Origin of the sequence: Streptomyces clavuligerus (assembly GCF_005519465.1) — a bacterium.
GTDB classification, from domain to species: Bacteria; Actinomycetota; Actinomycetes; order Streptomycetales; family Streptomycetaceae; genus Streptomyces; species Streptomyces clavuligerus.
Genome location: NZ_CP027858.1, coordinates 6,075,273 through 6,132,943, shown reverse-complemented (window position 1 = coordinate 6,132,943; position 57,671 = coordinate 6,075,273). Strand labels below are relative to the sequence as shown.

At 74.5% G+C, this 57,671-nt stretch carries 40 protein-coding genes (2 of these 40 cut by a window edge); 27 read left to right on the top strand and 13 right to left on the bottom strand.

Going from position 1 to position 57,671, the window contains the following annotated elements; all coding sequences use genetic code 11:
* From CRV15_RS25925 to CRV15_RS25890, 8 genes are all read left to right on the top strand, one after another.
* A protein-coding gene (locus tag CRV15_RS25925) for a type I polyketide synthase (protein WP_003959528.1) crosses the window boundary here: on the top strand, window positions 1-2,552 show its 3' portion. Its footprint begins 493 nt before the window's first position; only the last 2,552 of its 3,045 coding nucleotides appear in the window; the start codon falls outside the window, past its left edge; its stop codon occupies window positions 2,550-2,552.
* 112 nt (window positions 2,553-2,664) lie between these two features.
* Window positions 2,665-3,705: a 3-oxoacyl-ACP synthase III family protein gene (locus CRV15_RS25920; RefSeq protein WP_003959529.1), complete on the top strand. Its 1,041-nt coding sequence runs from the start codon at window positions 2,665-2,667 to the stop codon at window positions 3,703-3,705.
* A 127-nt stretch (window positions 3,706-3,832) separates the two neighbouring features.
* The gene (locus CRV15_RS25915; RefSeq protein WP_003959530.1) at window positions 3,833-4,060 is read left to right on the top strand and encodes an acyl carrier protein; all 228 of its coding nucleotides are present in this window, start codon (window positions 3,833-3,835) and stop codon (window positions 4,058-4,060) included.
* On the top strand, window positions 4,057-4,917 hold the full coding sequence (locus tag CRV15_RS25910) for a 2-oxo acid dehydrogenase subunit E2 (protein ID WP_003959531.1): 861 nt from the start codon (window positions 4,057-4,059) through the stop codon (window positions 4,915-4,917). The genes CRV15_RS25915 and CRV15_RS25910 overlap by 4 nt, the downstream gene beginning before the upstream one ends.
* Window positions 4,850-5,932, top strand: coding sequence for a 4'-phosphopantetheinyl transferase superfamily protein (locus CRV15_RS25905; RefSeq protein WP_003959532.1), 1,083 nt, complete (start codon window positions 4,850-4,852; stop codon window positions 5,930-5,932). Before CRV15_RS25910 ends, CRV15_RS25905 begins: the two co-directional genes overlap by 68 nt.
* 470 nt (window positions 5,933-6,402) lie before the next feature.
* Window positions 6,403-7,524 (top strand): alpha/beta hydrolase, encoded by a 1,122-nt coding sequence (locus CRV15_RS25900; protein ID WP_003959534.1) that lies wholly within the window; start codon window positions 6,403-6,405, stop codon window positions 7,522-7,524.
* A 125-nt stretch (window positions 7,525-7,649) separates the two neighbouring features.
* Window positions 7,650-7,928 carry a hypothetical protein gene (locus CRV15_RS25895; RefSeq protein WP_129555067.1) on the top strand — a complete coding sequence of 93 codons (279 nt, stop codon included), beginning with the start codon at window positions 7,650-7,652 and terminating at the stop codon, window positions 7,926-7,928.
* A 3-nt stretch (window positions 7,929-7,931) separates the two neighbouring features.
* On the top strand, window positions 7,932-8,942 hold the full coding sequence (locus CRV15_RS25890) for an alpha/beta fold hydrolase (RefSeq protein ID WP_003959535.1): 1,011 nt from the start codon (window positions 7,932-7,934) through the stop codon (window positions 8,940-8,942).
* 1,287 nt (window positions 8,943-10,229) lie between these two features.
* Here CRV15_RS25890 and CRV15_RS25885 read toward each other — a convergent pair.
* The 6 genes from CRV15_RS25885 to CRV15_RS25860 all read right to left on the bottom strand — a co-directional run bounded on the left by CRV15_RS25885 (window position 10,230) and on the right by CRV15_RS25860 (window position 19,117).
* Complete coding sequence (locus CRV15_RS25885; RefSeq protein WP_044972311.1) at window positions 10,230-10,772, bottom strand: CbrC family protein; 543 nt, start codon at window positions 10,770-10,772, stop codon at window positions 10,230-10,232.
* A 91-nt stretch (window positions 10,773-10,863) separates the two neighbouring features.
* Entirely contained in the window at window positions 10,864-13,659 is a 2,796-nt protein-coding gene (locus tag CRV15_RS25880; RefSeq protein ID WP_003959537.1) for an AfsR/SARP family transcriptional regulator, read from the bottom strand.
* Window positions 13,660-13,718: 59 nt separating this feature from the next.
* Window positions 13,719-14,645: an AfsA-related hotdog domain-containing protein gene (locus CRV15_RS25875; protein ID WP_230864094.1), complete on the bottom strand. Its 927-nt coding sequence runs from the start codon at window positions 14,643-14,645 to the stop codon at window positions 13,719-13,721.
* 834 nt (window positions 14,646-15,479) lie between these two features.
* Complete coding sequence (fdxA, locus tag CRV15_RS25870; protein ID WP_003959539.1) at window positions 15,480-15,806, bottom strand: ferredoxin; 327 nt, start codon at window positions 15,804-15,806, stop codon at window positions 15,480-15,482.
* Window positions 15,807-15,873: 67 nt separating this feature from the next.
* Window positions 15,874-16,908, bottom strand: a complete 1,035-nt coding sequence (locus tag CRV15_RS25865) for a 2-oxoacid:ferredoxin oxidoreductase subunit beta (protein ID WP_003959540.1) — start codon at window positions 16,906-16,908, stop codon at window positions 15,874-15,876.
* A gap of 310 nt (window positions 16,909-17,218) precedes the next feature.
* Window positions 17,219-19,117, bottom strand: a complete 1,899-nt coding sequence (locus tag CRV15_RS25860; protein ID WP_231406022.1) for a 2-oxoacid:acceptor oxidoreductase subunit alpha — start codon at window positions 19,115-19,117, stop codon at window positions 17,219-17,221.
* A 377-nt stretch (window positions 19,118-19,494) separates the two neighbouring features.
* On the opposite strand from CRV15_RS25860, the gene CRV15_RS25855 reads away from it, so the two are divergent.
* From CRV15_RS25855 to CRV15_RS25830, 6 genes are all read left to right on the top strand, one after another.
* Window positions 19,495-20,541, top strand: a complete 1,047-nt coding sequence (locus CRV15_RS25855) for an SMP-30/gluconolactonase/LRE family protein (protein ID WP_009995358.1) — start codon at window positions 19,495-19,497, stop codon at window positions 20,539-20,541.
* A 130-nt stretch (window positions 20,542-20,671) separates the two neighbouring features.
* Window positions 20,672-23,086, top strand: a complete 2,415-nt coding sequence (locus CRV15_RS25850) for an MMPL family transporter (protein WP_003959543.1) — start codon at window positions 20,672-20,674, stop codon at window positions 23,084-23,086.
* 364 nt (window positions 23,087-23,450) lie between these two features.
* A complete protein-coding gene (locus CRV15_RS25845) occupies window positions 23,451-24,143 on the top strand; it encodes an HAD family hydrolase (RefSeq protein WP_009995359.1) in 693 nt (230 codons plus the stop codon).
* Window positions 24,140-25,786, top strand: coding sequence for an FAD-dependent monooxygenase (locus CRV15_RS25840; RefSeq protein ID WP_003959545.1), 1,647 nt, complete (start codon window positions 24,140-24,142; stop codon window positions 25,784-25,786). The genes CRV15_RS25845 and CRV15_RS25840 overlap by 4 nt, the downstream gene beginning before the upstream one ends.
* A 337-nt stretch (window positions 25,787-26,123) precedes the next feature.
* A complete protein-coding gene (locus CRV15_RS25835) occupies window positions 26,124-27,206 on the top strand; it encodes a ScbA/BarX family gamma-butyrolactone biosynthesis protein (protein WP_003959546.1) in 1,083 nt (360 codons plus the stop codon).
* 137 nt (window positions 27,207-27,343) lie between these two features.
* Window positions 27,344-27,952 carry a response regulator transcription factor gene (locus CRV15_RS25830; RefSeq protein ID WP_009995361.1) on the top strand — a complete coding sequence of 203 codons (609 nt, stop codon included), beginning with the start codon at window positions 27,344-27,346 and terminating at the stop codon, window positions 27,950-27,952.
* A 167-nt stretch (window positions 27,953-28,119) separates the two neighbouring features.
* Here CRV15_RS25830 and CRV15_RS25825 read toward each other — a convergent pair whose 3' ends face one another.
* From CRV15_RS25825 to CRV15_RS25810, 4 genes are all read right to left on the bottom strand, one after another.
* Window positions 28,120-29,373 carry a sensor histidine kinase gene (locus tag CRV15_RS25825; protein WP_029182826.1) on the bottom strand — a complete coding sequence of 418 codons (1,254 nt, stop codon included), beginning with the start codon at window positions 29,371-29,373 and terminating at the stop codon, window positions 28,120-28,122.
* A 29-nt stretch (window positions 29,374-29,402) separates the two neighbouring features.
* Complete coding sequence (locus tag CRV15_RS25820; RefSeq protein WP_003959549.1) at window positions 29,403-31,082, bottom strand: SagB/ThcOx family dehydrogenase; 1,680 nt, start codon at window positions 31,080-31,082, stop codon at window positions 29,403-29,405.
* A 182-nt stretch (window positions 31,083-31,264) separates the two neighbouring features.
* Complete coding sequence (locus tag CRV15_RS25815; protein ID WP_003959550.1) at window positions 31,265-33,628, bottom strand: TOMM precursor leader peptide-binding protein; 2,364 nt, start codon at window positions 33,626-33,628, stop codon at window positions 31,265-31,267.
* The gene (locus CRV15_RS25810; protein WP_009995364.1) at window positions 33,625-33,987 is read right to left on the bottom strand and encodes a TIGR04351 family putative TOMM peptide; all 363 of its coding nucleotides are present in this window, start codon (window positions 33,985-33,987) and stop codon (window positions 33,625-33,627) included. The genes CRV15_RS25815 and CRV15_RS25810 overlap by 4 nt, the downstream gene beginning before the upstream one ends.
* 316 nt (window positions 33,988-34,303) lie before the next feature.
* On the opposite strand from CRV15_RS25810, the gene CRV15_RS25805 reads away from it, so the two are divergent.
* Window positions 34,304-35,140 carry an AfsR/SARP family transcriptional regulator gene (locus CRV15_RS25805; protein ID WP_003959552.1) on the top strand — a complete coding sequence of 279 codons (837 nt, stop codon included), beginning with the start codon at window positions 34,304-34,306 and terminating at the stop codon, window positions 35,138-35,140.
* A gap of 472 nt (window positions 35,141-35,612) precedes the next feature.
* Window positions 35,613-36,404, top strand: a complete 792-nt coding sequence (locus CRV15_RS25800) for a thioesterase II family protein (protein WP_009995366.1) — start codon at window positions 35,613-35,615, stop codon at window positions 36,402-36,404.
* 1,492 nt (window positions 36,405-37,896) lie between these two features.
* Here CRV15_RS25800 and CRV15_RS25795 read toward each other — a convergent pair.
* Window positions 37,897-39,477, bottom strand: coding sequence for an MFS transporter (locus CRV15_RS25795; protein WP_003959554.1), 1,581 nt, complete (start codon window positions 39,475-39,477; stop codon window positions 37,897-37,899).
* A 236-nt stretch (window positions 39,478-39,713) separates the two neighbouring features.
* Here CRV15_RS25795 and CRV15_RS25790 point away from each other — a divergent pair, with 236 nt between their 5' ends.
* The 7 genes from CRV15_RS25790 (at window position 39,714) to CRV15_RS25760 (ending at window position 48,719) form a co-directional block, all read left to right on the top strand.
* Window positions 39,714-41,084 (top strand): MFS transporter, encoded by a 1,371-nt coding sequence (locus CRV15_RS25790; protein ID WP_003959555.1) that lies wholly within the window; start codon window positions 39,714-39,716, stop codon window positions 41,082-41,084.
* Window positions 41,085-41,305: 221 nt separating this feature from the next.
* Entirely contained in the window at window positions 41,306-42,370 is a 1,065-nt protein-coding gene (locus CRV15_RS25785; RefSeq protein ID WP_003958932.1) for a ketoacyl-ACP synthase III family protein, read from the top strand.
* Window positions 42,367-43,947: a class I adenylate-forming enzyme family protein gene (locus tag CRV15_RS25780; protein WP_003959556.1), complete on the top strand. Its 1,581-nt coding sequence runs from the start codon at window positions 42,367-42,369 to the stop codon at window positions 43,945-43,947. The genes CRV15_RS25785 and CRV15_RS25780 overlap by 4 nt, the downstream gene beginning before the upstream one ends.
* Window positions 43,937-45,565, top strand: a complete 1,629-nt coding sequence (locus tag CRV15_RS25775; RefSeq protein ID WP_003959557.1) for a phosphopantetheine-binding protein — start codon at window positions 43,937-43,939, stop codon at window positions 45,563-45,565. Before CRV15_RS25780 ends, CRV15_RS25775 begins: the two co-directional genes overlap by 11 nt.
* A 46-nt stretch (window positions 45,566-45,611) precedes the next feature.
* Complete coding sequence (locus tag CRV15_RS25770; RefSeq protein WP_003958935.1) at window positions 45,612-46,649, top strand: ketoacyl-ACP synthase III family protein; 1,038 nt, start codon at window positions 45,612-45,614, stop codon at window positions 46,647-46,649.
* A gap of 233 nt (window positions 46,650-46,882) precedes the next feature.
* On the top strand, window positions 46,883-47,293 hold the full coding sequence (locus CRV15_RS25765) for a hypothetical protein (RefSeq protein ID WP_003958936.1): 411 nt from the start codon (window positions 46,883-46,885) through the stop codon (window positions 47,291-47,293).
* A 190-nt stretch (window positions 47,294-47,483) separates the two neighbouring features.
* Window positions 47,484-48,719: a cytochrome P450 gene (locus CRV15_RS25760; RefSeq protein WP_003958937.1), complete on the top strand. Its 1,236-nt coding sequence runs from the start codon at window positions 47,484-47,486 to the stop codon at window positions 48,717-48,719.
* A gap of 96 nt (window positions 48,720-48,815) precedes the next feature.
* Here the strand turns inward: CRV15_RS25760 and CRV15_RS25755 are convergent, their stop codons facing one another.
* Both CRV15_RS25755 and CRV15_RS25750 read right to left on the bottom strand, forming a co-directional pair.
* A complete protein-coding gene (locus CRV15_RS25755; RefSeq protein WP_003959559.1) occupies window positions 48,816-50,075 on the bottom strand; it encodes an FAD-dependent oxidoreductase in 1,260 nt (419 codons plus the stop codon).
* Between the two features lie 105 nt (window positions 50,076-50,180).
* Window positions 50,181-50,675 (bottom strand): SRPBCC domain-containing protein, encoded by a 495-nt coding sequence (locus tag CRV15_RS25750; protein WP_003959560.1) that lies wholly within the window; start codon window positions 50,673-50,675, stop codon window positions 50,181-50,183.
* A 317-nt stretch (window positions 50,676-50,992) separates the two neighbouring features.
* Here CRV15_RS25750 and CRV15_RS25745 point away from each other — a divergent pair, with 317 nt between their 5' ends.
* The 4 genes from CRV15_RS25745 to CRV15_RS25730 all read left to right on the top strand — a co-directional run.
* Window positions 50,993-53,227 (top strand): MMPL family transporter, encoded by a 2,235-nt coding sequence (locus tag CRV15_RS25745; RefSeq protein WP_009995371.1) that lies wholly within the window; start codon window positions 50,993-50,995, stop codon window positions 53,225-53,227.
* 275 nt (window positions 53,228-53,502) lie between these two features.
* Complete coding sequence (locus CRV15_RS25740; protein WP_009995373.1) at window positions 53,503-54,984, top strand: Gfo/Idh/MocA family protein; 1,482 nt, start codon at window positions 53,503-53,505, stop codon at window positions 54,982-54,984.
* A gap of 174 nt (window positions 54,985-55,158) precedes the next feature.
* On the top strand, window positions 55,159-57,036 hold the full coding sequence (locus tag CRV15_RS25735) for an ABC transporter transmembrane domain-containing protein (RefSeq protein WP_003959563.1): 1,878 nt from the start codon (window positions 55,159-55,161) through the stop codon (window positions 57,034-57,036).
* Window positions 57,033-57,671, top strand: partial view of an ABC transporter ATP-binding protein gene (locus tag CRV15_RS25730; RefSeq protein WP_003959564.1) — the 5' end (the start) only. It continues 1,173 nt past the right edge of the window; only the first 639 of its 1,812 coding nucleotides appear in the window; it begins with the start codon at window positions 57,033-57,035; its stop codon lies beyond the right edge, outside the window. Before CRV15_RS25735 ends, CRV15_RS25730 begins: the two co-directional genes overlap by 4 nt.

Genomic DNA, 57,671 nt, shown 5'->3' with positions numbered 1-57,671 from the left:
TCGCCGTGGACACGGCCTGCTCGTCCTCGCTGGTCGCGGTGCATCTGGCGTGCAACTCGCTGCTGTCGGGCGAGTGCGACACGGCCATCGCGGGCGGGGTGAACGTCGCGCTCACCCCGGCACTGGGGATCTTCTACACCCAGGCGGGGCTGTCCGCGCCCGACGGCCGCTGCAAGCCGTTCAGCGCCGACGCCGACGGCATCGGCCGCGGCGAGGGCGTGGGCGCCGTGGTGCTGCGGCGGCTGGAGGACGCGCTCGCGGACGGCCAGCCGGTGTACGCGGTGATCCGCGGCACGGCCGTCAACCAGGACGGGCGGAGCAACGGCATCACCGCGCCCAACCGCTGGTCGCAGCAGGAGGTGCTGTCGGCGGCGTACCGGCGGGCCGGGGTCGAGCCCTCGGACGTGACGTTCATGGAGGCGCACGGCACCGGCACGGTGCTGGGCGACATGATCGAGGCGAAGGCGCTGGGCGGGCTGCACGCGACGCGTTCGGGGCGCCCGCTGGCGCTCGGCTCGGTCAAGGGCAGCATCGGGCACACCGAGGGCGCGGCGGGCATCGCCGGGCTGATCAAGGTGGCGCTGTCGCTGCACCACCGGGTGGTCCCGGCGAGCCGTTACGCGACGAAGGAGAACCCGGCGCTCAAGCTGGGCGCCCAGGGGCTGCGGCTGCTGAAGACCCCGCTGCGGCTCCAGAACCGGACCGTGGTCGGAGGGCTGAGCAGCTTCGGCATGGGCGGCACCAACGCCCACGCGGTGCTGGAGTCCGCCCCCGCGTACGCGGCGCGGCCCGGGGAGGCGGCGGAGGGCCCGGCCGCGGCGGCGGACGGCGGCCCGACGGGGGTGGGCGCCGGGGTGTTCACGCTGAGCGCGCCGAACCCGGCGGCGCTGCGGCGCAATCTGCTGGCGCAGGCGGACGCGGTCCGGCGGCGCCGGGTACCGGCGGGGCCGCTGTGCTGGAGCAGCAATCTCGTCAAGACGGGCCACCGCTTCCGGTTCGCGCTGCCCGCCGGGGACAGCGCGGAGCTGGCCGGTGCGCTGCGCCGGGCCGCGGGGGACGAGGACCTGCTGGCCCGGCTGACCGGCAACCCCGCCGGGAAGCCGCTGGTGGCGCTGTTGTTCACCGGCCAGGGTTCGCAGTATCCGGCGATGACGGCCCGGCTCTACCAGGAGTCGCCGCTGTACCGGCGGTTCCTGGACGAGGCGGACGCGGCGCTCGCGCCGCACACCCGGGACTCGGTCCGGGATCTGCTGCTGGCGGGGGACGCGGCCGTGCACGGCACCGGCCGGACCCAGCCCGCGCTGTTCGCCGTGGGCTACGCCCTGGCCTCCTGTCTGCGGGAGCTGGGGGTGCCCCCGGCGCTGCTGCTCGGGCACAGCGTCGGCGAGTACGCGGCGGCGGTGGTCGCCGAGGTCTTCCCGCTGGAGCAGGCCGCCCGGCTGGTCGCCGCGCGCGGCGCGCTGATGGAGGAGCTGCCCGGCGGCGGCGGGATGCTGGCGGTCCGCGCCGACGCGGCGGACCTGGCGGAGCTGGTGGACGGGGAGCCGCTCGTGGGCGTGGCCGCCGTCAACGGCCCGCGGGCGAGCGTGCTCTCGGGCGATCTGGCGGCGCTGGCGCGGATCGAGGAGGCGCTGCTGGAGCGGGGGGTGCGGGCCCGGCGGCTCGATGTGTCGCACGCGTTCCACTCGCCGCTGATGGAGCCGGTGCTGGAGCGGTTCGCGCGGATCGCGGAGGAGGCCGGGGGCGGGGTGCCCAAGCTGCCGGTGTACTCGACGGTACGGGGCCGGCTGCTGGAGGCCGAACCGATGGACGCCGCGTACTGGACCGAGCACATCAGCGCCCCGGTGCTGTTCGCGGACGCGGCGGCGGGGCTGCTGGAGGCCGGTCCGTCCCATCTGGTGGAGGTGGGGCCGCAGCCGGTGCTCACCCGGATGGCGCGCAAGCTCCGTCCCGCCGCCGGGACACAGGGCCACACGGTGGCCCTGGTGCCCGGGGCGGAGGCGGACGGCCGGGAGCTGGCACGGGCCGTGGCCGAGCTGTACCGCACCGGTCTCGACCCGCGCTGGGACGCGGTGTACGCGGAGGAGGACCGGCAGCGGCAGCGGCTCACGCCGTACGTGTTCTCCGACGCGCACCGGTTCTGGACCCGCGGGCCGATCCGGAAGTCCGCCGGGAGCGACGCGGTGGTGCTGCCGTCGGTGCCGCCGACGACGCAGCTCAGGACCGCGGAGCCGGGTGCGGGGACCGGGCCGGGCGAGGCGGTGGCGGTGCTGTCCCCGGCCCGTGAGCCCATCGGCGACCCGGTGGAGCGCGCGGTGGTCGAGGCGGTGGCGGAGGTCGGCGGCTACGCCGTGGACGAGGTCTCGCCGCTGTCGCTGCTCTACGAGGACCTGGGCTTCGACTCGGTGATGGTGATGGAGCTGAAGGACCGCATCCAGGACCGGCTGCCGGGGATGGAGGCGATCAGCGTGCAGGATCTGCTGCCGCAGCTCTCGTCGGTCGGCGATCTCATCGGCTATCTCCGCGGCCGGACGGGTTCCGCCGTCGCCTGAGCGCCGCCCGGCCCCGCCGCCGGGCCGGGTGTCCGCCTCCTCCCCCCCGGGGGGCGGCCCCGGCCCCCGCCCCGCCCCACCCGGCTCTCTGCCCGTACGAAAGGACCGCACGATGCAGTCACCCCAGTCCCCCGCCGGCACGGTGGCGTATCTCGCCGCCGTCGGCACGGCCCTGCCCGGCGACCCCGTCGACAACGCCAGGCTGGCCAAGACGCTCGGCGTCAACGACGAGTGGATCGACGTGTTCATCGGGACGAGGACCCGGCACTTCGCCCGGGACCTGGAGAGCGGCGAGGTGCGCTGGTCGCTCGCCGACATCTGCGCCCAGGCCGGTGAGCGGGCGCTCGCCGCGTCCGGGGTGGCGCCCGAGGAGATCGAGTTCGTGGTCATGGGCACCGCGACCCCGGACCATCTGATGCCCGCCACCGTCAACACGGTCGCCGATCTGCTCGGGCTCGACCAACTGCCGACCTATCAGCTCCAGTCGGGCTGCGCGGGCGCGGTCCAGGCCCTGGATCTCGGCCGCACCCTGATCACGGGCGGCGGCTACCGCGCGGGCCTGGTGATCGGCGGCGATGTGTGCAGCAAGCACCTGGACCTCGACCGGGATCTGTCCGGCGCCGCCCCCAGCGACCTCGTCAACTACGTCCTGTTCGGGGACGGCGCGGGCGCCGCGGTCCTCACCTCCGAGCCGCGCGGCCACGCGGTCGCCGTCCGCCGGGTCCTCAACCGTTTCACCGGTCTGGGCCGGGAGCCCGGCCAGGTCATCGACTGGTTCGGCCTGGCCGACCGGCACGAGGACCGGCAGGCGATCAGGGAGGACTACAAGGCGATCGAGGAGTCCGTCCCGGTGATCGCCGAGGAGATCCTCTGGGAGCTGCTGGAGGAGCTGGAGTGGTCGGCGGAGGATGTGGATTTCCTGCTTCCGCCGCAGCTTTCCGGTCATATGACCCGGCGGATCACCCAGCAGTTGAACCTTCCGGGCTCCGTGGAGGTGTCCTGCGTGGCCGACACCGGAAACAATGGAAATGCCCTTCCTTTCCTTCAACTGGACGCTCTTCTCAGCAAAATGACGCAGGGACAGAGAGCGCTTGCCGTCGCCGTCGAGTCCAGCAAATGGATCAAATCCGGTTTCGCACTGGAGAAAAGCTGACGGCCCACGGCCCCGTCGTACACCGTGGCACTGGACACGTCCCACCGCCCGTCGTGGGGGCAGGCCCCAAGGCCCCTCATCCGCACCGCAGTTCACCATTGGCTCCGCGCCCGGGAAGGCATCACCGATGCAGACCATCGACGACTTCGTCCGCCTCGTCAGGGACGAGCTGGGCATGCCCCTTCAGGACCACGAGGTCGAGGCCGATCTCGACCAGCTCCCCGAGTGGGACTCGCTGTATCTGCTGAAGCTGGTCACCGTTCTGGAGCAGACCACCGGACGGCAGCTCCCGATCGGACGGCTGCTGGAGGCCCGCAGCCTCCAGGAGATCTATCAGCTGGCGGTACGGGCATGACGGGGTCCGCCGGGCCCGGCCGGGGCCCGGCGCGCACGCGCTCCGAGCGACGCCGCCGCCATACGCTCTACTTCCTGGAGCACGCGGCGCGACAGCGGCCCGTGCATCTCGACACGGACATCGACATGACCCGCGTCGAGGCGCACCGGGCCGCCGCCCGTGCGGCGGGGCGGCGCTCGTCGGTGGTGGCGTATGTGCTGTACGCGGCGGGCCGGGTGCTGCACCGGCACCCGGAGGCCAACGCCGCCCTGGACCCGGGCCGCCTGCTCGGGCTGCGCGGGCCGCGCACCGTCCGCTTCGACGGGGTGACCGCGAAGCTGGCCCTCGACCGCACGGTCGACGGGGAGCGCACGGTGCTCTCGGCGCTGCTCCCGGGTCTGGAGAGCGCCGGTCTCGACGAGATCCAGCGGCGGATCGAGCGCTACCGGGGCCCGGACACCGCCGGGCTGCCGGAGTTCCGGGGGGTGCGGCTGCTCGGCCGCCTCCCGGTGCCGCTGGGCCGGCTCGCCTTCGCCGCCGCGCTGCGCGATCCGCGCCGCAGGCCCGCCGTCCTCGGCACGGTCTCGGTGAGTTCGCTCGGCCACCGGCCGGTCGACGGCTTCCACTCCAGCGGCGGCACCGCCGTCACCCTGTGCGCGGGCCGGGTGGCCGAGCGGCCCGTGGCCCGGGACGGACGGCTCACGATCGCCCCCGTGATGCGGCTCGGACTCACCTTCGACCACCGGATCATCGACGGCGCGGCGGCGGCGGATGTGCTCGGCGACCTCAAGACCACCTTGGAGGAGTTCGATGACGGCGCGGAGGGGGACGGCTTCCAGACCCTCGTTCGGGGAGCCGGTCAAGATCTCCGGACGTGACGGCGCCTGGGACCGGGTGCGCGCCGACCTGGAGCAGCACTCGGTCGCGGTCCTGCACGCCCGGCTCGCCGACTGGCAGCCCGACCAGACCGGCGGGCCCCGGCTGCGGGCGCTGCTGGGGCGGGACTGGGAACGCTATCTGGAGATGACGCACCCGGATGTGCGGACGCGGTTCGCCGCGTCACGGGTGCTGCTGAAGTTCGCCGCCGCGGTGGCGCTCCGGGTGCCGCCCCAGGTCATCGAGTTGGGGTACGGGCCCACGGGCCGCCCCTATCTGCGCGGTTGCGACGCCGTCGACATCAGCCTCAGCCACACCGAGGATCTGCTGCTGATCGGGCTGACCACGCGCGGGCTGATCGGGGTGGACGCGGAACGGGCGGACCGCCCGCTGTACACCCGCGGTCTGCACCGTCATGTGTGTACACCCCATGAACTGGGGGCGCTGTCCCGGCTGGCGCCCGAGGAGCGCGGTCCCGCGCTGGTCCGGCTGTGGACGCTCAAGGAGGCGTACAGCAAGGCGATCGGGCAGGGGCTGCGCTTCCGTTTCACGGACTTCGGCTTCGGGCCCGACGGCCGTCTCGACCGGGTGCTGACGCCCGACGGGGCGCCCGGCACCGGGGTGGAGTGGGAGTTCCGCACCTTCTCGGTGGACGGCGGCTACGCCGTCAGCGTCGCGGTGAGCGACACCGGTCTCGGCGGGGTCGAGGACACGGCCGCCGGGACCATGCTCGATCCCCATGTGGTGGCGCTGCTGACCGAGACCCTGGCGGAGGAACCTCCGGACACGGCGGACTCCCCGGCGGGAGCGGGCGGACCGGATCTCCCGGGGTCGTGGGGCCCGCCCGGGGCCTGGGACCCGCCATCGGCACCGGGGCCGGTACGGCCGTCGGCACCGCCGGTGCCGGTGGGGTCGCGGGCCGCCGCGGAGGCCGCCCCGGTCCCGATGGCTCCCGCGGCGCCGGTGGGCACCGCGGGTGAACGGGGCGGCTGGGCGCGGGACGCGTTCGCGGTCTGAGGCACGGGCACCCGGCGCGGCCCGGTGCGGCACAGGAGGAACCGTCAGGCAGGGTCCGCGAGGGCCGTCCGGCGGCGGCCGGGGCACCGGCCGGCAGAAGGGCGCCGTGACCCAAGGGGGGTGCTGTCCCTTGGGTCACGGCGCCCTTCGGGCTGCCCGCGTACGGACTCCGCTCCGGCGGGCGCCAAGCGTGCCTTAAGGGACGTCCGCCACCGTGGTGTCCAGGGCGGGCGCTCCGCCGGGGCACATTCCCCCACCCCGGCAGACGGCGCCCGCCCACACTCCCGCGGACCGATGGCTCCCCGCGTCCGTCCGCACGGCGCGGCCCGAGCGCGGCCCCCGCGCATCCGCGTTCCGCATCCGCATCGACATCCGTATCCGCGTTCGTATCCGCGTTTCGCCCGCCCGGGACGGCCCCGGGCCGAGTCACCTGGCACGGGCCCTCGGTGGTGAGGGAGACGGAGGAAGTCATGGACCATCTCGACGAGCTGAAGGAGTTCGCCCGGCTGCACGCCCGCGGCCAGGGCATCACCGAACGCCAGGTGGCGGCGGTCCTGCCCCGGATCACCAACGACGAGCCGGGTCACCCCGCCTCCTGGGCCCGCGTCTGGACGGCCGAGGCCGACCGGCTGGCCACGGCGGGCCGTCCGCTCGACGCCTGCCGCCGCTACGCGCTGGCCCGTTTCCCCCACCACGGCGACGAGGTCCGGGCCAGGGCCCAGGCCAACTGCGTACGGACCTTCGACGACTGGCGCCGCCGCCGGGGCATCGGACGGCTGCTCCTCGACCACCCGGACGGCGTCGTCGTCTGCTGGACGGCCGGACTCGACGTCCGCCGCCGCAGACCGCTGGTCGTCGTCTCGGGCGGCATCGTCAGCGTGAAGGAGCAGTGGGCCCCGCTGCTGCCGAAGCTGGCCCGGCTCGGCTACGCGGCCGTCGCGACCGAGATGCCCGGCGTCGGCGAGAACACCCTGCGCTACGGGCCCGACTCCTGGCGGCTGCTGCCGTTTCTGCTGAACCGGCTGGAGCGGCGGGCCGACGTCCGCCGCACCAGCGTCCTCGGGCTCAGCTTCAGCGGCCACATGGCGCTGCGGGCGGCGGCGGACGACCCCCGTATCCGCGGGGTCCACACCGTCGGGGCGCCGGTCGCGGGGTTCTTCACCGACCCGCTGTGGTGGCCCCGGGTCCCCGGCATCACCGTGGAGACGCTGCGCAGGCTCACCGGGTCGGCGGACGAGGAGGCGCTGCGGCTGCTGCTCCGGCGCTTTCCGCTCGGCCCCGACACCCTGGGCGCGGTGCGCGTCCCCGTCGGATATGTCGTCAGCTCCCGGGACGAGATCATCCCGGCGGGCGACCCGCGGCTGCTGGCGGCGGCGCTCCCCCGGGCCCGGTTCAAGGAGTTCGACGACGTCCACGGCTCCCCCGCGCATCTCACGGCGGTACGGGCCTGGCTGGTCCGCTCGCTGCTGCGGACGCGGTTCGCCGCCGCGGCGGAGCCGGGCCCGGTGCGGCCCGTCGCGGTACGGGCGGTGGAGTCCGCGGTGGCGGTGCCCGCGAACGGTTCGCCCGACGGGCCGCTGCCGCCGGTCTGACCGATCGGCCCGGCCACCGCTCCGCCCCACCGCTCTCCGGGCCGCTCGCGGCCCGTCCACGGCCCGTGAGGGCCGGCGGCGCCCGTCCGGGCGCACCCCTGCACAGCGACCGAGAGGCGGTTGCCATGTCCCCTACGACCACTCGTCCCCGCGCCCGGCTCCGTGCCGGGGCGCACGGCACCGTCCTTCCCTGGCGCTCCCTCGCGTCGCTGGGCATCGACCCCGGGGTCCTCTCCGTCCCGGCCGCCGGTCCGCCGGAGGCCGCCGATTCCGTTTCCGTTTCCGTTTCCGTTTCTGATTCCGGCTCCGGGGGCGTCCCGGCGGGCTCCGGTGCGGACCCCGGCCCCGCAGCGCACGTTCCGGACCCGCACCGCACCGACGACCCGGACCGCCAGGAGGTCTGATCCGTGACCGGCACCAGCAGCGGCGGCCGAGCCCGGCCGCCCCGGCCCCGGCCCCGCGCGGTGGGCGGGAACGAGGTCCGGCTGCGCAGCCGTGAGCTGCACGGCTACCGCCAGGCGTACCGGATGGCGGGCAGGGGCGACGCGGTCGTCCTCATCCACGGCATCGGGGACTCGTCGTCCACCTGGGCCGAGGTCATGCCCTCGCTGGCCGGGAGGTACCGGGTCATCGCCCCGGACCTCCAGGGCCACGGGGCGTCCGCGAAGCCCCGGGGCGACTACTCGCCGGGCGCGTACGCGAACGGGATACGGGATCTGCTGAGCGCCCTCGGGGTGGAGCGGGCGACCCTCGTGGGGCACTCGCTCGGCGGGGCGGTCGCCGCGCAGTTCGCGTATCAGTTCCCCGAACGCACCGAGCGTCTGGTGCTGGTGGCCAGCGGGGGCATCGGGCGTCAGCTCACCCCGCTGCTGCGGGCGGCGACACTGCCGGGGGCCGGTCTGGTGCTGGCGGCGCTGCGGCTGCCGACCGTGCGCTGGCAGTTGGAGCAGTATCTGCGGCTGCTGCGGGCCTTCGACACGGACCTCGGGGTCGACGCGACGGATCTGATGCGCGCGATCGACGCCCTGCCGGACGCGGGCTCCCGCAGCGCCTTCGTCCGCACCCTGCGCGCCGGTGTGGACTGGCGGGGGCAGGTCGCGACGCTGCTGGACCGCAGCTATCTGACCCAGGGCATGCCGACGATGATCGTCTGGGGCGGCCGGGACGTGGTGATCCCGGCGGTGCACGCGTCGCTGGGGCATGTGTCCATGCCGGGGAGCAGGCTGGAGATGTTCACGGAGGCCGGGCACTTCCCGTTCCGGACCGACCCCGAACGATTCCTCTCCGTGCTGCACGACTTCATCAGCACCACCGAGCCCGCCCCGTTCAGCGCGGAGGAGTGGCGCAGACTGCTCCGCAACCGCCGCCCCCGGCCCCGCCGACCGGCCCCGCCGCCCCGGCCCCGGGCCGCGGGCTGACCCTGCCGAACCTCGCCCGGCCCGGCCCGCGCCCCCGCGTGGGGGGAGACCGCCGGGCCGGGACCGGCCACCCAGCGGGAACGCCCGCGAACAACCAGTGGCACGGCCAGGCACCCAGAACGGCCCACGGCGACCCGCCTCCACACCGAACACGCCCGGCCCACGCGCACATCCGTCCCACGGGACGAACCAGCCGCCCACCGATCCGGACCGCGCCCGGCTCGTCGGAAGAGACCCGCCGGGACAGGACCAGCCACCCAGCGGGAACGCCCGGAAGAACCGGCCCCCGGAGGACCGGTGACACGGCCAGGCACCCGGAACACCCCACGGCGACCCGCCTCCACACCGAACACACCGGGCCCACGCCCGCGTTCGCCCCACGGGACGAACCAGCGGTATCGGCCCCCAACACCGCAGGCCGCCCTACGACCCCGCCCGGCCCGACCCCCGCCGGGTCCGGGCCTCCGGGCTGTCCAGGACGCTCCCCCGTGCCGGGGACGATCCGCGCGGACGGGACGGGCCGCCCCGCGAACGGCTCCTACCGGCCACCGGACCAGGCTCGTGGAGGTCCGCCCCGACGCCGGTCCAGACCAAGCTCCCGCCCGTCAGGGGAGATCCGCCGGGACGGGACCCCGCACAGCGGGAACAACCGGAGCAGCCGCCGCGTACGACGAGTGGCGCGCCCAGGCACCCGGAACGGCCCACGGCGGCCCGCCTCCGCACCGCCTGCACCGGGCTCGCGCCCAGGTCCGCCCCGGGACGAACCAGCCGTATCGTCCCCCAGCACCGCGGGCTGACCCAGCGTCCGCCGGGCCGGGCCACGCCCGCACGGCAGGGAAGACCCGCCGGGACGGGACCGGTCACCCAGCGGGAACGACCACAAGAGCCACCCGCGGACAACCGGCTGCGCGACCCGCCTCCGCACCGAACACACCGGGCCCACGCCCGCGTTCGCCCCACGGGACGAACCGACGGTATCGGCCCTCGACGCCGCAGGCTGACCCGGCCACCCGCCCATCCGGACCACCGGACCGCTCCCCACGCGTCGGGGAAGATCCCCGCGAACCGGCCCCGCGCCGCGGGCTGGCCTCCACGGCCCCGCGCGTCGGGGAAGACCCGGCCGGGACAGGACCGGCCGCCCAGCGGGAACGACCGCAAGAGCCACCCGCGGACAACCGGTGGCACGGCCGGGCACCCGGAACAGCGCACGGCGACCCGCCTCCGCACCGGAGTGGAGCGGGCCCACGCCCGCGTTCGCCCGTCCCCCGCGCCGCGGGTGGCGGCCCGTCAGGCGAAGTCCGCGTAGGCCAGGTGGGTCGCGCAGTGGCGGCAGCGGAAGAGGTAGGCCGTCGGGTCGCCGTCGCGGTGGAGGCTTGCGAGGTGGTGCTCCACCTGGTCGTCCGGCCAGCCCCAGGCGTCGGCCTGGGCACGCAGGAGCCGCAGGGCGTCGGGGAAGGCGGCCAGTTCGGCGGCGCCCGCCGCGCCGAGGAAGGCCGCCGCGTCGCCGCAGTGGGCGTACCAGACGGTCTGCTGCCAGGCGGTGAAGGACGGGGTCCGGGTGTCCACGGCGAGCAGGACGTCGAACGGGATCTCGTCGCCGAGGACTTCTCCGCTCGTGAAGTGGGCCTCGTACGCCGCCGCGGCGCTGCCGTCCGCGACGCACCACGGGCACAGCCGTCCGCTCAGGCCGGGCGTCCCTGCGTACACCGGGCCGGCGTACACATGGCCGCGCGCGCGTCCGCAGTGGGCGCAGACGGCGTCGGAGGGTACGACCGCGCCGGTGGCGACGGGGTCGGGGTGGTACGGGAAGGGGGGCAGCGGTTCGGACATGTCGGCCACTGTAGGTATCAGCACTGACAAAGGCCGATGACCTGCCGGTGGTCCCGGGCCGCCGGAGTGTGTCCGGCGGCCCGGGGCACGGTCAGCCCGCCAGCGCGGGCGCGGGTCCCGGGAGCGGGCGGGCCGCCGGGGGCGGCGGGCCGATCAGCCACATCCCGGGGCGGACCTCGACCGCCTGGGCCGGCGGACGCCGTACGGACGGCGCCGCCACCCGGGCCTCCGTACGGCGGGTGTACTCCGCCCAGCGGCGGTCCCCCAGCCGCTCCGCCGCCCGGCGGCACTGGGCGAGCTGGCCGATCGCGGTCTCCCTCCGGCCGAGCCGCAGATTGACGAGAGCGAGGCCGTTGAGCGCGGCGACGCCGCCCCAGAGGTCCCGCCCGGCGGTGCACAGCGCGAGTGCCCGGCCGTAGCGGCGGGCGGCGGGCCCCAGCCGCCCCTGGCCGAGCAGGATGTCGGCCACCCCGATCCGGCAGCGGGCCGAGCCGATGCGGTCCTTGACCCGGTCGAAGCAGGCCTGCGCGGCCATGAAGTGGGCCAGCGCGCGACGGGCCTCGCGGCGCTGCCAGGCGAGGCCGCCCAGGGAGTGGCGCACCACCGCCTCCGCCGCCGTGTTCCGGGCGCGCAGCGAGGCGTCCAGCGCCAGCCGGTGGGTCTCCTCCCAGTCGTCCCAGGCGGCGCAGGCGTGGAAGTAGCCGGTGGCGCTGTCGGCGAGTTCCCACACCAGCGGCCAGAGCCCGGCCGCGTGGGCCTGGCGGACGGCCTCGACGAGTCCGGCGGCCTCGTCCTGGAACCATCTCAGGGTCCCCTCGCCGATGACCGTGGGCCCGTCGGGGCCGTCCCGCCGGTCCCCGTGGGTGCCGTCCGGCCCGGTGCGGGTGCGCCAGTCGCGGCCGGGGGCGAGCCGGGCGTCGGCGTAGCGGGCGAGGGTCAGATAGGCGCGGCAGAGCCGTTCCACGGCGCGGCGGGTGGTCTCGCCGTCGGGCTCCGTCGCCGACTCGGCCTCGCGCAGCTCCACGGCGAGCACCCGCAGCAGCGAGTGGAAGCCGTAGCGCTGGGTGCGGACCCCCGGCCGGGCCTCCAGGAGATGGGCGCGGACGAGTTCCTCGGTCAGTTCCTCGGCGACGCCCGCCCCGCTGCCGAGGAGGGCGGCGGCGGTCCATCCGGCGAAGTCCGGCGCGGGGGCGAGGGTCAGCATCCTGAACGCCCGCCGCTGTGCGGGACCGGCCTCCTGATAGCCGGTCAGCAGGGTGGAGCGGAGGTCGAGATCGCCCTCGCGGAGCACCCCGAGCCGGGTGCGCTCGTCGCGCAGCCGCTCCGCGAAGGCGTCGGCGGTGGTGTGCGGCCGTGCGGTCAGCGCCGCGGCGGCGACGCGCAGCGCCAGCGGGAGGTAGCCGCAGAGCCGGGCGATCTCCGCCGCGGCGGCGGTGTCGTCGGCGATCCGCTCCCCCGCCGCCGTCATCAGCAGTTCGACGGCCTCGTCGGGGCGTACGGCGTCGAGGACGAGGTGCTCGGCCCCGTCCAGCGCGGCGGGGGTGCGGCGGCCGGTGAGGATGACCGCGCTGCCCTCGGTGGGCGGCAGCAGTGGCCGGATCTGCTCCTCGCTCCCCACATCGTCGAGGACGAGCAGAATCCGACGGCCGTGGAGGGCCTGCCGAATCCGTTCGGCCAGTTCGGCCGGGTCTGTGGGGGTGGTGCCCCGGTCGCCGGAGTCATCGCCGGAGAGCCGGCGCAGGACCGCGGCCCCCACCTGGGCGGTGGTCAGCGGACGGCCGTGCGGTCCGCGCAACCGCACCAGGGCCCGGCCGTCGGGAAAGGATTCCGCCATGCGGTGGGCGAGCCGCAGCGCCAGTGCCGACTTCCCGGCCCCGGCGCGTCCGGAGACGGCGAGGACGCGGACGGGCGGCTGTCCGTTCCGGCCGCGCAGCACCCGTTCCCCATGGGCGAGTTCCTCGTGCCGCCCGACGAATCCGGGGGCTTCGGCGGGGAGCACCGGCGGGGTGGGGACCGGGCGGCGGGCCTCCTCGGGCGCGGGTGCGGACGGGCCGCGCCCGGGGCGGTCGGTGGCGGTGGTTCCGGCCGGGGGCCGCGGGGGCCGCCAGTCCAGGGCGGGGTCGCGGCGCAGGACGCGCTCGTGGAGCCGGGCGAGGCCGGGGCCGGGTTCGACCCCCAGCTCCTCGACGAGGGAGTGCCGGAGCCTGCCGTAGACCCGCAGGGCGTCGGAGCCCCGGCCGGTGCGGTAGAGGGCCACCATGAGATGCCCGTGCAGGGTCTCCCGCAGCGGATGCTCGTTGGCGAGGGCCAGCAGTTCCCCGGCGAGTTCCTGGTGGTGGCCGAGGCGGAGATCGGCGACGATCCGCTGTTCCAGGACCTCCATGCGCAGCTCGTCCAGGCGGATCGCGGCGGATTCGAGGCGCACGCCGTGCGGGATGCCGGAGAGCGCGGGGCCGGACCAGAGCGCCAGTGCCTCGTGCAGCAGCCGGGACGCCCGGGCGAAGTCGCGTTCCTGGTGGGCGGCGCGGCCGTCGTTCCGCAGCCGTTCGAAGCACGGCAGGTCGAACGCGTTCTCCTGGTCGGGGATCTGGAGCAGATACCCGGGCGCGCGGGTCAGCAGCAGCCCGCCGGCGGGTTCGGCGCCCTCGGGGGGTCTGTCGGCGCCGTGCTCGTCCTCGGCGAGGATCTTCCGTAGCTGGGAGACATAGACCTGGAGCGTGGTGGTGGCGGTGCGCGGCGGCTCGGTGCCCCAGAGTTCGTCGATGAGGCTGTGCGCGGGGACGACCTCACCGGCCCGGACCAGCAGGGTGGCGAGCAGTGCGCGGGGTTTGGCGGCGGACGGGGTGCGGGGAGACATGCTCACCGGCCCCAGTACCCGGAAGCGCATGGGCGGGCTCCTCTCGATGACGACGGGGAGTGGGGGGTGGGGTGGGGGCCCGTGAGTGTTCAGCAGTCCTGGAGCAGGGTGGCCGACGTGGTGGCCAGGACACGGCTGCCCTGGCTGAAGGTGATCCGCAGTCGGACGGTGGGGCGGCCCGCTCGGTCCCTGAGGGGTTCGCGGGAGGTGACGGTGCAGGTCAGGGGCAGATCCGTTTCGCCGAAGCCACGGAAGGACGCCCACCAGTGGGTGAGGACGGCATGGGCGGGGCGGAAGCCGTGGAGTTCGGCGGCGACGACCGTGGCGGCCTGCCGCGACGCCTCCAGGAAGACGGGGCCGGGGATGTGTCCCTCGCTCCCCCCGTCGAACAGCTCGTTCCCGGGTGCCGCCGCGACCGGCAGGACGAACTCCCCGTCGATGGCCCGCAGGGGCGGTCCGACCAGGACGTTGCGGGGGTCGAGACGGGCGACCCGCTCGGGGGCGACCGCGGAGCGGACGGCGGGCCGGAACGGAGCGGACACCTGTCCCTGAAGGCTTTCGCGGCGCCCCAGCGCACGGTGGGCCCGGTAGACCCCCGGCATCAGGAAGAGCAGCCGCGCGGTGCCGCTGCCGCACTGCTCGCCGTCGATGGCGACGGCGCCCCGGCAGTCGAGCCCGCGGGGGATGCCGTTGACGACGTCGACGGGGGTGAGCGTGATGTCGAGGGCCATATGGGCGGGCCGTCCGGTGCGCCGCCAGGGGCCGAGGTCCTGGATGTCCATCCCGCTGGAGACGAAGACGGCGGGGCGCTCGGCCGGCACCCGGAAGTACTGGTGGGCGACGAACTGGGTGGCCTGCCGGAGGGACTCGGCCGCGAAGAGCAGATCGTGGAACGTGCCGGGGCCGTCGTTGAAGACCCCGTGGGTGTCGGGGAGTTCGGCGGAGAGCGCGAAGCGCTGTTCGACGGGTGCTGTCGCGTCCAGCAGGAACCCCTCGGGAGTGGCCGGTCTGTGCACCAGATGGAGGGGGGAGCCCGCGGGCGGGCCGTACGGCGCCGAGGACGCCGGCGGATTCGGCGACGGAGTCCCGCGGGAGGCCGACCGGGGGGACGGTGGCCGGGACGGCGGGCCGGGCGTCGGGCGCGGTCCCGGGCCGGGGCCCCGGCGGGCGGCGCGGGAGACGGACCCCGCCGGGGAGCCGGACGCGGCGGCCGGGGCGCGGGCGACGGTCGGGGCGGGAGAGGCGGCGGCCCCCGTCGGTGCGCGGGGTGCGGTGGCGGCGGCATCGAACACGATGTCCATACCAGCTCCTTCGATGGGTCCGCCGGTCCTGCCGGGGACGGGAACGATCGTCGATCGTGCGGCGCGGGCTCCCCGCGAACCGCTGTCCGCCCACGCCCGGCGCTGTGGGGAACGCGGTCCCCCGGCAAGGCCCGGGGCTCGGGCGGGCGATGGCCCGAACGGTGCGTGCCGCCGGGACGGAAAGAGCAACAGCGGTGGCGGGAATCCGCCACCGCCACCACACTCTCTCGAACCGCTGCATTCGCTCTGGACCGATTCTGGACCGCTACTGGACCCGACCGGATGCCGGACCGGACCCTCTCGACAGGACCTTCCTCCCCCTGGGTCCCAGGGGCCCCGGGACCCGCCGTCCGCGCGCCGGAACGCGCGAAGGGGCCCGGGACGGCCGCGCGCAGGCGGTCGTCCCGGGCCCCCGGTCGTCACCGTGCGCACCGGGCCCCGGCCTCTCGGGTCCGGGTCCGGTGCTTCGGCCCTCGGTGCTTGGGCCCTCGATGCTCAGGTGCGGTGCTGAGGTGCTGTGCTGTGCTGTGCTGAGGTGCGGTGCGGTGCTCAGGTCTGGGGCTCCAGGGCCGGGCGCGCCGCCACCAGGGGGTGGTCCTCGGCGAGCGGCCCGGTCGCCCCGGCCCCGGCGGGCGAGCCGAGCGGGGCGAAGATCTCGGTGTCCGCCGTGCGGTACCCGCTCCACTCCACCGGTACCTCGTCCTCGTAGAAGATGGCCTCCACCGGGCAGACCGGTTCACAGGCTCCGCAGTCCACGCACTCGTCGGGGTGGATGTAGAGCTTGCGGGGCCCCTCGTAGATGCAGTCGACGGGGCACTCCTCGATACAGGCCCGGTCCTTGACGTCGACGCAGGGCTGGGCGATCACATACGCCATGGGGTTCTCCTGGGGCGCTCGCGGGGTGGCGGAACGGCGGGACGGAGCGGGATCGGGTGGACGCGGGTCAGGCCCGTGCGGGGACGGTCCAGGTGTCGGAGCCGGTGAGCAGGGCGGTCAGATCCCCCGCGCCCAGACGCTCCCGCGCCTCCTGGAGCTGCTGACTCATCCCGGTGTCGTAGACGGGGCGCTGGACGTCGCGGAAGACACCGATGGGGGTAGGGGCCTCCCCGCCGAAGGCAGGGGAAGGGTGGGATGTGTCGGGGTTGGCGAGGCGGGAGAGGGCGAAGGCGGTGGTGGGGGAGGGGGTGTGGGTGTTGTGGGTGAGGATGTGGTGTTCGTTGTCGGGTGTGACGGTGACGGCCTGGAGGTCTCCGGTATGGGGGTCGCGGATGACGCCTTTGGTGTTGTCGGTGCCGAAGCGGATGGGCTGTCCGTGTTCCAGGCGGATGACGGCTTCTTGGGCCTGTTCTTTGTCTTTGAGGGTGTCGAAGGCGCCGTCGTTGAAGATGTTGCAGTTCTGGTAGATCTCGACGAGGGCGGTGCCGGGGTGGGCGGCGGCGGCGCGCAGGACGTCGGTGAGGTGTTTGCGGTCGGAGTCGATGGTGCGGGCCACGAAGCTGGCTTCGGCGCCGATGGCGAGGGAGACGGGGTTGAAGGGGGCGTCGAGGGAGCCCATGGGGGTGGACTTGGTGATTTTCCCGGTCTCGCTGGTGGGGGAGTACTGGCCCTTGGTCAGTCCGTAGATCCGGTTGTTGAAGAGGAGGATCTTGAGGTTGACGTTGCGGCGCAGGGCGTGGATGAGGTGGTTGCCGCCGATGGACAGGGCGTCGCCGTCGCCGGTGACGACCCAGACGGACAGGTCCTGGCGGGAGGTGGACAGGCCGGTGGCGATGGCGGGGGCGCGGCCGTGGATGGAGTGCATCCCGTAGGTGTTCATGTAGTACGGGAAGCGGGAGGAGCAGCCGATGCCGGAGATGAAGACGGTGTTCTCGCGGGGGATGCCGAGTTCGGGCATGAAGCTCTGGACGGCGGCGAGGACGGCGTAGTCGCCGCAGCCGGGGCACCAGCGGACTTCCTGGTCGGACTTGAAGTCCTTCATGGTCTGGCGGCCGGTGGCGCGGGGGACCAGGGACAGGGCGTCGGCGATGCTCAGTACCGGTCTGCCCTCCGCCTGCGGAACACCCGCCCGCGGAACACCGGCCGAAGCCGTACCGGTGCTGCCCGCGCCGGCACCGGCCGAAGCCGCGCCGGTTCCGGCAGCCGCCGGAACCGCACCGTCCGCCGGAGTCGCACCCTCCGCCGTGGTGCCCGCACCGGCACCGGCGGTGGCCGCCGTGCCTGCCGTCGCGGCGGCCGTGGTGCCTGCTGTGGCACCGGCGCTGTCTGCCGCGTTGTCTGTGGTGGTGGGGTCAGGCATCGGTGGCCTCCTTCAGGGCGTCGGCGAGCTGGGCTGCTTTGAAGGGCATGCCGTTGATCTGGGTGTGGGCGTGGACGGGGGTGAGGTAGCGGGCGCGCAGGAGGAGGCTGAGCTGGCCGAGGTTCATCTCGGGCACGATGACCTTGTCGTAGGAGGCCAGGACGGTGCCGAGGTTGGCGGGGAAGGGGTTGAGGTGGCGCAGGTGGGCCTGGGCGATGGCGCGGCCGTCCTTGCGCAGGCGGCGGACGGCGGCGGTGATGGGGCCGTAGGTGGAGCCCCAGCCCAGGACCAGGACCCGTGCGGTCCCGCCGGGGTCGTCGACGGTCAGGTCGGGAACGGTGATGCTGTCGGTCTTGGCCTGGCGGGTGCGGACCATGTGTTCGTGGTTGGCGGGGTCGTAGGAGATGTTGCCCGTGCCGTCCTGTTTCTCGATCCCGCCGATGCGGTGTTCCAGCCCGGGTGTCCCCGGCACCGCCCACGGCCGCGCCAGCGTCTCGGGGTCGCGCTTGTAGGGCCAGAACACCTCGCTGCCGTCCGCCAGCGTGTGGTTCGGGCCGGTCGCGAACGGGGTCCGCAGATCGGGCAGCTCACCCGTCTCCGGGACCCGCCAGGGCTCCGACCCGTTGGCGAGGTACCCGTCGGAGAGGAGGAAGACGGGGGTGCGGTAGGTGAGGGCGATCCGCGCCGCCTCCAGCGCCGCGTCGAAACAGTCCCCCGGCGTGCGCGGCGCGATCACCGGCACCGGCGCCTCACCGTTGCGGCCGAACATCGCCTGGAGCAGATCCGCCTGCTCCGTCTTGGTCGGCAGCCCTGTGGAGGGGCCCCCGCGCTGGATGTCCACGACCACCAAAGGCAGCTCCAGCGACACCGCGAGACCGATCGTCTCCGACTTCAGCGCCACACCCGGCCCCGACGTCGTCGTCACCGCCAAAGACCCCCCGAACGCCGCACCCAGCGCCGCCCCGATCCCCGCGATCTCGTCCTCCGCCTGGAACGTCCGCACACCGAAATTCTTGTGCTTCGACAGCTCATGCAGAATGTCCGAGGCCGGAGTGATCGGATACGACCCCAGATACAACGGCAGACCCGCCCGCTCCCCCGCAGCCACCAGCCCCAGCGACAACGCCAGATTCCCCGAAATATTGCGGTACGTACCCGCCGGGAACGCCGACACCGCCGGAGCCACCTCATAGGAGACCGCGAAATCCTCCGTCGTCTCCCCGAAATTCCACCCCGCACGGAACGCCGCGACATTCGCCTCCGCGATCACCGGCCGCTTCGCGAACTTCCGCCGCAAAAACGACTCCGTCCCCTCCGTCGGACGGTGATACATCCACGACAGCAGACCCAGCGCAAACATATTCTTGCTGCGCTCGGCCTCCTTCCGGGTCAGACCGAACTCCTTCAGCGCCTCCAGCGTCAGCGTCGTCAGCGGCACCGGATGGACCCGGTACCCCTCCAGGGTCCCGTCCTCCAGCGGCGACACATCCCAGCCGACCTTCGCCATCGCCCGCTTCGCGAACTCGTCCGTGTTCACGATGATCTCCCCGCCCCGGGGCACATCCGCGAGATTCGCCCGCAACGCCGCCGGGTTCATCGCCACCAGCACATCCGGCGCGTCCCCCGGCGTGAGAATGTCATGATCCGCGAAATGCAGCTGGAACGACGACACCCCCGGCAGCGTCCCGGCAGGCGCCCGGATCTCCGCCGGAAAATTCGGCAGCGTCGACAGATCATTCCCGAACGACGCCGTCTCCGAGGTGAACCGGTCACCCGTGAGCTGCATACCATCACCCGAATCACCAGCGAACCGGATCACCACCCGATCCAACCGGCGAACCTCCCCCACACCGGTCCCGGCCGGCACCGGCTCGGCCACGTCGATGTCCAGCGTGTCTACCGTGTCCACCGTCACGCTCTTCGTCCCCTCTGGGTGCCGGTCCAGCGGCGCGGGTCTGCGGCGCGCTGACGGCAGGACGGTAGGCACCCGGCCTTGAGGCGAACCAAAGGGCCGGTGCGGATCGCGCCCCGGGAGCCCCGGGCAGCCCCACCAGGAACCGTCGTCAACAGCTCTGTACAGCCGTGATCCAGCCTTGCTCCAGAGCGGCTGGCGACGCTGGGCACGGTCGGCGGAGGACGGCCCGGACCCGGCGCACCCGCCACGGCGGTGCCGGACGGGCCCGTGCACCCGGCCCGGCCGGGTGCCGCCCCGCGCAGCCCCGCCGACGCAGCCCCGCTCGCGCCCGCACCGCCCGAAGGAGCAGCCCCGTGGACCCCTCCCCCTACGCCCAGACATCCCGCCGGACCCTGCTGCGCCTCGCGGCGGTGGCCGGAACCGGTGGGGCGCTCGCCGCCGTGCACACCCCAGCCCGGGCCGCCGGACGGACCGCGGCGGGCGAGCGCCGCCCGCTGCCCCGGACCCTCACCGTCCACGCCCCGGGCCTCTATCCCGAAGGTGTGGGCTGGGACCGCGGCCGACGGGCGTTCCTCGTCTCGTCCAGCGTCCAGGGCACGATCTCGGTGGTCCGGGCGGACGGCTCGGTCACCCCCCTCGTGACCCCCTTCGCCCGGGTCTCCGTCCTCGGACTCCACACCGACCACCGCCGCGGCCGGATCGTCGCCGCCTACAGCGACTACTTCCACCGCCGTCTCGGCATGGTGGACATCACCAAGCCGCCCGTGAACGGCGTCGGCGTCTTCGACCTGGCCACCGGCGCGGTACGGACGCTGGTGCCGGTCTCCACCGGGGCCACGATCGAGCCGCGGACCAACGACGTCACCGTGGACCACCACGGCGACATCTATGTCACCGACACCGAGGTCGACACCGTGACCCGGGTGGGCGGGAACGGCGAAGTCCGCAACGTCATCCGCGACGAGCGCTTCGGCACCCCGGAGACCGGGCCCAACGGCATCGTCCACCACCCCTGCGGCTTCCTCCTCGTGGGCCGCTACTCCGGCGGCCGGCTCTTCCGGATCGACCGCCCCCGCTCGGCGCGCCCGCAGGTCCGCGAGGTCCGGCTGGACCGGGCCCCGAACTCCATCGACGGTCTCGCGCTGCGCCCCGACGGGTCGCTGCTCGTCGTCTCCAACGATCTGTCGACCGCGCCCGGCCGGGACGCCGTCCTGGTGCTGCGCTCCACCGACGGCTGGCGCACCGCGCGCACCGTGGAGGACCGCGCCTGGCCCGTCGACGACCCCACGACGGTCGCCGTGACCCCGTACGGCGACTACGTCCTCAGCGGTGGGCTCCGGGAGATCCTGACCGGGGTCCCCTCGCCCACTCCCGGCCGGTTCCAGCTCCGCAGGCGCTGACGGGGTCCGGGCCCACCGCCCTCCGGACGCCCACCGGACCGTACGCACCCCCTCCGCATCTCAGGTGGCGGCGCCCCGCGAGCACCTCTCCCGGCACGTACGCCACCCCGACCCCTCCGGGAGTACCGCCATGCACCATCCGCACGCCACCGGCCCGCCGTCCGCGGCGGCACCGCAGCGCGGCCTGTTCGGCGCGCTGGCCCGGCTGACCGGGCGCCGCCCCAAGGCCCTGCTCGCCCTCACCCTGTTACTGCTGGCCGGGGCCGTCGTCCTCGGCGGCGGCGTGGCCGACCGGCTGCGCAGCGGCGGCAGCGGCGGGGTGGTCGACCCCGGCTCGGAGTCCTCGTTCGCGGCCCGGGCCCTGGAGCGCGAGTTCCCCGGCGCCCGCCCCAATCTGGTGCTGCTGGCCGAGGCCGACGGCTCCGTGGACGACACGGCGGCGGCCCGCCAGGGCCGTGAACTGACCGCGCGCCTCGCCGCTGTGCCCGGCATCACCGGGGTGACCTCCTACTGGGACGGCCGGGCCGCGACCCTGCGCTCCGAGGACGGCGGCCAGGCCCTGATCGTCGCCCGGATCAACGGGGACGAACTGGCGGCCGAACGCACCCTGGAGGAGCGGGTGATCCCCGCGTTCGACGGGGAGCGGGGCGCGCTCGGCATCCGGATCGGCGGCACCGTCGCCACCCAGCAGGAGCAGCAGACCTTCATCAGCGAGGATCTGCTGCGGGCCGAGCTGATCGCGCTGCCGATCACCCTGGTGGTGCTGATGGTGGTGTTCGGCAGCGCCGTCGCCGCGCTGCTCCCCATCGGCATCGGGGTGATCGCGATCCTCGGCACCAACGCGGTGCTGCGGGTCATCACCGAGTTCACCGATGTGTCGGTCTTCGCGAGCAACCTCACCACGGCGCTCGGTCTGGGGCTCGCGATCGACTACGCGCTGCTGATCGTGCGCCGCTACCGGGAGGAGCTGAGCGGCGGCAAGGACGGCCCGGCGGCCCTCGCGGCGACGCTCGGCACGGCGGGGCGCACGGTGCTGTTCTCGGCGGCGACGGTCGCCGTCTCGCTGGCCGCGATGATGGTCTTCCCGCTCTACTTCCTGCGGTCGCTGGCGTACGCGGGCATCAGTGTGGTGGTCCTCGCCGCGGTGGCGGCGCTGGTGGTGCTGCCCGCGCTGCTCGCCCTGCTCGGCCCCCGGATCGACGCGTGGGACATCCGGCGGCTGGTGCGGCGCGCGCCCCGGGCCGGGCGGGCGCCGAAGCCGGAGGGCGAGGGGTGGGCCCGGCTGGCCCGGGGGGTCATGCGGCGCGCCCCGCTGGTCGCGACCGGCACCCTCGCCGTGCTGCTGCTGCTCGGAGCGCCCTTCCTCAACGTCGACTTCGGCACCGCCGACTACCGCCAGCTCCCCACGTCGGCCGAGTCGCGGGTGGTGCAGGAACGGATCCGGGACGACTTCCCGGGCAGCCCCACGGGCACCGTCGACGTCGTCGCCGAGACCACTGAGAACACTGAGAACACTGAGACCACCGGGACCGCGGTGAGCACGGGCGCGGCCGGGACCGGGGCGCTGGACGCGTACGCCCAGCGGCTGTCCGGTCTGCCGGGCGTGATCCGGGTGGACGGCCCCGGCGGCCGGTACACCGAGGGGAAGCGCTCGGGCCCGGCCCAGCCCGCCCGTGCCTCCGGGGGGATCGCCCATCTCGCTGTCGTCCCGTCCCTGGAGCCCATCTCCGAGGAGGCCAAGGACCTCGTCCGGGACATCCGGGAGCTGGCGGCCCCGTTCCCCGTGCGGGTCTCCGGGACGACGGCGGCGCTGATCGACACCCAGTCGGCGATCGGGCGCGGGCTGCCCTGGGCGGTCGGTGCGATCGTCCTGGCCACGCTGGTGCTGGTCTTCCTGCTCACCGGGAGTGTGCTCGTCCCCGTGCAGGCGGTGCTGCTCAACGCGCTCAGTCTGACGGCGATGCTGGGCGCGGTGGTGTGGATCTTCCAGGACGGCCATCTCTCCGGGGTGCTCGGCTTCACCCCCACCGGCAGTATCGAGACCGCGCTGCCGGTGCTGATGTTCTGCCTCGCCTTCGGACTCTCCATGGACTACGGGGTGTTCCTGCTCTCCCGGATCAAGGAGGAGCGGGAGCGGCAGCCCGACCACCGGTCGGCCGTGGTCGAGGGGATTCGGGGCACCGGCGGGGTGATCACCGCGGCGGCCGTGGTGCTCGCCGTGGTGATGGTGGCGATCGGCAGTTCCCGGATCACCAACACCAAGATGCTGGGGCTCGGGGTCGCGCTCGCCATCCTCATGGACGCGATGGTGATCCGTACCCTGCTGGTGCCCGCGGTGCTCCGGCTCACCGGGGAGGCGACCTGGTGGGCGCCGGGGCCGCTGCGCCGGCTCCACGCCCGCTTCGGGATCAGCGAGGGCGCTCCCGCGCCCGCGGCGCCGGCCTCCCCCGTGCCGACCGGGGCCGCGCCGCCGCACCGGGGCCCGGCCGCCGGGGAGGTACGGGACGAGCCCCGGGTGACGGCGGGGACGGGTACGCCGGGCTGACGGGCCGTCCCCTCCGGGGCGGGCGCCGGGACCGGCGGGCGGGTGCGCGGTGGGCCGGGGGCCCCGCGCACCCGTCGCCGTTCCCCGGCGCGGGCGCACGGGGTCCGGCGCGGGCCGGACGCGGCACCGCGAGACCCCGGGGGCCGCGACGGACCCGGGGCGGACCCGGACCGAGGGGACCGACCGGACACCCCGGACCCTCCCCGCGAAGACCGGCGATTTTGCCCATGCGCAAGGGCGCGGTTCTACCGTCCGTTGCACCGCACCACAGCGGACGCCGGGAGAGGACAGGTCGACCGTCCCTCGCACGGGGCGGCCCGGCGCCGTCCGTGGACACCAGCAACCGGTACGAGAAGGAGGCACCATGACCGTCGACACGGTCGTCGTCGACTACGGGGGGGTGCTGACCAACCCGCTCGCCGAGACCTTCGCGGCCTTCGCCGAACTGGCCGGTCTCACCGTCCCGGCGCTCGCCGGAGCCTTCGCCGCCGCGACCGCACGGCACGGGATCACCCCCATGGCCGCGCTGGAGACCGGCGAGATCACCGAACGCCGGATGGCCGAGCGGGTCCTCGCCCATCTGCCCGAGGGCACGGGCCGGGTCCTGGAGAACGGGCGGGGCTTCGGGGAGCTGTGGTTCCGCGGCCGGCGCGCCAACGCGCCCTTCCTGGCCGAGCTGCGCGCGCTGCGCGCACGCGGGTACCGGCTGGCGCTGCTCACCAACAACGTCCGGGAGTGGGAGCCGCTGTGGCGCGCCCAGCTCCCGGTGGACGAGTTGTTCGAGGTCGTCGTCGACTCGCACCGCGAGGGTGTGCGCAAGCCCGACCCGGCGATCTACCGGATACTGCTCGACCGGCTCGGGACGGCGCCCGAGCGGGTCCTGTTCGTCGACGACACCGAGGAGAACTGCGCGGCGGCGACGGCGCTCGGTATCCGCTCGGTCCTCTTCACCGACACCGCGTCGGCCGTCGCCGCGATCACCGGGGCCCTGGCGGCCCCTCCCCCGCCGCCGCCCGCCGCCCCCGCCGCCCTCGTCCCGTCGGGAGGCGCGCGATGACCCCGCCCGTCCTGATCGTCGGCGCCGGACCCACCGGGCTCACCGCCGCCTGCGCCCTCAGGGGCCTCGGGGTGCCCTGCCGGATCGTGGACCGCCGCCGCGGGCCGGGCGTCGCCCCCAAGGGCCTGGTGCTCTGGAGCGGCGCCCTGGAGTGCCTGCACCGGCTGGGCGTGGCCCGGACCCTCGCCGCCGAGGCGCTGCCGCTGGCCGGAGCCTCGTACTGGTCCCGGGGCCGACGGATCGGCGGGGTCCGCTTCGGCGGGCTGCGCGGCACCGCGTTCCCCGGGCCGCTCTGCGTCCCCCAGCCGGTCACCGAACAGGCCCTGCACACCCGGCTGGAGGAGCTGGGCGGCACGGTCGAGTGGGAGACGGAGGCCACGGACCTCACCGTGCACGGCGCGGGGGACGGCGCCGCGGTCTCCGTCGTGCTGCGCTCCTCCGGCGGCACGGAGGAGGTGACGGTCCCCTGGCTGATCGGCGCCGACGGGGCCCGCAGCACGGTGCGCGAGAGCGTCGGCATCCCCTTCGACGGCCACACCTTCGACCGGACGTTCCTCATCGGGGACGGTGTGCTGTCGGGCGCGCCCGACGAGGCCGAGGTCCAGCACCACATCGCGCCCGACGGCGTCCTGGTGATCGTGCCCCAGCCGGGCGGCCACCGCGTCTTCTTCGACCTGGAGAGCGACGGGCGGAGCGACCCGCCCTCCAGCGCGCTGCTGCAACGGCTCCTCGACCAACGCGGACCCGGCGGACTGCGGTTCCACGACGCCTGGTGGACCAGCCGGTTCCAGGTGCACGCCAAGGTCGCGCCGCGCTTCCGGGCGGGCCCCGTGCTGCTCGCGGGCGACGCGGTGCACGCCCACACCACCGCCGGGGGGCAGGGCCTCAACACCGGGGTCCAGGACGGCTACGACATCGGCTGGAAACTGGCGGCCGTGGTGCGCGGCCAGGACCCGGCCCTGCTGGACAGCTTCGAGGCGGAGCGCCGCCCGGCCTCCGTCCGCGCGGTCCGCAACGGCGATCAGCAGATCCGGCTCTGGCTGCTGCGCCGTCCGCTGGCGCGCGCCGCGCGGGACACCGCGCTGCGGGCGCTGTCCGGGGCGGGACTCCTGGAGAGCCGGGTGATCCCTCTCCTCGCCCAGCTCGACCTGGACCACTCCGGCAGTCCGGCGGTCGCCGACCTGGCGGGCGCGGCGGACGCCCCGCGCGCCGTGCGCACCGGCCGCAGGGCGCCGGACGCCGCGCTGGTCCCGGTGCACGGCCCGGCGGCGCTGACGCTCCACGCCCATCTCGCCGAGGGGCGGCACACCCTGCTCGCGTACGGCGGGCAGGCCGCAGGCGAGCGGGCCGCGCACGCCGCCGGAGTGCTGCACCGGCGGGGGGCCGACGACGCCGTGACGGTGCTGTGGATACAGCCGCCGGGCACGGCTGCCGACCCGGGGCGCGCCATCGCCGCCGGGGCCCGCGTCGCCCGCGAGCCGGGGCACGGCGCGCTGCGCGGCGGCTGCGCGGGCTGGCTCGCCCTCGTCCGGCCGGACGGTGTGCTCGCGGCCCGCGCCGGGCTCACCGGGCTGGACGCGCTGCTGGACCGGCTGCCCCGGGAGCGGGCGCTCCCCGCCCCGGCGCGGGCCGGGCGCTCCTGACGCCTCCCCCGCCTCCCCACCGCGGACCGGCGCGCTCCGCGGACCCGGGCGGCCGTGGGCCGCTCCCCCACCGACCCGGGCGGGCACCGCCGCGGGTACTCCTTCCGGCCCCGCGCGCCCACTTCCGTAACGGCGCGGAGGCGCACCGCCCCGGTTCTCCCACCGCCCCGCGAGGGCCCGTCCGAGGGCCAGTCCGAGGGCCCGGCCGCTGACGGCCGCCGAGGTCCCGGGTCCGCCCCCGCGCCCCCACCCGAATCCGAATCCCGTTCCGCCGCGCCCGGCCCTGCCGCCGACAGGGCGGCGGCGCACACCCTCCAGTGAAGGGAACACCCTCACCATGTCCGTACCCACGTCCGTCCCCGCGTCCCACGAGGTCACCACCGCGACCGCGGAGGGTCTCGCGGCACCCCGCCCGGAGCTCGGCTCCGCGGTGCCGGTCGTCCCCCGGGTCACCGATCAGCCGGTCGCTCCCGAGGGGCTGAGTTACGAGTCGACCGTGCCGCGCGCGCTGGTCCACCGGTCGTCGGTCTCGGAGGTGTTCGTCACCGACTCCCGGCAGACCGGTGAGGACTCCTTCGCCGTCGCGGCGCAGCTCCCCCGGGGCCATCTGATCGGCGAGGGCCCGCTGTACGACTTCACCCTGCTCCTCGAAGTGGTCCGGCAGGCCGGTGTCCTGGCCGCGCACCGCCATCTGGACGTGCCGCTCGCGTCCGCCTTCATCCTGAGCGACCTCTCGTTGCGGACGATGGGTTTCGGCCCGCTCCGGATCGGGGCCCGGCCCGCGAACGTGGCGGTGACGCTGGACGCCCGGCCCAAGCGGAACCGCGCGGGCCGGGTCCAGGGGTTCAGCTTCACCGGGGACATCCATGTCGACGGGGAGCCCGCGCTCATCGGGCAGGGCGGGCTGCTGATCGTCTCCAAGGCGGCCTACCGGGTGCTGCGGAGCAAGCGGCTGGTGCCGGACCACCCCGGCTGGCTGCTGCCGCGCTTCACGGCCGCCGCACCGGCCGCGGTGGGCCGCAGGGACGAGCGGAACGTGTTCATCACGGACCCGGTCTCGGAGTCCGACCACCGGGAGTTCTTCGCCCAACTGGTGGTGGACACCAGCCACCCGCACATGTTCGACCACCCGCTGGACCATGTGCCGGGGCATCTCCAGGTGGAGGCCGCCCGGCAGCTCGCGATCGCCTCCGTGGCCCGGCTCCACGGGCTCGACCCGTACTCGCTCGCCATCGCCTCCATCACCACCAGCTTCACGGACTACACGGAACTGGACCAGATCACCCGGCTGCGGGCGACCGTGGACGGCCTCCAGTGGGACGAGCAACTGGGCATCTTCACCGTCCCGGTGGCCGTCGAGGCGCTCCAGGAAGGCCGGACGACCACAGCGCTCCGCCTGGAAGTGGCACAATGGAGGTGAGTTCTCAACTCATGTGAGAACTCGGCGTGTTGGGGCCTGCGAGAATCTTCATGGAATCCCCACACAAGCGTTCTATCCAGTACCATTCCCGCCCAAAAGGTGTCGGCCAATCGACCGTGCCCGACGGGGGACCGCATTTGATACGCATCCTGCTCGCCGAAGACATGCACATGGTCCGCGGGGCGCTCGTCGCACTACTGGCTCTGGAAAGCGACCTGGAAGTCGTCGCCGAGGTCGAACGGGGAGACACCATTGTCAGCAAGGTGCTGGAGTGCCGGCCCGACATCGCCATCATCGATGTCGACCTGCCCGGCATGGACGGGCTGAGTGCCGCGTCGCTGCTCGCGGAGCAGACGCCGTGGTGCCGGACCCTGATTCTGACGAGCCTGGGGCGGCCGGGCACACTGCGCAAGGCGTTGGCGGCCCGGGTCGGCGGCTTCCTCCTCAAGGAGGCCCCACCGGCCCGGCTGGCCGACGCGGTCAGGGAGGTGTCCGCCGGGAAGCGGGTGATCGACCCGCAGCTCGCCCTGGCGGCGTTCGACAACGGAGAGAATCCGCTGACGCCCCGCGAGGTCGAGGTGTTACGGATGGCCGCGGACGGGGCGGAGGCCGCGGAGATCGCCGTCCGGCTGTTCCTCTCGGTGGGAACGGTGCGGAACTATCTGACGACCATCGTCACCAAGCTCAACGCCCGTAACCGGGTGGACGCGATCCGCGTCGCCCGGGAGAGCGGCTGGCTGATGTGACGGGGGGCCGGCCGCCGCCACGGCGGCCGGCCCCCGGTCACGGGTACGGACCGCGGAACGGAGCCGACGGCCGCGCGGCCGTACCGGCCGGGTGGCTCCGGGTGGCTCTGTACGGCCGTCCGGAGGCGGCGGACGACGCGGTCACGGGCGCGCTCCGGCCGTACGGTCTAGGCGGCGTCGCCGTGCTCCACGGAGATCGGGGCCTCCGCCGTGAGCACGAACCACCCCTTGTCGTCGACGTGGGAGGAGAGCCGTCCGCCGATCGCCGCCAGCCGGAACTGAAGGTTGTGCAGCCCGCTGCCGTCCCGCCCGGACGGCGACCGGGCGGGGTCGGCGAGCTGTTCCCGTTCCACCCCGTCGTTGGCGATGGTCAGCACGAGCCGTCCGGTGGCGGTGGTCCAGCTCTCGATCCGGCAGTGCTCGGCCTTGCTGTGGCGCAGCAGATTGGTGACGGCCTCCCGCAGGACGGTCGCCATGATGGTGCTGGTCTCCCCCTCGGGGAGCTTGCCGCGGATCTCGACGGTCGCCTGGATGCCCCCGGCCTCCAGCACCGCACGGGCCGAGACGGCCTCCGTGGCCAGGGACATGTCGCGATAGCCGCGGGCGACCGTGCGGACGTCGGAGAGGGCCTGGCGGGAGATCTCCAGGATGTTCTCCAGCTCCTCCAGGGCGCGGTCGGCCTCGCAGTGCACCAGCCTGCGGGCGAGTTCGCTCTTGAGGGTGATCGCGGAGAGGCTGTAGCCGAGGAGGTCGTGGAGATCGCGGGCGAAGCGCAGCCGTTCCTGGCTGACGGCGAGCCGGGCGAGGGCCTGTTGGGCCTCCTGGACCTCGATCACCAGATTGGCCAGCCGGCTCAGCCCGTACACGATCAGCCCGGTGAGGATGGTGGAGACACCGATGTAGACGGAGGTGACGATGTCCCGGTCGAGCATGGGGCCGGTGACACAGGCGATCACGCCGACCGCGCCGAAGAGCGGCCAGGCGAGCCGGGAGGGGAGCACGAGCAGCACGGAGGCCCCCAGGAACCCGGCCATGCCGCCCCACACGAACCCGAAGGCGAAGAGCGGCAGATAGGTCAGGAGAGCCTGGAGGGCGAGGGTCCAGCGGCCCCAGCGCAGCCGCAGGGCGCGGGTGCGGTGGGCGGAGTGGATGAGCTGGAGGGTGAAGATGCCGAGGAAACCGGCCCCGGCCGCGGCCAGGGTGAAGGGCCCGGGCCGGGCCTCCAGGATGTTGAGGAAGCCGACGATGCCGAAGCCGGTCATCACCACCAGCAGGATGCTCAGGGCGACCTGGGGCGGTGGTGCGTCGACACCGAGGGTGCGTACCGCGGAGGAGAGTGGGATGCCTCCCGTCCCCGCGTCGGCGTCGTCCGCTGTGCTGCTGCCGGCCTTCGCTCTGCCCGAGCTCGCCGTGGCTTCCATGCATTCCCCCGCGAACGGCATCAGGGAGGTCAGTTTATGTAGAGACTGCGGACTTCACTGCCCGTTCGTGAATTGGCCTGGTGGATTTCACGAGCGGACGCAGCCGTATGTTCAGGTTTGTCGGGGTAGGTCCCGAGGACGAATCCGCCGACGCTCGGCTCGATCCGCCAGTCGAGTCCGGTGGCCCGCGCGGCGAGGTCGATGTCCCCGCTGCCGAGCGCACAGGACGCGAGCCCCATCGCGGTGCCGATCAGATAGAGGTTCTGGGTCACCGCGCCGACGTGCTTGAGCGTCAGCGCGTAGGCCAGACCGCTGTACTTCCAGGTGAGCCGGTGGATCCTGGAGGTGATCGTCATGACCACGGAGGGCGGGTCGGTGAGACCGGCGGCGACGCGTGCCTCGTCGAACAGCTCCTCCATGGCGGCACCGGAGTCGGCGTCGTCCATCCGGACCAGGCAGTGCTCCAGCGGCGCGTAGTAGTGGACGCCGGACGGGATGCCCGCGCAGTCCCGGACCGCGAGATAGAACTCCAGCTCGTAGGCGCGTCCCCCACTGGGGTAGGGCCGGTCGGTGAAGGGGCCCTCGTGGCCGTTGCCCGGGTTCTCGTGGAGCGAGCGGACCCGCAGCGCGCGGTAGAGGAACTCGCCCAGGGTGGCCGCGGTGAGCCTGCTGGAGCCGAAGCTCCGCATCGACCGGCGCTCCTCCAGCACCGTCGTCAGCGGCGGGTCGGCGGCGGGGACGTCGGTCAGCGAGGGCCGGTCGAGGAAGATCCGGGGCCCGTCGGGCAGCGGCTTGACCGCCGGGGCGGGCGCCATCCGGTCCGCGAGCGGATAGGTGGCCCCGAAGTCGGCGTCGTGGCGGCCCAGGGTGGAACGGGTGTGGAAGAGCAGGTCGATGGCGGACCAGGAGGCGAGGGCGGGGTCCCGGTCCTCGGCGAAGTCCGGCGCCGGGGCCTCGGGCAGCTCGCACCGGTGGGGACGGTCCGAGCCGCCGGCGGCGTCCAGTTCGGCGCGGCCGCCGGACGGCGGCTCGGCCGGGACGGCCATGCCCGTCGCCACCAGATGGGCGATGATCTCCATGGTCGCCTCGACCGGGAGGGGCACCGCTTCCGCGATCTCCGCGCTGGTGACCGGCCTGCCGAGCATGCCGATCACCCATGCGGCCTCGGGACAGTGCAGCACCACCCGGTGCAGCGAGGTCGGCGACTCCAGCACAAAGCCCTTGCCCTCGCTGCGCAGAAAGGCGAAGTGCGACAGCCGGATGGGGTGGGCCGCACTCACCGCGGCGGGGGCGAAGCGGGCCGACTGCGAGATCGGGACCACGGACATCAGCAGGTGGTCGGGGCTGTCCAGGCTCAGCGAGCGCACCACGAGGTGCTGGAGCCGCTGGAGGACCATCAGGATCTCGGAGAGCGAGTCCTCGATGGGCGCTCCGTCGGGTTCCCGTTCCACGGGGGAGACGGAGGCCATGGTGTCGGCCACCACGTTCGCCAGCGAGATGGGGCCGAGGCTCATCCGCCGCAGCGCCTCCCGGACCGTCGGCAGCGCATGGCGCAGCCTGACCTCTCCCCAGCGACCGGAGAGCACGATGGAGCCGCTCGGGCAACCCGTCTCGACCAGGACGTCTTCGCGGAGCGCCCAGAGGGAAAGACTGCGCCGCCCGCCGCGGCGTACGGTCGGGGGGGCCTCGGACGACCTCTCGACTGGCATGAGAACTCCTGAGCAGGACACGGGTGGGCCGGTGGGGACGGCTCATTGAGGGTGGGCCGTACAGAGACGGACGGTCGGACGAACAGCCGGACGGACGGTCGGTCGGACGAACACCGTCGGACGAACACGCGCGAGAAGACGATCGGAAGAACGCGGTCGGAAGAAAGCGGTCGGGCGGGCGGTCAGACGAACAGCGGGACGGGGTTCAGATCGTCGTACCGGGTCGGCGCGGCCAGTCGTCCCAGCCGCACCGGGACGTCGTAGAGCCTGCCGGGGGCGAACCGGGCCCAGAAGTGGCGCAGTCCGGGGACGATCACCTTCACCACGGGGATGCCCAGGTCGGGCCGGGTCTGGTCCAGGACCAGCAGCTCCATGCCGCGCTCCCGCAGCAGCTCGACGGCCGCGTCCACGTCCTCCCGCAGATCGGGCCGGGGACGGTGGCCGGGGACGGCCGGGCCGCGGGCGGGGACGGACGGGTCGGGCAGCAGATAGGGCTGGTTGCGCACGGTCGCCCCCCACCACCAGCCGAGCGGTTCGGGGGCGACCGAGCCGTATCCCGACCCATCGGCGCGGGCGTCGACGACGGCGGGCAGGAACTGGTTCATCTCGGTCAGCGCCCGGCGCAGGGCCACAGCGGGGTCGAAGTGGGCGCCGAAGCCGAACATGATGTCCTCGGCGGCCTTGTCGGTGCGCCGGGAGAGCGCGGCGAAGACGGGGATGCCGAGGTCGGCGGTGAGGTCGAGGGCCCACACCTCGCGGTTGAGGTCCCGGTAGACGCCGGTCAGCTCCTCGGTCCAGGCGTCGCCGAACCCGCCGCGGCCGTCGAGCCGCACGCCCGGCTGCCGGGTGCGGTTGTACCACCACAGGGCGACGGCGTCCCGTTCCACCAGCTCCAGGAAGCCGTGGAGGATCGCGTCCTCGGGGCTGCTGCCCGCGGCGTTGCCGTTGGAGTCGGCGCGCAGCGAGCGGCGGCCCGCGAGTTGCGGAACGGTGCCGTCGGGCGGGCCGGTGAAGTAGAGCATCCCGGTGGGCAGCAGCCGCTGCCGCTGCTCGGTGAGGGACCAGACCGGGGTCCAGTCCACCGGGGCGCGCTCGTCGAAGGGTTCGGGGATGTGCTGGAACGAGGAGTGCAGGGCGTTCCAGCGTTCGCGCTCGCGGAACTGCTGCGGGGCGAAGAGCTGGCAGCGGTCGGGGGAGACGGCGCTGTCGCCGAGGGCGCGCAGGCTGTCGCGGACGCGCGGCTCGTCGCCCTGGAGGGTGCCGCTGTATCGTTCCAGCGCTTCGCAGAGCGCGCTGACCTCGGCGTCCAGCGGGGTGGCGCCCTTGCCGCCGCTGACCTGGCGCAGCCCCATCCGCAGTTGGGCGAGGTCGGTGGCGCCGACGGCGGGGTTGCGGCCGGAGAGGTAGCAGTGCAGCCCGGTGGGGGCGCGCGGGTCGCGGCGGATGGTGTCGACGACGCCGGTGATCGGGCTGACCAGATGTCCGTAGGCGTCCTTGACCTGCTGGGCGGAGCGGGAGCGGTGACCGCCCCCGCCGCTGTGGCTCTTGGGCCGCGGGACGAGATGCACGGGGCGGCGCACCTGTTCGGCGACGAGTCCGGGGTCTCCGCAGGCGGGGCACTGCGGGCGGCGGCGCAGCTCGTGGTGGCGGGTGGCGAGCGAGAGCGTCTCCAGGGTCAGGACGGCGGACTGACCCGGATAACGGTATCCCGCAAGCCACTTGGCCGCTTCCAGGACGGTGAGCTGGGCCGCGCCCGCGGTGGACACGGGGATCCGGGCGGCGGGCCTGGGCACGGGGCCGGTGAGGCCGAGGGCGCGCCGGACCGGGGCCTCGGAGAGGCGGTGGCCGCGCAGCCGGTGGGCCAGACAGGTCCAGCAGGCGCCGACCCCGGGGGTGAAGACGGGGCCGATCCAGGCGGTGGAGCCGCCGGTCCTGGCGGGCAGCCAGGGCCTGCCGCTGACGCGGTGCACGGCGTCGATGTCGCCCAGTTCGGGGTCGAGGTAGTCCTCGCAGACGACGAGGGACAGCTCGCCCGCGGCGACGGCGGCGCCGTAGTCGCGGGCGTCGGCGGCCACGGCGGTCAGACCGGCGTCGGCGCAGGCGGCGAGGATGGGCCCGGCGTCGGCGGTGCCCACGGACAGGACCTGGACCCGGGCGGCGGCGAGCCGGGACAGGGCCTCGGCGCCGTCGATTCCGGCGAGTTCCCAGTAGGCGCGGGCGGGGTCGCGCACGGTGTCGGCGGGGGTCGCGGCGGAGTAGCCGACGAGACCGGCCTGGGCCAGTCGTCCGATGAGCCGTCCCGCCTGCTCGGCGGGGATCGTACGGGCCGCTTCGCGCAGCACCGAGGGGAGGTCCCGGGTGCCGTCGAGCAGGGGGACGAGCGCTTCGATCTGGTCGCCCTGGAGGGCGGTGACCCCCCGGTCGGAGAGCAGATAGGCCGCGTCTCCGGCGACGACCTCGGCGCGGAGATGGCTGCGGAATCCCACGCGGCGGCCCCGTGTCGACTCCGCGGCTCTGGCGGGGCGTTCCCCGTGGACGGCGGTCATCGCAGGATCGTCCGGTTCGCGGCCGAGAGTGACACGGAGTCCATCTGGATGCAGTAGGTCCCCGTGGAGTGGACGATGACCGGCAGGTTCAGCTCCTCGATGGACAGCTCCGACACCGGGGTGTCCGGCAGTGCGGGGGCCTGCGCGCCGACGGGGAGGGTGTAGCCGTACTCGTCGAGCACGGAGCGGGCGTCGGTGCGGTAGCGGTCCGCGAGGGCGGGTTCCAGCCAGGTACGGGCCATCAGCTCCACCAGCCACTCCTGGGCGAGCGCCTGATCCCGTACGGCACCGGCCGCGGGGGGATTCGTGCTGGTCAGGTCGGTGACGGGCTCGGACGCGAGAAGAAGGGCGTCGTTCACGAGGTCCTCCACGGTCGACTGGTCGGGTGCGAAGCCGAGGGTCTGAGCGCTGCGCGCTGAGTGCTGTGCTGGGCGGTGCCGAGGTGCCAAAGGATCGCGACAAGATTCTGCGATCTCGGCGGTGCGCGGGGACAGTGTTCGGCTCACGCCTGCCGCATGAGTTCTTCATAGGGCTCACCCATGAGTTCCTCATGGTCGGGACCGTCGTGGATTCATGCCGGGCCAATGATCCGATCACTGGGGCAGAACGGGTCCGCGGTGCCATCGTGAAGACCCCGGAGACGAAACCGGGCGGTGTGGTTGGAAGGAGAACCAGATGGAGATCCGGGTCCTGGGGCCGCTCGTCGCTCAGCTCGAGCACCGGTCGGTGGTACCGAGCGCGGCCAAGCCGCGTCAGGTGCTCGCGCTGCTGGCGCTGCACCCCGGACGGGTGGTGACGGTGTCCACGCTGCTGGACGAGTTGTGGGGGGACGCTCCCCCGCGAACCGCGCCGGCCACCCTCCAGACCTATATCCGCCAGCTCCGCCGCATGCTGGCGGACGCCTTGGACCCGGCGGGTGTCCGCGGTCCCAAGGACGTGCTGTGCACGCGGTACGGGGGGTACGCGCTGGACGTGACGTCCGCCGTGGACGCGACGGAGTTCCAGCGGCTGTGCGTGGCCGGGCAGACGGCGCTGCGGGAGGGTCGTGACCTCGACGCCTCCCAGCTCCTCCACCGGGCACTGGGGCTGTGGCGCGGGCCCGCGCTGGCGGACGTGCAGATCGGCCGGGCGCTGGAGGTGGAGACCCTGCGGCTGGAGGAGACCCGGCTGTGCGCGCTGGACGGCAGGATCGAGGCCGATCTGCGGCTGGGCCGGCACGCGGCCCTGCTGGGGGAGCTGACCGCGCTGGCCGCGCAGCATCCGCTGCACGAGACCGTGCACGCGCAGCTCATGCTCGCGCTGTACCGGTGCGGCAGGCCCTCGCACGCGCTGAGCGCCTATCACCGGCTGCGCCGCTCGCTCATCCGTGAGCTGGCGCTGGAGCCCTCACCCCGGCTCCAGCGGCTGCACCAGGCGATCCTGGAGGCGGACCCGTCGCTGGAGCCCCCGTACCCGGTGGGGCACGGCGGGCGGCCGGCGCGCGCCGATTGGCTGGTGACCGCCTCGGCATAGACGAACCGTCCCGCAGACACGTCAAGGAGCACCCACGACGGGCACCCGTCACCGAAGGGGGTTCCCGGCCGCCGGTACCCCGCCGTCCGTGGAGCACATCGGCCCCTTCCGCACCACCGCGCAGGCCATGGTCCCGGGCAACCCGCCCGCGGTCCCTGGCCTCGCGGTGTTGGCCGCCCCGGCTCCGGGCCGCCGTCCACCGGCTGTCGCCCGCGGGGCTCAAGGCACCGTTACCGGTCGTTTGGCCGCCCTTAAGCACCGGTGCCGAATCTGGACGGGTGTCGGCCGGCTCCCTCTTCGCACAGGCGTACGGGGCGGGCCGGTGGGCGGTCACGCCGCTCCCCCGCTCTCCGCGTGCCGGGCCTGTGCCCCGGCCCGGCCGACCGCACCACCGGGCGCGCCCCTGGGCACCGCTCACCTGCGCCCAGGGCCGCCCGGTGGACATCGCGCACCGAGAGGAGACCCGGGCATCATGACGCGTTATCTGAGGCGTGGCGGTCCCGCCGCCGACGGGGACCGCCTCCGTATCTTCTGCTTCCCCTACGCGGGCGGGGGTGCCTCCGCCTACGCCGGGTGGCAGCGCCGGCTCGGACCGACCGTGGATGTGCAGCCGGTGCAGCTCCCGGGGCGGGAGGGCCGGATGGCAGATCCGCGCTTCACCGATCTGCGGGCGCTCGTGGCCGACCTGGACGAGCAGTTGGGCCCGGCCCTGGACGGTCCTCATGTGCTGTACGGACACAGCATGGGCGCCCTGGTCGCCTTCGCCCTGACCCAGCGGCGCCACGCCCTGGGCCGCCCGCTGCCGCAGGCGCTGCTGCTGAGCGCGCACCGGGCCCCGCATCTGCCGCCGCCGGTGATCATCAGCGGGCGGGTCGAGAACGACGACGAACTCGTCCACGGCCTGGCCACGCTGGGCGGTCTGCCCGCGGCCCTGCTCGAACGCCCGGACTGGCTGGCGGCGCTGCTGCCCGTGGTCCGGGGGGACCTCAAGATCTGCGCCAGCTCGGGTGAGGTGGAACGGCTCCCGGTGCCGGTGCCGATCCACACCTTCGCGGGTGTGGACGACCAGTTGGTGACCCCTCGGGAGATCCGCGAGTGGGGCGCGTACACGACGGCGTCGAGCGAGAGCCGTGTCCTGCCGGGCGGCCACTTCTTCATCCGGGAGCAGGAGGCCGTCTTCCTGGAGCACCTGGCGGGGGTGCTGCGGCCCTACGAGGACGCCTCAGGCCACCGCCCACCGGCCCTGGTGGGAGCGGCGGACTGACACACCGCCGGCACCGGGCGCGGGCCGGGCCGCCGCCTCCCCGTGGCAGGGAGGACGGCGGCCGTCCGCGTGCGCCCGGCGGGACGCCTGTGCGGCCGGTGCGCGCGGCGCCGACCGGGGCGGGTGCCCACGGGCGGCACCCCGCGCGGGAAACCCAGCGGCGGATGCGTACGGGCGTCGCCCCCGCCGGGACACCGCACCGGTCTGCGGGACCGCCCGCCGCCGGACGCGCCGCAGGGCCGGGAGGGGCCGCCGCCGGGCAGCCCGCGTACAGAGCCGACGCGTCCGGCGGCAGCCCCGGAGCGATGAACGGCCGCCGGACGCACCGGGTACCGAGGCCCCGTCGGTCATCGGATGTCTCGGGCGGTCCAGTACCGGACCGCCCGAGAGCGATGCGCGGTCGCGGAGTACCGGCACGGACCGGTACACGCGTACACCGGCCGCCCCACCGGGGCACCGGGTCGGCCCCCTGAACGGACTCCCCCACCCGCCCCCTTCCCGCGCGCGAGGACCGTACCGGGGCGGCGGCCGGGGAGGCGGTACCGGAGCGAAGCGCCCCCTTTGGGCGTTCATCGGGCGCGGCGATGAGCGAGGGGGCGAAAACCCGCCACCGCCGCGTACGGCATGCGCCCACACGGCGCCCCATCGCGTCGACGCACACGGGCGGGAACGAACCCACCGGGGTGGGGCCGCGCGGCCCCGTACGCGTACGGAGAGCCGATCTCCTTCGGCACGGACCGCGCGGCGGCGCACACCACAGGACGCGGCGTCCGAGGCACGGGGCTCCGCCGCCGGGGCCGGGCGCACGGCGGACGGGCCCGCGCGGCGGGGGCGTTCCGGGACGTGGGAGACAGGGCACCCGGCCCCGCCACCGGCCCGCGCGAACGGGGCGGACGGGGCGGACGGCGGGCGGGCCGGTACGGAGCCGACGGACCGCCTCGGGCTGCTCCCGCGCCCGCCTCCACGAAGGCGCGGCACGCGGGCGGGGGTCCCCGCCAGGAAGCGTCACTGGACGCGCGGAACGGGGCACCCGGCCCCGTGGCCGGGGCCAGACTGCGGCGGGCCGTCGCTTCGCCCACGCAACCGCAGCCGGACCCCGGCGGGCCGTACCCGGCGGCTCGTCCGGAGGCGCACAGCACGGGGCACGGGCCATCGAGCAGGAGCTTCCCCCACAGGGGGCGTTCCACGGCGCCGGAAACAGGGGGGTGTGACGCGGAGGGGCACAGCACGGCACTCCGCCGCCCGGCCCACGCGAACGGGGGCGGACAGCGGACAGCGGACGGCCCGTGCGGAGCCGACGGACCGCCTCGGAGTGGTCCACCGCCCGTCCCCACGGCGGGGCGTTCCCCCAGGGGCGTGCCGGGACGTGGGAGACAGGGCACCCGGCCCCGCCACCGGCCCACGCGGCCCAGCCCGGACCCCTGCGGGCCGTCGCCGCGTCCGCGCGGTGTGGCGTTGAGGGGCGGCGCGGGCGCGGGTCATCGAGGGTGGGTCAGGGGGCGGGGGTCTCCGCCAGGGGGCGTGTCGGGGCCCGGGGAGCGGAGGGCGGGGAGGGTGGTGTGCGGTCGCGGCCGGGGAGCAGGACGGCGGCGACGAGGACTCCGAGCGCCGCGCCCGCCGCGCCCACGGTGAGCCCGGCGGCGGCGGCGCCGTCGAAGGCGTCCCGCGCGGCATCGGCCACCGCCGCGCCCGCCGGGCCGCCGGTGCTCTCGGCGAACCGGAGCGCGGTGTCGAGGGTGGTGCCCGCCGCGTCGGGGAGCGCCGCGGAGTCCGCCGCGGCGGCGTAGTCGTGGGCGAGCACGCTGCCGACGACGGCGACACCCAGCGCGTTCCCCAGCTCCTGCATGGTCATGTCGAGCGAGCCGGTGGCCCCGGAGCGCTCGGGCGGCACCAGCGACATCACCACGTCGGTCGTGGGGCCGATGGCGAGCCCCATACCGGCGCCCGCGAGCAGCAGCCCGCCGAGCACGGCCGGGTAGCCGCCGCCGACGTGGGCGACGACGAGGATGCCCGCGGCGCCGGTCCCGAGCCCCGCGGCGACACAGCCGCCCGGCCCGGCCCGGCGGACCAGCGCGGGCGTGGCCAGCGTCCCGAGCAGGACCGCGAACGCGACCGGCATCACGGCGAGCCCGGCCGTGAGGGCCCCGTACCCGAGGACGAACTGGAGCCGCTGGGTGAGCACGAACAACGTGCCCGCCAGGCCGAACATCAGCAGCAGGATGCTGACGCTCGCGCCGATGAACGGGGCTCTGCGCAGCAGTTCGAAGTCGATCATCGGGCTGGGGTGCGCGCGCTCCCACAGGACGAACGCGGTCCCGGCGACGGCGGCGAGCGTGAACCCGGTCAGCGGCCCGGCCGCCGTCCAGCCGTCCTTCGAGACCCGGATGACGGCGAAGACCAGCGCGACCATGGCGACGGTGCCGAGCAGCGCGCCGACCGGGTCGGGGCGGCGCGGTTCGGCCGCGGCGGACTCCGGCAGCAGCAGCGCCCCCGCGATCAGGACCACGGCCACGGGCACCAGGTTCACCACGAAGACCGACCCCCACCAGAAGTGGGCGACGAGGAAGCCGCCGATGACGGGCCCGGCGGCGACACCCAGCGCGGACGCCCCGCTCCAGAGCCCGATCGCGCGGGCCCGTTCCCCGGCGGGGAAGACATGCACCAGCACGGCGAGGGTCCCCGGCATGATGAAGGCGGCGCCGAGGCCCATCAGGGCACGGGCGCAGACCAGTTGTCCGGTGCTGTCGGCGACGGCCCCCACCACGGAGCCCGCGCCGAAGACGGCGGCGCCCAGCAGCGTGGCACGTTTGTGCCCGTACCGGTCGGAGAGGGTCCCGGCGGTGAGCAGCGCCCCGGCGAGCACCAGGGCGTAGCCGTCCACGATGAACTGGAGTTCGCCGATGTCGGCGTCGAGGCCGCGCATCATCCCGGGGATCGCCACGTTGAGCAGGCCGTTGTTGAGCACGATCGAGAACAGCGCGACGGAGAGCACGCCGAGGATCCACCAGCGGCGCGGATGCCCGGCCGCGGGTCCGTCCGTACCGGTGCCGTGCCGTGTACCGGTGCTCTGCATGGGGGGCCTTTCGTCGGAGCGGGAGCGGCGGCCCCGGCGGGTCCCCCCGGAGCGGAACGGGACGGGCCGGGCCGTCCCACCCTCCCGGGCCGCCCTGTAGGGCGCCTTGCGCCAGGTCCCGGGCGCTGCCGACCGCGGCCCCGCCCACCGGGCGCTCTAGCGGGACTTCAGCGCCGCTCCCTACGGTGCCGGGGCCGTGCTCGGCCGAGACGGCGACCGACCGAAGGGGGTGTGCCATGGAGGTCCCGGCACGGCTGAGGCAGGCCCGCTCGGCACTGCTGCTGATCTTCCTCGTCCACGGCGCGTTCTTCGCGCTGCTGGTGACCCGAATCCCCGCGATCCAGGACCGTTACGGCCTCAGCGACGCCGCGCTCCCGGCCTTCCTGGCCGCGGTTCCGCTGCTCGCGGGGGCCGGCAGTCTGGCCGCCGTGCGCGTGGTGCGCGCGCTGCCCGCCACGACCGTGGTCCGTACGGTGCAGCCGGTGCTCTGTCTGACGCTGATCACGGCGGGGGCGGGGGACGAGGTCTGGCAGCTCGCCCTGGCGCTCGCGGTGTTCGGGCTGCTGACCGGGGCGATGGAGGCCACGCTGAACATGACGGCGGTGGCGATCGAGCGTTCCTACGGCCGCAGCGTCATCCTGCGCTTCCACGGCGCCGCCAGCCTCGGTGGCATCGTGGGCTCGGTGCTGGCCTGGGCCGGGGCGCACTGGGACGTCCCGCTGGGGGTGCTCTACACGACGGCGGCGCTGGTGCTGATGCCGCTCGCCGCCGGGGTCGGTCCACGGCTGAGCCGGGGCGTTGGACAGCCGGGCGGCACGGCCGGTGCGACAGGCACGGCCGACGCTGCCGGCACGGCCGGTGCGGCACGGAAGTCCGCCGGGAGCGGAACGGGGCGGTCCGCGAAGGAGCGGGGCGTGCCCTGGAAACCGCTGCTGCCGCTCTGTCTGATCATGACCGTGGCGGTCGTCGCCGATTCGACCGCCACCAACTGGAGCGCCAAGTTCCTTGAGGACACGCTGCACAGCTCCGAGGCGACGGCGACCGTCCCGTACACCCTCTACATGGTCGCGACGCTGGTGGGACGCGGCCTGGGCGACGGGTGGGTGCGCCGCTTCGGCGCGGCGGCGGTGCTCCGGGCGGGAGCGCTGCTCTCGGCGGCGGGCTTCGCGGTGGTCGCGGTGGCGCCGGGGCCCTGGGCCGGTGTGCTCGGCTTCGGTGTCCTGGGCGCCGGGCTCTCCGTGATGATCCCTCAGCTCTTCTCGCTGGGCGCGCGGACCCTGCCCGGGGCACAGGATTCGGCCATCGCGCGGGTGAACCTCTTCAACTATGTGGGGTTCCTGATCGGGCCGCCGCTGATCGGCGCGGTCGGCGCGGGGGTCTCCTACCGGGTGGCGATGGCGGTGCCGATGGTCCTGGTGCTGGCGGTGCTGGTCGCCGCCCGTGCGGCGGGGCGCGCGGCGGACTCCGGGACACCGCTCCCGAGCGCCCAGGAGGGCCCGCCGGGCCCGGCCCCCGACCCGCCGGCCGGGACGCCGCCGGCCGGGACGCCGCCGACCGATGGGCCGCCGACCGGTGGGCGGACCGCCACGGGGGCCGCGGCGCCGTGAGCCGCCCCGGTGCGCCCCGGCCCCGGACCACCACCCGGTCCGGGGCCTTCGCCATGCCCGCCGACCCCGGGTGCCGTCCCGCCGTCCTGCGGTCACCTCGTCTTTTAGCCAGGCCAAAGCAGGTGGGCGGAGCATCCACGCGAGGGCGGATTCCGGGGAGCCGCCGCACGCCCCGGCGTGCGGCGGCCACCGCGGACCGGCCCACCGACGATGGGAGAACCATGCGCTGGGAAAGCGTTTACGTGGCGGGAACGGGTGCCTGGCTCCCCGAACCGTATCCCGCCCGCGCCGCCGTGGAGGCGGGTGAGTACGACCCGGAGCAGTGGGAGGCCGACGGCCTGCTGTCGGTCCGGGTGGCCGGGGACGACGTCGCACCGCCCGACATGGCCGTCCACGCGGCCACCACCGCCCTCAAGCGGTCCGGAGTCGACCCCGGGGACGTGCGGCTGCTGCTGCACCACTACGTCTGGTTCCAGGGGCAGACCATGTGGCCGGTGGCCTCGTACGTCGCCGACCACGCCGTCCACTGGTCCGTGCCCGCCTTCGAGGTCAAGCAGGAGTGCAACGCGGCCGTCGCCTCGCTGGAGCAGGCGGCGCTGCGGCTCGGCGCCGAGCCCGGCCCGGCCGCCGCGGTGCTCACCACCGCCGACCGCTTCGCCGAGCCGCTGATCAACCGCTGGAGCGCCGAGGCCGGTCTGGTCTACGGCGACGGCGGCACCGCGCTGGTGCTGTCCAACCGGGGCGGCTTCGCCCGGGTGCTGTCGACCGTCACCCGCGCCGACAACCGGATGGAGGCCCTCGCCCGGGGCGCCGGACTCACCCCGCTGCCCACCGCCGAACCCTATGACCACGCGGCCCGGTTCGGGCACTATCTGCGCACCCGGGGCGGCCATGTCCGCGAGGCCACCGACCGGCTGATCGCCATGGTCAAGGGCGCCGTCGACACGGCGCTCGCCGAGGCGGACACCCAGGCGTCGGACCTCGCGTGGGCGGTGCTCCCGACCGGTGGCCGGAACAAGATGGAGCGGCAGGCCGAACAGCTCCTCGGAGTGCCGGGCGAGCGCACCACCTGGGAGTTCGGCAGCCACGCCGGACACCTGGGCGCGGGCGACCAGTTCGCCGCCCTCAACGACCTCGCCGAGCGGGGCAGGCTCGCACCGAGTGACCGGGTGCTGATGCTCTCCGCCGGCCCCGGCGCCGCGAGCTGCGCCGTACTGGAGATCACCGCCGCACCCGGCTGGGCCGCACCGGCCGGCGGCGGACCGAGCCCGGAGGCAGCGTCATGACCGCTCCCACGTCCGACACCTGGCCCGCGACGGCTCTGATCGACGACGCCGTCGGCACCCCCGGGGCCCCGCGGGTCGAGAACGCCGCCGAGGCGTTCCTGACCGCCGCCGTCGCCAAGGGCCCCGACGCCCCGGCCGTGCGGGACCGCTACGGCGTATGGACGTACGCCGATCTCGACGCCGCCGCCGACTCGTTCGCCCGGGTCCTCGACGGATACGGCATCCAGCCCGGCGACCGGGTGCTGGCCCGGGTGGGCAGTGTGCGGGAGTTCACCGCGCTGCTGTACGGGACCTGGCGGCGCGGGGCCGTGCTGGTGCCGATCAACCCGGGGATGAAGGCGTTCCACCTCCGGGCCGTGCTCGCGGACTCCGAGCCCTCCCTGATCGTCGCGGAGGACGCGGAGCGCTCCGTCGCCGACGGGCTGCACTGGCCCGCCGGGGTGCCCGTCACCACGGTCGGCGAGCTGGATCTGAGCGGACCGGCCGAGGCGCCGGACGCCCGGGTCGAGCGGGACGTCCCCGCCGACCGGCTGGCGCTGCTGATCTACACCTCGGGCAGCACCTCGGCGCCGAAGGCGGTGGCCTGTCCGCACGCCCCGGTGACGTTCGCGGCGCGCGCCATCGCCGCCCGGCTCGGCTACACCCCCGAGGACGTCGTCCTCACGGCGGTGCCGCTCTCCTTCGACTACGGCCTCTTCCAGATCCTGCTGTCCGCGCTGGCCGGGGCCGAGCTGCTGCTGTCGGGCCCCGCCGACCACGCCCGCCTCCTCGGCTTCGCCCGCGACCACGGCGCGACCGTGGTGCCGCTGGTGCCGTCCCTGGGCGAACTGCTGGTGCGGCTCGGCGGCCGGGACCCGAGGCCCACCCGCGTCCGGCTGTTCACCAACACCGGGGCCGCGCTCAACGCCCCGCTGATCGCCTCGCTGCGGGAGGCGTTCCCGGGAGCGGCGGTCGCCCCCATGTACGGCACGACCGAGTGCAAACGGATCACCATCCTGGAGCCCGACGGCGACCTGGCCCGCCCCGGCTCGGTCGGCACGGCGCTGGACGGCACCGAGGTGCTGGCGCTGGACGACGACGGACGGCCGGTGCCGCCCCGCGAGATCGGCGAACTCTGCGTCCGCGGCCCGCATGTGATGGCGGGGTACTGGCGGGCGCCGGAGCAGACGGCGCTGCGCTTCCGGCACGATCCCGGGTCGGGTGCGGTCACCCTGCACACCGGGGACTACGGCTGGCTGGACGAGGACGGCCATGTGCACTTCCAGGGCCGCCGGGACGATCTGTTCAAGCGGCGCGGCTCCCGGATGAGCAGCGTCGAGATCGAGGCGGCGGCGCTGGACATCGACGGGGTGCGCGAGGCGGCGCTGCTGGTGCCCGAGGAGGACCGGGACATGGTCCTGTTCGTCACCGGTCCGCTCGGCGCCGAACAGGTGCTGGCCCGGCTGGGCGAGCGCCTTGAGGCGGCCAAGGTCCCGGACGACTGCCGGGTGCTGGACGCGCTCCCGCTCACCCCCAACGGCAAGACGGACCGCAAGGAGCTGCGCAGGCGGCTGGTGGAGGGAACCGATGACGACTGAGAGGACCGCGGCCGAACGGCTGCTGGTCGAGCGGTACGGCAGTCCGCTGTACATCTACGACCTGGCGCGGGTACGGGCCGCCCTGGAGGATCTGCGGGCGGCGCTGCCCCAGCCCAGCCGGATCTACTACTCGCTCAAGGCCAATCCGCACCCGGGGCTCGTCGCCGAGCTGCGCCGGGGCGGCGCCCGCGCCGAGGTCACCTCGCGCGGGGAGCTGGCCGCCGCCCTGGAGGCGGGCCACCCGGCGGCCGAGCTGATGTACTCGGGCCCCGGCAAGGTACGGGCCGAACTGGACGAGGCCGTCGCGGCGGGGATGCGGACCTTCTCCGCCGAGTCCTTCGGCGATCTGGAGCGCATCGGGGCCGCGGCGGCGGCGCAGGGCGTCACCGCCGACTGTGTGCTGCGGATCAACGCGGCGGGGGCACCGGGCCAGGCGGGGCTGCGGATGACCGGCGGGCCCTCGCAGTTCGGCTTCGACCTCGACGGGCTGACGGAGCAGCGGGCGCGGCTGCTGGTGCAGGGCACCCGGATCGTCGGGATGCACTTCTTCCCGCTCACCAACGCCCGTGACGAGGCGGGTCTCCTGGCCGAGCTGGCACAGAGCGTGCGCACGGCGGCGCAGCTCCGGGAGGAGCTGGGCATCCCGCTGCACCTGCTGGACCTGGGCGGGGGCTTCTCGGCCCCGTACGCGACACCGGGCGAGCGGCCCGTCTACCGGGGGCTGCGGACCGCGCTGAGCACCGTGCTGGACGAGCATCTGCCGGGCTGGCGGGACGGTGAGCCGGTGGTCGCGTTCGAGTCCGGCCGCTATCTGGTGGGCGACAGCGGACGACTGGTGGTCACCGTCACCGACGTCAAGCACAGCCGGGGCAGCGACTACGCGGTCCTGGACTCCGGGATCAACCATCTGGGCGGCCTCTCGGGCCTGGGGCGGCTGCTGCCGCTCTCCGCGCAGCCGCTCGTTCCGCCGGTGCTTCCCGACCAGGGCGCGGGGGCCGCGGAGACGGACGGGAAGACGGACGGGGAGACGGACGGGGAACCGGGCACGGTGACCCTGGCCGGTCCGCTGTGCACCCCGGCGGACATCCTGGCGCGCGCGGCCGAGCTGCCCGGGGTGGCGGCGGGCGATCTGCTCGTCTTCCCCAACGTGGGGGCGTACGGACTCTCGGCCAGCCTGCTGGGCTTCCTCGGCCACCCGGCCCCCGCCGAAGTCCTCGTGGACGGGGGCGAGACCGTCTCCGCGACCCGGCTCGCGCTGCGGCGCCAGCACATCCAACCCGCACCGGTACACCGTACGGAGGAGTTCACCGCCATGACCGAGATCACCGCCGAGGCGGGCGCCGACACCGCCGCGACCCCGCCGTGGGACGAGGAGTACGAGGCGCTGCTGCACGAGGTGCTGCCGCGGCTGCGGGCCAAGGGTCCGCTGACCTCTCAGACCAGTCTCAAGGCCGCCGGGCTCGACTCGCTGGCGATGGTCGAGGTGCTGGTGCGGGTGGAGTCGGCGTACGGGATCGCGATCCCGGACTCCGAGCTGGTGGCGGCCACGTTCGCCACCCCCGCCTCGCTGTGGCGCGTGGTGTCGGCGCTGCGCGAACAGGCCGTCGGCCCCGCCTGAGCAACGGACCGGCCCGGCGGGCCGGGCGAAGGAGAGGAGGAGACCCATGCGCTGGGAGAACGTGTTCGTCGCGGGGACCGGGGTGTGGCTCGGCGAGCCCGAGTACGCGAGCGCGGCCGTGGAGTCGGGGGCGTACGACCGGGAGCAGTGGGAGGCCGACGCGATCGAGTCCGTCTCGGTCGCCGACGCGTCGGTGTCCCCGCCCGACATGGCCGTCCACGCGGCCACCGCCGCGCTGAAGCGCTCGGGTCTGGACGCCGCGGACGTGGGGCTGCTGATCCACAGCTCCATCTGGTTCCAGGGGGTGCCGATGTGGCCGTCGGCGTCCTATGTGGCGGGCCACGCGCTGAGCCGGGCCACGACCGCGTTCGGTCTGGAGCAGGAGTGCAACGGCGGGCTGGGCGCGCTGGAGGTGGCGGCGCGTCAGATCGCGGGCGGCACCCGGGCGGCCATGGTCACCACGGCGGACCGGTTCGGTGCCCCGCTGGTCGAGCGGTGGTCGAGCGAGCCCGGCTTCGTCTACGGCGACGGCGGTACGGCGGTGCTGCTGTCCGGCACGGGCGGTGTGGCCCGGCTGCTGGCGACGGCGAGCGGTTCGGACAACGCGCTGGAGGCGGTGGTGCGCGGACCGGGGTTCCAGCCGCTGCCGACGGCGGAGCCGCTCGATCTGCTGGGCCGGGTCGGGCACTACGTCCGCGCCCGGGGCAGTGTCCGGGAGGCCACCGAGCGGGTCGGCGCCGTGGTGCGGTCCGTGGTGGACACGGTCCTCGCCGACGCGGGCACCGACCGGGAGTCCATCGCCCGGGTGGTGGCCCTGGCCAGTGGCCGCAGCCGGCTCGCCTGGCAGCTCCCGCAGCTGCTCGGGCTGCCCGTGGAGCGCTCCACCTGGGAGTTCGCCCGCCGGGTCGGACATCTGGGCGCCGGGGACCAGTTCGCCGCGCTCAACGATCTGCTGGAGCGGCGGGCGGTGGGCCGGGGCGAGCGGGTGCTGCTGGTCGGCGGCGGCTCGGGCTTCAGCTGCACCTGCGCGGTGCTGGAGATCCTGGATGTGCCGGAGTGGGAGACCTCCGGTACGGCGGGGTGACCCGCCGGGGCCCGGGACGGCCGTACGGCTCCCCCATGTCCCGGGCCCCGTACCGGCCCCGGCGGCGGCCAATGCCCCGGCGGCCGGTCCGGTGCGCCGGGCGGACGCTCCAGCGGCGCTCCAGCGCGGTGCCGGATACTCCACTGGTCGACGGGTGACCGCCCGGGTTCCGCGGTCCGGGCGGCGGGCCCGGGGCGTGGCGCCCCGACCGCGAGGGGAAGAGATACATGGTGATGACCGAAGAGAGTGGCGCCGTCCGGAGTTCGGCCTCCCCGGGGGTGCGTTTCGCCTGGGGCACGCTCGGCGCCCTCCTGCTGGCCTGGGACATCTTCGAGGTGCTGAAGCACCAGGGCTGGGTGATCCCGTCCGCCCTCGTGGGGGCCGCGCTGCCGCTGCTGCCCCGGCTGCTGGGGCGGGCCGGGGAGCACGGGCCCGGTCAGCTCCCGGCGGCGGCCGTGCCGCTGCACAATCTGCTCAACCGCGCCCCGATCCCGTTCGCCGTCATGGTCGTCTTCTCCTTCCTGGGGGACAAACCCGAGGACATCGCGGCCCCCTTCACCTTCGGGATGGCCTGGCTGACCACCATCGCGCTCGGCCGCGCCGCGGGCTTCGGACTGCGGACACGGGAGGGCTGGCAGCGCTGAGCCGCGCCCCGTACAGCGGTACCCGCAGGCCCGCCGCCCCGGTCCGGGGGCGGCGGGCCTGTCCGTGTGCGCCCCGGTGCGGGGCACGGGCGCTCTCCACCGCTGCTTCACCCCTGCGCTAGCCGGTCCTGGGACGCTCGGCGGAACGTACCCCGTCCCACCGAAATCCCCTGTACCGGGAGGCCATACGATGGACACCGCCTCGTCCGAGACCGCGACCGCCACCGACGCGGCAGCCGAACTCCAGTACCCCTTCCCCCGTCCCTCCGCGGTGCAGGTGCCACCCGTCTACGACCGGCTGCGCGGCGAGTGCCCCGTCGCCAAGGTCCGGCTGCCCAGCGGGGACGACGGCTATGTGGTCAGCCGATACGACGACGTCCGTACCGTCCTGGCCGATCCGCGCTTCAGCCGGGCGGCGATGCTGGCGGAGGGCGCTCCCCGGCTGACCGCGGCCCCGCCGATGGGCGGCAGCCTCTTCACCATGGACCCGCCGGAGCACACCCGGCTGCGCAGGCTGGTCTCGCGCGAGTTCACCGCCCGCCGGGTGCAGAACCTCCGGCCGCGCATCCAGGAGATGACCGATGAACTGCTGGACGGCATGGAGAAGCTGTCCCCGCCGGTGGACCTCAACCCGGCCTTCGCCTTCCCGCTCCCCGTCATGGTCATCTGCGAGCTGCTGGGCGTGCCCTTCGAGGACCGGGACCGCTTCCGCGGCTGGTCCGACGCCTTCGTCTCGCTCACCTCGCACACCCCCGAGGAGGTGATGGAGCAGCGGATGTCGATGGTGCAGTACCTCGGGGAGCTGGTGCAGCGCAAACGCGCGGAGCCCACCGACGACCTGATGGGCGCGCTGGTCCAGGTGCACGACGAGGACGGCGGCCGGCTCAGCGAGATCGAGCTGATCACCATGGGGATCACCCTGCTGGTGGCGGGCCACGAGACGACCGTCAGCATGATCGGCACCTGTGCGCTGACGCTGCTGCGCCACCCCGAGCACCTGGCGGCGCTGAAGGCGGACCCCGGCTCGATCGACAAGGTGGTCGAGGAGCTGCTGCGGATCAACCCCATCGGCGACGGCGGCCCGTTCCGGGTCACGCTGGAGGACGTGGAGGTGGCGGACTCCGTCATCCCCCAGGGCAGCGGGGTGATCGCCGCGGTCTGCTCCGCCAACCAGGACTCCGCGCGCTTCGGCGCCGACCCGGGGGTCTTCGACCCGTCGCGTCCGACGGCCTCCGCGCATCTCGCGTTCGGCCATGGCCCGCACTTCTGCCTGGGTGCGGCGCTGGCCCGCGCGGAGCTCCAGATAGCCCTCTCCTCGCTGTTCCGCCGGTTCCCGGGGCTCGCGCTCGCGGACGAGGTGCGGAATCTGCGGATGACGAGCGGGATGATGGTGCACGCGCTCAGCCGGCTGCCCGTCACCTGGTAGCCGCCGTCCGGCCCACGGCCGGTACGGCGCCGCGACAGACCGCTGCCCGGGTCCCTGGAGGGGGACCCGGGCAGCGGTCTGTGGGGGTACGGGAGGTCAGGCGCGGGAGACCGGCCGGGCGGACACCTTCCGCGCGACGATCGGACCGGGCCGCTGGACCTGGAAGTAGGCACGGGCCAGCACCCGCCGCTGGAGCGCGTGGCTGCTGCCGACGACCCGGTACAGGGAGCGGCGGAAGGCCCCGCCGGCCGGGCCGTCGAGGGCGAACAGCCGCTCCTGGCGGAGCTGGAGGGCGCGGGAGAGGCGCACCGCGCCCTCGCGGACCCGCTGGAACTCCTCGCCCGCGCCGAGCAGCCGCTCCCCGCCGCCCGCGGCGAGCGCGTCGCCGACGAGGGGGGCGAGGGTGACCGCGTCGATGATGGCGTGGTTGACGCCCTGTCCGAGGATCGGGGTGAGGGTGTGGGCGGCGTCGCCCATCAGCACCAGGCCGGGCCGGGACCACCGGGGCACGACGGTGGTGAAGATGTCCAGCATGGAGGTCTCGGACCAACTGTCCACGACGGTGCGCACGGAGTCGGACAGCTCGGGCGCCAGCCGGTCGAGCCGCTGGTGGAGGGCGGTCAGGCCCTGGGCGCGCAGATCGCGCAGCCCGCCCTTGGGGATGTTGAGGCCCACCCGGACGCTGTCGGGGTGGGTGGGGATGAAGAGGCCGTGCTCGCCGCCCCGGATGCGGATGCGGTAGGTGTTGAAGTCCCACTCGGGCGGGAACGGCAGCCGCAGCCAGATGACGTCGCGGTCCAGCGGCAGTTTCTCGTAGGGGAGTCCGGACATCTCACGGATCTTGCTGAAGCGCCCGTCGGCGGCGACGGTCAGCTCGGCGCGCACGGTCAGCTCGCCCTCGGGGGTGCGGGCGCGCACCCCGGTCACGGGGCCGTTCTCGCCGCCCTCCCGCAGCAGGCCGATCGCCGTCGCGCCCTGGCGCAGGGTGAAGCCGGGGTACTCCCCCGCCGCGGCGGCGAGCGCGGAGAGCAGCGCGGGCTGCGGCAGTTCCACCGGGTAGGGCTGCGGATAGTCGAAGTCGGAGAAGTCGGTGCGCAGCACCGTGCGACCGGCGTCGACGATCTCCATCCGGTGCATCTGGGCGTACTCGCCCTCCAGCCGGTCGAGGAGACCGAGCCGGTCCAGGAGCCACACCGAGTCGGGGGAGACCGACTCGCCGCGGAACGACCGGTTGAAGTGCCCGCTCTGCTCCAGGACCACCACCGACACGGAGCGTTTGGCCAGCTCCAGGGCGAGCGTGAGCCCGGCAGGCCCTCCTCCGACCACGCAAACCTGTGCGGTCAGCTCTGCTGTCATCGTTTGCTGCCTCTCCAGCGGAGTCACGGTCGGTCGATCGTCCGGCCCCGGCCTAAAGCTGCCCTTGCAGGCGGCGGGCGGCCCGGTGGACGGGTGCGGCGCTGGTCACCGGGGCAGACGGGTGCTCTCCGCCCGTGTCTTCAGGGCGTCGGTGAGCGCGGTGAACCCGGCCCGGGTCCCCTGGAGCAGCGTGCCGGTGAACGGGACGAGGGCGCCGCTGAAGACCTCGTACTGCTCGACCCGGGTGCCGCCGTGCTCCGGGTGGAGTTCAAAGGTGTGCACCCCGTCGAAGATCCCGGGCAGGAGGAGCCGTCCGCGCCAGCGGAGCAGCCGTCCGGGGTCGCTGTCCAGCACCCGGACGCGGAAGGAGGTCTCCCGGACGTTCCGGCCGGAGGGGGCCCGGTCGGAAGGAGTCCTGCCGGAGGGGGTCCTGCCGGAGGGAGGGCGCATCCGCAGCTCGACGCGGGCGCCGGGGACGGCCTCGCCGTCGCCGTGAACGAGGAAGGGGTTCCACTCGTGGTACCGGTCGAAGGCGGCGAGGTGGGACCAGACCTCCGCGGGGTCCGCGTCGATGTGCACGGTGGACGAGATCCGGCGCATGGGTGCTCCTGAAGGGCGCGGGTGACGGGGTGTGCCCCGACGCTACCGGCGGCCGGGCGCGGCGGGCAGGGTCCGGGGATCCGGCTCAAGCGGGGCTTTGGCCGCGGGGATCACGCCCGGCGGCCCCACGCTCCCTCCAGCGGGGCTTCAGCGCGCGGGCCGACCATGAAGGCCACGCGGCCCGTACGCGCGCTGCCCGACGACGGGCACGGATGCCCCTGTGGCGGGGCACGGACGCGGGCCCGCACGCGCCCCTACCGCCCTCACCCTCCTCGTGTCCGCCGCCCGGCGGCGGGCCCGGTGGAAGGAAGGAAGCCATGTTCTCCGCTCTGGGCTCGGCCCTCCACCGCCGACGAATCGCCGTCCTGTTACTGGCGCTCGTGGTCACCGTGCTGGCCACGGCCTACGGCGGGAGTGTGTCGGGGAAGCTCACCAACGGACTCTCCGACTACGACGATCCGGCGGGCGGCAATGTCGCCGCGCGGGAGACCATCTCCCGTGCCACCGGGATCGACTCCCAGCAGGGCTATGTGCTGCTGGTGCGCACCGATGAGAAGGTCACTGCGGGCGAGGCCGTCCCGGACGAGGTCGCGGCGGCCCGGGATCTGCTGCGCTCGCGCCCCGAGGTCAAGCAGGTCGTCGACGCCTCCTCGCCGGAGGCCGGGGCCGCGCTGGTCTCCCGCGACGGCCGCAGCACCATCGTGGTCGGCGCCGTGACCAGCATCTCCGACAAGCAGGCCACCGACGCCGAGGAGGCGTTGCAGAAGGCGATCGAGGACAGCCCGCTGCTGCGGGAGAGCACCTCGCTCGGTGGCTCGACGCCGGGGCATGTGCAGGTCGCGCAGATCTCCGACGAGGACGTCAGCAACGCGGAGATGATCGCGTTCCCGATCGTCCTGGTGGTGCTGTTCCTGGTCTTCCGGGGGCTGGTGGCGGCGTTCGTGCCGCTGATCGGCGGCATCGTCTCGCTGCTGCTGACGATGGCGGGGCTGCGGCTGACCACCGAGTTCATGACGGTGTCCGCGGGGGCGATGAGCCTGGCGTTCGCGCTGGGGCTGGGGCTCTCCATCGACTTCGGGCTGCTGATCGTCTCCCGGTTCCGGGAGGAGGTCGCGGCGGGCCGCGGCCGGGGTGAGGCGGTGCGCCAGACGGTCGCGACGGCGGGCCGTACGGTGCTGTTCAGCGCGCTCACGGTGGCCGCCGCGCTGGCGGCGCTGACCGCGTTCCCGCATCCGTATCTGCGTTCCATGGGCATCGCCGGTGTGATCACCGTGCTCTCCGCGGCGCTGTTCGCCCTGGTGGGGCTGCCCGCCCTGCTGGCGGTGCTGGGGAATAAAATCAACGCGCTGGCGCCGCGGCGCTGGCAGCGCGCCACGGGCACCTCGGCGGCGACCGAGGGCCGCTGGCGCCGGATGGCCTCCGGGGTGATGCGCCGTCCCGGCCTGTTCGCGGTGATCGCGACGGGTGTGCTGCTGCTCATCGCCTCCCCGCTGGCCGGGGTGCGCTTCACCGGTGTCGACCCGTCCCTGCTGCCGCAGGAGACCAGCGCGGGCCGGGTGGCCGCCGATCTGGCCAGGGACTTCGAGGACCCCGGGACCGCGCCGCTCCAGATCGTGCTCACCACCGACGGCACGCCGGACGCCGCCCGGCTGGCCGACTACGCGCGGAAGATCGAGGACGTGCCCGGCATCGAGTCCGTGGGCGCGCCGTTCGAACTGGACGGGCGGCACTGGGAGATCGACGCCGTTCCCGCGGGCAACCCGCTGGACGACCCCGCGCAGGACGCCGTGGAGAAGGTGCGGGAGCTGACCGCCCCGTACACCGCGAACTTCACCGGGACGACGGCGGACTATCTGGCGCAGGAGGAGAGCATCGGCGACAAGCTGCCGCTCGCGGCGGCCATCCTGGCCGGTGTCACCCTGCTGCTGCTGTTCGCGTTCTCCGGCGCGATCGTGCTGCCGCTGATGGCGCTGGTGATGAACACGCTCTCCACGGGTGCCGCGTTCGGCTTCCTGGTCTGGGTCTTCCAGGACGGCAACCTCGGTTTCAGCGCGCAGAGCGGTCTGGAGGCCACCACTCCGCTGCTGGTCTTCGCGCTCGCCTTCGGTCTGTCGACGGACTACAACGTGTTCCTGCTCAGCCGGATCAAGGAGGCGCGCGCGCAGGGGCTGAGCGAGCGGGAGGCCGTCGCGCAGGGGCTGTCCCGCACCGGTTCCATCGTGACCTCGGCGGCGGTGCTGTTCTGTGTGCCGGTGGGCGCGCTGGCGGCCTCGCGGCTGGTGTTCATCCAGGAGCTGGGGCTCGGCGCGGCGTTCGCGGTGCTGGTCGACGCGACGATCGTCCGGGCGCTGCTGGTGCCCTCGCTGATGGCGCTGCTCGGCGCGGCCAACTGGTGGGCCCCCGCCCCGCTGCGCAGGCTGCACCGGGCGGTCTTCCCCGAGCGGAAGGAGGAGGCCGCGCCGGTCCTGGCGGCCGTCCCCGCCGGGAACACCGGGAACACCGGAAACGACGGGAACACGGACACGCGTGAGCGGACCCCGGCCTCTCTGTAGCCGCCCGCTCCGCGCCACCGCCCCCGTCTCCACGGACCGTTCGCCTTCCCCCGGGGTGAACGGGTCCGGGGAGGCGGGGGCCTTCCGCGTCCCCGGCCCGACGAGTCACCGGCCCGGCGGGTCACCGGCCCCCGGGGCGCGGTGCAAGAATCCAAAGACTCGTACGCAAGAGTCCAAACACGCCTCTTGCGCACCAGGTGTCGCAACGATCAGGGTTCCACGAGGTCATGACAACCGGCAGGCGCACACCATCAGCTGCTCTCGTGGGAGGCTCGATGAACGACGCAGTGACACCCGGCTCCGACCCGTCCGGTCCCCCCGGCCGCTCCGCCGGCCCCGGCCCCGGCCCCGGTGGCGACTCCCCGGCGCCGAGCCGCCGTACGGTGCTGCGGACCACGACCGGGGTGGCCGGTGCGTCGCTCGCGCTCGGCGCCCTGGGGACCGGGCCCGCCGCGGCGGCGCCCGCGGGGACGACGGAGGCCCAGGCCACGGCCGCCGCCCCGCCCCGCAAGGGCCGCACCATGGCGGGCGTCCCCTTCCAGCGCCGTTCCACCGTCCGGGTCGGGATCATCGGCCTGGGCAACCGGGGCGGCAGCATGATCGATCTCTTTCTCGTCCAGCCCGGGGTGCGGGTGGTCGCCCTCTGCGACCCGGTCCGGGCCAAGGCCGAGAGCGCCGCCGCCAAGGTGGTCGCCGCCGGGCAGCCCGCGCCCGCGCTCTACACCAAGGACGAGGACGACTACGAGAATCTGTGCGCCCGGGGCGATCTGGACTTCGTCTATGTGGCCACCCCCTGGGAGCAGCATTTCGCCCAGGCACGGGCGGCGATGCTGAACGGCAAGCACGTCGGCGTGGAGTGCCCGGTCGCGATGCGCCTGGACGAGCTGTGGGCGCTGGTCGACCTCTCGGAGCGCACCCGGCGGCACTGCATGCAGTTGGAGAACTGCTGTTACGGCCGGAACGAGATGCGGGTGCTGCGGATGGCGCACGCCGGGCTCTTCGGCGAACTGCTGCACGGGGCGGGCGCGTACAACCACGATCTGCGCGAGCTGATGTTCTCGCCGGACTACTACGAGGGCCCGTGGCGGCGGCTGTGGCACACCCGGCTCCGCGGCGACCTCTACCCCAACCACGGCTTCGGGCCGGTCGCCAACTACATGGACGTGAACCGGGGCGACCGGGTGGTGTCGATCGCCAGCTTCGGCACCCCGGCGCTGGGGCTGGCCGAGTACCGGGAGGCCCATATGCCGCCCGGCGACCCGAGCTGGAAGGAGACGTACATCGGGGCGGACCGGACGGTGAGCATGCTCCGTACCGAGAAGGGGCGGATCATCCGGCTGGAGCACGATGTGTCCACGCCCCACCCCTACAGCCGGATCAACAGCCTCGGCGGTACGAAGGGCGTGTTCGAGGACTACCCGGCGCGGATCTATGTCGAGCCCGACCACACCGACCACCGCTGGGGCGACTTCTCCCGCTACGCGCAGTGGGACCACTGGCTGTGGAAGGAGCACGCCAACCCGCCCGGCGGCCACGGCGGCATGGACTACATCATGGTCTTCCGGCTGATGCAGTCGATGCGGCTGGGCCTGGTCCCGGACTTCGACGTGTACGACGCCGCCACCTGGACCGCGCCGGTACCGCTGAGCCACGCCTCGCTACGGGCCCAGGGGGCGCCGCTGCCGGTGCCCGACTTCACCCGGGGCGAATGGCGCAAGCCCCGTGCAGGTATGGATTCGGACAAACCTTCGGAGTAAGAAAACCCCTGCGGGCCCGGGTACCGGGCCCGCAGGGGCCCCGCCCGAGGTGGCGGAATCTCTCATGCCGCCTGGCGTGATCTACGTCTTTTCCCTGAGACGGAATTGCCTAAACCTTCCTCCAGCCGCGAATCTTGACGTTCTCGCGCTTCCCTCCTTCCGCACAGGGACGTCATGCACCTTCGCGACCTTCCGTATCCCGACCCGGGCGACCCGGACATCCGTTCAGGCACCCGCTTCATGCTCTGGCTCGGCCGCCGCCAGCTCGGCGGCCAGCTCAAGGCGCTGCTGTGGGGCCTGGTCAACCAACTCTCCATCGCCGCGCTGCCGTTGGGCGTCGGCCTCGCCGTCCAGGCCGTCGCGGACGGCTCCGGCTCCGGGCTCGCCCGCGCGGCCGGGCTGATCCTCCTCCTCGGCGCGGCCGTCGCCCTCGGCGAGACCCTGCTGCACCGGGCGACCACCACCAACTGGACCACCGCCGCCACCCGTATCCAACAGCTCCTCGCCCGGAAGACCGCCGAACTCGGCGCGGTGCTCACCCGCCGGGTGGCGGCGGGCGAGGTGATGGCCGTCTCCTCGGCCGACGTCGAGAAGGTGGGCTGGTTCGTCGAGGTCCTCTCCCGCTTCACCGCCGCCGCCACCGCGCTCGTCGCCGTCTGTACCGGTCTGGTGCTCTACCAGCCCGAGCTGGGGACCCTGGTCGCGGTCGGCGTGCCCGTGATCGCCCTGGCCTCCCTGCCGCTGCTGCCCGCCGCCTCCCGGCGCGCCGACCGCCAGCGCGAACGGGCCGGTTACGCCACCGAACTCGCCTCCGACACGGTCGCCGGGCTGCGCGTGCTGCGCGGCATCGGCGGCGAGCGGCTCTTCCTCGCCCGCTACCGCGCCGCCTCCCAGGAGGTGCGCTCCGCCGCCGTCCGCAGCGCCCGGGTGTGGGCCCTGATCGGCATGGTGCAGGTGATCCTGCCGGGGCTGCTGATGCTGGCCGTGGTCGGCCAGGGCGCCGCGCTCGCCCTCGACGGCCGGATCGCGGTCGGCGAGCTGGTCACCGTCTACAGCGCCGTCCTCCTCACGCAGTACCCCCTGCGCGGCTTCGCCGAACTGGCCCTGGCCTACGCCTACGCCCGGCCCTCCGCCCGGCGCACCGCGCGGGTACTGGCGCTGAGCCGCACGGACACGGGGGCCGGGACGGCGACCGCGGCCGACCCGTGGGACGGGCCGGAAGACCCCGAAGGACCGGAGCCCGCCACGCCGCCCCGGGGCGATCTGTACGACCCCCTCACCGGTGTCCTCGCCCCCGGGGGCCGGCTCACGGCCGTGGTCTGCGGCGATCCCGACACCGCCGGTGAGCTGGCCGATCGGCTGGGCGGCCACCCTGTTGACGGGGCCGGGGCCGGGACCGGGGACCGGCCCTCCGTGCTGCTCGGCGGCGTGCCGCTGGACGCGCTCCCGCTGGAGTGCGCCCGCGCCGCCGTCCTCGTCCAGGACACCGAACCCGTCCTGCTCTCCGGCACCCTGCGCGAACTGCTCGACGTGCCCTCCTCCGGGCGGATACCCGTCGCCGCCGCGCTGAGCGCCGCCCAGTGCGGGGACGTCCTGGACACCCTGGGCCGCGCCGCCGACGGCGGCGACGCGATGGCCGCCCGGATCACCGAGCGCGGACGCTCCCTCTCCGGCGGCCAGCGCCAGCGGCTGGCCCTGGCCCGCTCCCTGGTCGCCGACCCCCCGGTCCTCGTCCTGGACGAGCCCACGTCCGCCGTCGACGCGCACACCGAGGCCAGGATCGCCGAGGGGCTCGGCCGGCTGCGCCGGGACCGCACCACCGTGGTGTTCACCTCCTCGCCGCTGCTGCTGACGGCGGCCGACCGGGTGGTCCTCGTCGACGGGGACGCCGTCGTCGCCACGGGCACCCACCGCGAACTCCTGCGGGACGAGCCGCGCTACCGCTCCGTCGTCGCCCGCGACCCCGGCGACGGGGGCCCGGACGGCGGGGACGGGACCCCCTGCGGCCCGGGGTGGACGACGACCTGCGTGACCACCGAGGAGCGCCGATGAGCAGCGCCGCCACCGTCCCGCCGAGCCGTTTCGGCGTGGCGCCCCCCGAGCACGACCCGGCCGCCCAGGAGGACGCCCCGACGCTGCCCGTGGCCGGACGGGCGACCGTCCGTGCCTACGCCCGCGGGCTGCTGACCCGGCACCGGCTCGCGTTCGCCGCCCTGACCGGGGCCAACGCCGTCGCCGTGCTCGCGTCCATGGCGGGCCCGCACCTGCTCGGCTCCCTGGTGCAGCGGATCGACGACGGCGCCCGGGACCTCCCGCTGGGGCGCACCGTGGCCCTGTTCGCGCTCGCGCTCCTCGTCCAGGCGGTGGCCGTCGGGGTGATGCAGCTCCGCGCCGCCGTCCTCGGCGAACGGATGCTGGCGGATCTGCGCGAGGACTTCCTCGTCCGCTCGGTCGCGCTGCCGCCGGGGGTGCTGGAACGGGCCGGGACCGGGGATCTGCTCTCCCGGGTGACCACCGACCTGGACCGGCTCGCCAACTCGATGCGGGAGGCCGTCCCCCAGCTCGCCATCGGAACCGTGTGGGCGGCGCTGCTCGTCGGCGGCATCGCGGTGACCTCTCCCCCGCTGGCCCTGGCCGTGGTGGTCGCCGTGCCGCTGCTGGTCGTCACCTGCCGCTGGTACTTCCGC

Bases quoted from the DNA above. Each gene is read 5' to 3' on its own strand.
- CRV15_RS25920 (WP_003959529.1), top strand. From the start codon at position 2,665: ATGCAGTCACCCCAGTCCCCCGCCGGCACGGTGGCGTATCTCGCCGCC.
- CRV15_RS25915 (WP_003959530.1), top strand. From the start codon at position 3,833: ATGCAGACCATCGACGACTTCGTCCGCCTCGTCAGGGACGAGCTGGGC.
- CRV15_RS25910 (WP_003959531.1), top strand. From the start codon at position 4,057: ATGACGGGGTCCGCCGGGCCCGGCCGGGGCCCGGCGCGCACGCGCTCC.
- CRV15_RS25905 (WP_003959532.1), top strand. From the start codon at position 4,850: ATGACGGCGCGGAGGGGGACGGCTTCCAGACCCTCGTTCGGGGAGCCG.
- CRV15_RS25900 (WP_003959534.1), top strand. From the start codon at position 6,403: ATGGACCATCTCGACGAGCTGAAGGAGTTCGCCCGGCTGCACGCCCGC.
- CRV15_RS25895 (WP_129555067.1), top strand. From the start codon at position 7,650: ATGTCCCCTACGACCACTCGTCCCCGCGCCCGGCTCCGTGCCGGGGCG.
- CRV15_RS25885 (WP_044972311.1), bottom strand. From the start codon at position 10,772: ATGTCCGAACCGCTGCCCCCCTTCCCGTACCACCCCGACCCCGTCGCC.
- CRV15_RS25880 (WP_003959537.1), bottom strand. From the start codon at position 13,659: ATGCGCTTCCGGGTACTGGGGCCGGTGAGCATGTCTCCCCGCACCCCG.
- fdxA (WP_003959539.1), bottom strand. From the start codon at position 15,806: ATGGCGTATGTGATCGCCCAGCCCTGCGTCGACGTCAAGGACCGGGCC.
- CRV15_RS25865 (WP_003959540.1), bottom strand. From the start codon at position 16,908: ATGAAGGACTTCAAGTCCGACCAGGAAGTCCGCTGGTGCCCCGGCTGC.
- CRV15_RS25850 (WP_003959543.1), top strand. From the start codon at position 20,672: ATGCACCATCCGCACGCCACCGGCCCGCCGTCCGCGGCGGCACCGCAG.
- CRV15_RS25845 (WP_009995359.1), top strand. From the start codon at position 23,451: ATGACCGTCGACACGGTCGTCGTCGACTACGGGGGGGTGCTGACCAAC.
- CRV15_RS25840 (WP_003959545.1), top strand. From the start codon at position 24,140: ATGACCCCGCCCGTCCTGATCGTCGGCGCCGGACCCACCGGGCTCACC.
- CRV15_RS25835 (WP_003959546.1), top strand. From the start codon at position 26,124: ATGTCCGTACCCACGTCCGTCCCCGCGTCCCACGAGGTCACCACCGCG.
- CRV15_RS25825 (WP_029182826.1), bottom strand. From the start codon at position 29,373: ATGGAAGCCACGGCGAGCTCGGGCAGAGCGAAGGCCGGCAGCAGCACA.
- CRV15_RS25820 (WP_003959549.1), bottom strand. From the start codon at position 31,082: ATGCCAGTCGAGAGGTCGTCCGAGGCCCCCCCGACCGTACGCCGCGGC.
- CRV15_RS25815 (WP_003959550.1), bottom strand. From the start codon at position 33,628: ATGACCGCCGTCCACGGGGAACGCCCCGCCAGAGCCGCGGAGTCGACA.
- CRV15_RS25805 (WP_003959552.1), top strand. From the start codon at position 34,304: ATGGAGATCCGGGTCCTGGGGCCGCTCGTCGCTCAGCTCGAGCACCGG.
- CRV15_RS25800 (WP_009995366.1), top strand. From the start codon at position 35,613: ATGACGCGTTATCTGAGGCGTGGCGGTCCCGCCGCCGACGGGGACCGC.
- CRV15_RS25795 (WP_003959554.1), bottom strand. From the start codon at position 39,477: ATGCAGAGCACCGGTACACGGCACGGCACCGGTACGGACGGACCCGCG.
- CRV15_RS25790 (WP_003959555.1), top strand. From the start codon at position 39,714: ATGGAGGTCCCGGCACGGCTGAGGCAGGCCCGCTCGGCACTGCTGCTG.
- CRV15_RS25785 (WP_003958932.1), top strand. From the start codon at position 41,306: ATGCGCTGGGAAAGCGTTTACGTGGCGGGAACGGGTGCCTGGCTCCCC.
- CRV15_RS25780 (WP_003959556.1), top strand. From the start codon at position 42,367: ATGACCGCTCCCACGTCCGACACCTGGCCCGCGACGGCTCTGATCGAC.
- CRV15_RS25775 (WP_003959557.1), top strand. From the start codon at position 43,937: ATGACGACTGAGAGGACCGCGGCCGAACGGCTGCTGGTCGAGCGGTAC.
- CRV15_RS25770 (WP_003958935.1), top strand. From the start codon at position 45,612: ATGCGCTGGGAGAACGTGTTCGTCGCGGGGACCGGGGTGTGGCTCGGC.
- CRV15_RS25765 (WP_003958936.1), top strand. From the start codon at position 46,883: ATGACCGAAGAGAGTGGCGCCGTCCGGAGTTCGGCCTCCCCGGGGGTG.
- CRV15_RS25760 (WP_003958937.1), top strand. From the start codon at position 47,484: ATGGACACCGCCTCGTCCGAGACCGCGACCGCCACCGACGCGGCAGCC.
- CRV15_RS25755 (WP_003959559.1), bottom strand. From the start codon at position 50,075: ATGACAGCAGAGCTGACCGCACAGGTTTGCGTGGTCGGAGGAGGGCCT.
- CRV15_RS25750 (WP_003959560.1), bottom strand. From the start codon at position 50,675: ATGCGCCGGATCTCGTCCACCGTGCACATCGACGCGGACCCCGCGGAG.
- CRV15_RS25745 (WP_009995371.1), top strand. From the start codon at position 50,993: ATGTTCTCCGCTCTGGGCTCGGCCCTCCACCGCCGACGAATCGCCGTC.
- CRV15_RS25740 (WP_009995373.1), top strand. From the start codon at position 53,503: ATGAACGACGCAGTGACACCCGGCTCCGACCCGTCCGGTCCCCCCGGC.
- CRV15_RS25735 (WP_003959563.1), top strand. From the start codon at position 55,159: ATGCACCTTCGCGACCTTCCGTATCCCGACCCGGGCGACCCGGACATC.